31 protein-coding genes and 1 tRNA gene (1 of these 32 only partly in view) are annotated in these 44,477 nt (G+C 51.9%); 18 read left to right on the top strand and 14 right to left on the bottom strand.

The features are described from left to right. From VB741_RS17300 to VB741_RS17315, 4 genes are all read left to right on the top strand, one after another. On the top strand, nt 1-1,629 hold the 3' portion of the coding sequence (locus VB741_RS17300) for a substrate-binding domain-containing protein (RefSeq protein WP_323366438.1). Its footprint begins 561 nt before the window's first position; only the last 1,629 of its 2,190 coding nucleotides appear in the window; the start codon falls outside the window, past its left edge; it ends in the stop codon at nt 1,627-1,629. A 53-nt stretch (nt 1,630-1,682) separates the two neighbouring features. Then, nucleotides 1,683-2,672: a tRNA lysidine(34) synthetase TilS gene (gene tilS / locus VB741_RS17305; protein WP_323366439.1), complete on the top strand. Its 990-nt coding sequence runs from the start codon at nt 1,683-1,685 to the stop codon at nt 2,670-2,672. Nucleotides 2,673-2,769: 97 nt separating this feature from the next. Then, a complete protein-coding gene (locus VB741_RS17310; protein WP_323366440.1) occupies nt 2,770-3,549 on the top strand; it encodes a tetratricopeptide repeat protein in 780 nt (259 codons plus the stop codon). A 689-nt stretch (nt 3,550-4,238) separates the two neighbouring features. Then, nucleotides 4,239-5,627 (top strand): GGDEF domain-containing protein, encoded by a 1,389-nt coding sequence (locus VB741_RS17315; RefSeq protein WP_323366441.1) that lies wholly within the window; start codon nt 4,239-4,241, stop codon nt 5,625-5,627. Between the two features lie 31 nt (nt 5,628-5,658). On the opposite strand, the gene tpiA is transcribed toward VB741_RS17315, so the two are convergent. Both tpiA and VB741_RS17325 read right to left on the bottom strand, forming a co-directional pair. After that, on the bottom strand, nt 5,659-6,384 hold the full coding sequence (gene tpiA / locus VB741_RS17320; protein WP_323366442.1) for a triose-phosphate isomerase: 726 nt from the start codon (nt 6,382-6,384) through the stop codon (nt 5,659-5,661). A 150-nt stretch (nt 6,385-6,534) separates the two neighbouring features. After that, a complete protein-coding gene (locus VB741_RS17325; protein WP_323366443.1) occupies nt 6,535-8,691 on the bottom strand; it encodes a polyribonucleotide nucleotidyltransferase in 2,157 nt (718 codons plus the stop codon). Nucleotides 8,692-9,180: 489 nt separating this feature from the next. On the opposite strand from VB741_RS17325, the gene VB741_RS17330 reads away from it, so the two are divergent. Then, nucleotides 9,181-10,173: an NAD-dependent epimerase gene (locus tag VB741_RS17330; RefSeq protein WP_442786384.1), complete on the top strand. Its 993-nt coding sequence runs from the start codon at nt 9,181-9,183 to the stop codon at nt 10,171-10,173. Here VB741_RS17330 and VB741_RS17335 read toward each other — a convergent pair. Both VB741_RS17335 and VB741_RS17340 read right to left on the bottom strand, forming a co-directional pair. Further along, nucleotides 10,170-11,114 (bottom strand): DUF4349 domain-containing protein, encoded by a 945-nt coding sequence (locus VB741_RS17335; protein ID WP_323366445.1) that lies wholly within the window; start codon nt 11,112-11,114, stop codon nt 10,170-10,172. The two genes, VB741_RS17330 and VB741_RS17335, sit on opposite strands and share 4 nt — an antisense overlap. A 287-nt stretch (nt 11,115-11,401) precedes the next feature. After that, nucleotides 11,402-11,484 (bottom strand) — tRNA-Leu (locus VB741_RS17340). A gap of 214 nt (nt 11,485-11,698) precedes the next feature. Here VB741_RS17340 and dnaK point away from each other — a divergent pair. Both dnaK and VB741_RS17350 read left to right on the top strand, forming a co-directional pair. After that, nucleotides 11,699-14,851 carry a molecular chaperone DnaK gene (gene dnaK, locus VB741_RS17345; RefSeq protein WP_323366446.1) on the top strand — a complete coding sequence of 1,051 codons (3,153 nt, stop codon included), beginning with the start codon at nt 11,699-11,701 and terminating at the stop codon, nt 14,849-14,851. A gap of 15 nt (nt 14,852-14,866) precedes the next feature. Continuing rightward, the gene (locus VB741_RS17350) at nt 14,867-15,766 is read left to right on the top strand and encodes a DnaJ C-terminal domain-containing protein (protein WP_323366447.1); all 900 of its coding nucleotides are present in this window, start codon (nt 14,867-14,869) and stop codon (nt 15,764-15,766) included. Nucleotides 15,767-15,815: 49 nt separating this feature from the next. On the opposite strand, the gene VB741_RS17355 is transcribed toward VB741_RS17350, so the two are convergent. Then, nucleotides 15,816-16,400 (bottom strand): thioredoxin family protein, encoded by a 585-nt coding sequence (locus VB741_RS17355; protein ID WP_323366448.1) that lies wholly within the window; start codon nt 16,398-16,400, stop codon nt 15,816-15,818. 415 nt (nt 16,401-16,815) lie between these two features. Here VB741_RS17355 and VB741_RS17360 point away from each other — a divergent pair, with 415 nt between their 5' ends. After that, complete coding sequence (locus tag VB741_RS17360) at nt 16,816-18,216, top strand: AMIN domain-containing protein (protein ID WP_323366449.1); 1,401 nt, start codon at nt 16,816-16,818, stop codon at nt 18,214-18,216. A gap of 34 nt (nt 18,217-18,250) precedes the next feature. Here the strand turns inward: VB741_RS17360 and VB741_RS17365 are convergent, their stop codons facing one another. The 3 genes from VB741_RS17365 to purE all read right to left on the bottom strand — a co-directional run bounded on the left by VB741_RS17365 (nt 18,251) and on the right by purE (nt 23,142). Further along, nucleotides 18,251-20,287 (bottom strand): DICT sensory domain-containing protein, encoded by a 2,037-nt coding sequence (locus VB741_RS17365; protein ID WP_323366450.1) that lies wholly within the window; start codon nt 20,285-20,287, stop codon nt 18,251-18,253. Nucleotides 20,288-20,682: 395 nt separating this feature from the next. Beyond that, complete coding sequence (locus VB741_RS17370; protein ID WP_323366451.1) at nt 20,683-22,134, bottom strand: ammonium transporter; 1,452 nt, start codon at nt 22,132-22,134, stop codon at nt 20,683-20,685. Between the two features lie 435 nt (nt 22,135-22,569). After that, complete coding sequence (gene purE / locus VB741_RS17375; RefSeq protein WP_323366452.1) at nt 22,570-23,142, bottom strand: 5-(carboxyamino)imidazole ribonucleotide mutase; 573 nt, start codon at nt 23,140-23,142, stop codon at nt 22,570-22,572. A gap of 106 nt (nt 23,143-23,248) precedes the next feature. Here purE and nagA point away from each other — a divergent pair, with 106 nt between their 5' ends. Both nagA and bchM read left to right on the top strand, forming a co-directional pair. Further along, the gene (gene nagA, locus VB741_RS17380; RefSeq protein ID WP_323366453.1) at nt 23,249-24,406 is read left to right on the top strand and encodes an N-acetylglucosamine-6-phosphate deacetylase; all 1,158 of its coding nucleotides are present in this window, start codon (nt 23,249-23,251) and stop codon (nt 24,404-24,406) included. Between the two features lie 154 nt (nt 24,407-24,560). Next, on the top strand, nt 24,561-25,256 hold the full coding sequence (gene bchM / locus VB741_RS17385) for a magnesium protoporphyrin IX methyltransferase (RefSeq protein WP_323366454.1): 696 nt from the start codon (nt 24,561-24,563) through the stop codon (nt 25,254-25,256). Nucleotides 25,257-25,274: 18 nt separating this feature from the next. Here the strand turns inward: bchM and VB741_RS17390 are convergent, their stop codons facing one another. The 3 genes from VB741_RS17390 to VB741_RS17400 all read right to left on the bottom strand — a co-directional run bounded on the left by VB741_RS17390 (nt 25,275) and on the right by VB741_RS17400 (nt 32,549). Continuing rightward, entirely contained in the window at nt 25,275-27,056 is a 1,782-nt protein-coding gene (locus VB741_RS17390) for a CHASE2 domain-containing protein (protein WP_323366455.1), read from the bottom strand. A 53-nt stretch (nt 27,057-27,109) separates the two neighbouring features. Beyond that, entirely contained in the window at nt 27,110-27,751 is a 642-nt protein-coding gene (locus VB741_RS17395; protein ID WP_323366456.1) for a DUF928 domain-containing protein, read from the bottom strand. Nucleotides 27,752-28,091: 340 nt separating this feature from the next. Then, on the bottom strand, nt 28,092-32,549 hold the full coding sequence (locus VB741_RS17400; protein ID WP_323366457.1) for a CHAT domain-containing protein: 4,458 nt from the start codon (nt 32,547-32,549) through the stop codon (nt 28,092-28,094). Nucleotides 32,550-32,854: 305 nt separating this feature from the next. Here VB741_RS17400 and VB741_RS17405 point away from each other — a divergent pair, with 305 nt between their 5' ends. The 6 genes from VB741_RS17405 to VB741_RS17430 all read left to right on the top strand — a co-directional run bounded on the left by VB741_RS17405 (nt 32,855) and on the right by VB741_RS17430 (nt 38,488). Next, nucleotides 32,855-33,235, top strand: coding sequence for a DUF423 domain-containing protein (locus VB741_RS17405; RefSeq protein ID WP_323366458.1), 381 nt, complete (start codon nt 32,855-32,857; stop codon nt 33,233-33,235). 145 nt (nt 33,236-33,380) lie between these two features. Beyond that, a complete protein-coding gene (gene egtC, locus VB741_RS17410; protein ID WP_323366459.1) occupies nt 33,381-34,175 on the top strand; it encodes an ergothioneine biosynthesis protein EgtC in 795 nt (264 codons plus the stop codon). A 123-nt stretch (nt 34,176-34,298) separates the two neighbouring features. Further along, nucleotides 34,299-34,871, top strand: coding sequence for a TRAP transporter small permease subunit (locus VB741_RS17415; protein WP_323366460.1), 573 nt, complete (start codon nt 34,299-34,301; stop codon nt 34,869-34,871). Then, complete coding sequence (locus tag VB741_RS17420; protein WP_442786385.1) at nt 34,861-36,192, top strand: TRAP transporter large permease; 1,332 nt, start codon at nt 34,861-34,863, stop codon at nt 36,190-36,192. Before VB741_RS17415 ends, VB741_RS17420 begins: the two co-directional genes overlap by 11 nt. Before the next feature lie 148 nt (nt 36,193-36,340). Beyond that, the gene (locus VB741_RS17425; RefSeq protein WP_323366462.1) at nt 36,341-37,507 is read left to right on the top strand and encodes an MFS transporter; all 1,167 of its coding nucleotides are present in this window, start codon (nt 36,341-36,343) and stop codon (nt 37,505-37,507) included. A gap of 189 nt (nt 37,508-37,696) precedes the next feature. Then, a complete protein-coding gene (locus VB741_RS17430) occupies nt 37,697-38,488 on the top strand; it encodes a DUF4382 domain-containing protein (RefSeq protein WP_323366463.1) in 792 nt (263 codons plus the stop codon). Between the two features lie 44 nt (nt 38,489-38,532). On the opposite strand, the gene VB741_RS17435 is transcribed toward VB741_RS17430, so the two are convergent. Together VB741_RS17435 and VB741_RS17440 are read right to left on the bottom strand one after the other, a co-directional pair. Next, nucleotides 38,533-39,039 (bottom strand): hypothetical protein, encoded by a 507-nt coding sequence (locus VB741_RS17435; RefSeq protein WP_323366464.1) that lies wholly within the window; start codon nt 39,037-39,039, stop codon nt 38,533-38,535. A 218-nt stretch (nt 39,040-39,257) separates the two neighbouring features. Next, nucleotides 39,258-40,370 (bottom strand): TRAP transporter substrate-binding protein, encoded by a 1,113-nt coding sequence (locus tag VB741_RS17440; RefSeq protein WP_323366465.1) that lies wholly within the window; start codon nt 40,368-40,370, stop codon nt 39,258-39,260. A gap of 202 nt (nt 40,371-40,572) precedes the next feature. Between VB741_RS17440 and VB741_RS17445 the strand changes: the two genes are divergently transcribed. Further along, the gene (locus tag VB741_RS17445) at nt 40,573-42,063 is read left to right on the top strand and encodes a CPBP family intramembrane glutamic endopeptidase (protein WP_323366466.1); all 1,491 of its coding nucleotides are present in this window, start codon (nt 40,573-40,575) and stop codon (nt 42,061-42,063) included. Between the two features lie 44 nt (nt 42,064-42,107). Here the strand turns inward: VB741_RS17445 and fghA are convergent, their stop codons facing one another. Further along, entirely contained in the window at nt 42,108-42,971 is an 864-nt protein-coding gene (gene fghA / locus VB741_RS17450; RefSeq protein WP_323366467.1) for an S-formylglutathione hydrolase, read from the bottom strand. 643 nt (nt 42,972-43,614) lie between these two features. Here fghA and VB741_RS17455 point away from each other — a divergent pair. Beyond that, on the top strand, nt 43,615-44,235 hold the full coding sequence (locus tag VB741_RS17455) for a YdcF family protein (protein ID WP_323366468.1): 621 nt from the start codon (nt 43,615-43,617) through the stop codon (nt 44,233-44,235). The last annotated feature ends 242 nt before the right edge of the window (nt 44,236-44,477 follow it).

Below are 44,477 nucleotides of genomic sequence, written 5' to 3' on the forward strand. Positions count from 1 at the left end.
CAGTCGGCTAAGTTTGCTACTGGTAAGACGGCAACCCAGTTAGTTAGCGATAGTCCCGCTGATGTGGCAAAGGCTCTGGGGAATGATGGCATTAGTTATGTCCTAGTGGATGAAGTGGGTGCTTTGTCCGGTGTGCGGACGTTGTCGATGCATAAGACATTGCCCACTGATGCTCGTTATCCCTTTTCCCAGCCTTTTTCCTTGGTTTATAGCGGTGAACCTTCCCCGGCTGTTGCTGCCTTTTTAGGTTATGCGGCTGGTGCCCCAGGACAATCTGCCCTCCAATCTGTGAATCCGTTGGCGGGTGTGGTCAGTGCGGCGGGTAACACGGTCAAAGGGGCCGCTGATGCGGCTGGTGATGCGGTTCAAGGTGCGGCTGGTGCCGCTGGTGATGTCGTTGAAGGGGCAGCTGGTGCCGCTGGTGATGCGGTTGAAGGGGCCGCTGATGGGGCTGGTGATGTGGCTAATCAAGTGACGGCGGCAGCAGACCAGGCGGTTAGCGATGTCAATCCTCAGTCGAAATCTCGGGCCAATCTTTGGTGGCTGCTGATTGTGCCAGCTGCTTTCTTGGGCCTATGGGCTTGGGGTGCGCGTCGCCGCAAAGATGAGCGCGTGGTCACCTCTACCAATGAATCTACAACTGAGGGCATTGACCTATCAGGCGTTGGGAAAGCAGGGGCGGGGGTAGCCGCAGGCGCTGCAGCCGTTGGCGGTGCAGCCTGGGCTACGGCAAAACAGGGCGGCAATGTGGCTAAAGATGGCTTGGGCAATGTCGGCAATGTAGCCAAAGACGGCTTAGACAATGTCGGTAATATGGCTAAAGGTGGTCTGGGCAATGTCGGCGATGTGGCCAAAGACGGCTTAGGTGGCATTAAAGGCGGTTTGGATAACGTTGGTGATGTAGCCAAGGGGGGGCTCGGTAACCTGCAAACTGGTCTGGGCAATGTCGGCAATGTGGCCAAAGGCGGCTTGGGCAATGTGGGTGACATGGCTAAGGGTGGCCTGGGCAATGTCGGTGATGCAGCCAAAGGCGGCTTAGGTGGCATTAAAGGCGGTTTGGATAACGTTGGCGATGCAGTCAAGGGCGGCCTCGGTAACCTGCAAACTGGTCTGGATAACTTTGGCGATGCAGCCAAAGGCGGTCTCGATAATCTCAAAGGCACAGCGCAACAAGGTGTTGATGGCGTGGCCGGTGGCCTCGGCAACGTCGGTAACGTCGCTAAGGGTGGTTTGGATAACCTTCAGGGTGGTCTCGGCAATGTTGGCGATGCGGCTAAGGGCGGCATTGATAAGCTTCAAGGTGGCCTTGGTAACGTTGGGGATGCCGCTAAGGGCGGGCTGGGGAATCTGGCCAGCGCAGCTCAGCAGGGTGTGGATGGCGTAGCCGGTGGCCTCGGTAATGCTGGGAATGCTGTTCAGGGTGGTGCTAACACTGTGACTGGTAAGCTGGGCGGTATGGTCGACGACGCTGGCAATGCTATGAAAAAGGTGGCTGATGCAGCCGAGGGTACTCCCCAGTCTCTTTGGCAGCGCGTGCGTGATGGGGCGAACCAAGCGGCCGATCAGGCTGGTAAGCTGAAGGATAAGGCGGCTGATGTTGTTGACGATCTGAAGGATCGGGGCAACTAATCTGGGGGACTAGTCCAGCTAGAGATGTGTGAGGGAGTAGGTAGGGATTCAATATGTCTTGGAGCCCTACCCATGCTCGGATTCATACATTACTGAAATCAAAGGTCCTGCTTCCAAAGGACACGGCTATTTTGATGGCTGTGTCCGGGGGGCAGGATTCTTTATGTATGGCCAAATTACTGCTAGACCTGGGGGAGCGGTGGGGATGGCGGTTAGCCATCGTCCATTGTGACCACGGCTGGCGACCTGATTCTGCTGAGAATGCAGCCCACGTCATGGGTCTGGCGCAACAATGGCAACTGCCCTACTTTGGGGAGACGGCCCAGGCGTTGAGGGCAACCGAGGCGGCGGCTCGGAATTGGCGCTATGGGGTATTTGCGGATGTGGCCCGCCGCCATGGCTATCACCATGTGGTCACGGGCCATACGGCGACCGATCGGGCTGAGACAGTGCTATATAACCTGTTGCGCGGTAGCGGAGCCGATGGCATCCAGGCCTTGAGTTGGCAGCGACCACTGGTGAACGAGCAGGGTAGTGGAGCGATTTGGGTCACCCGCCCGCTATTACAGTTGACCCGACAGGAAACGGGTCTGTTTTGTCACGACTTCGGCCTGTCTGTCTGGCATGACAGCTCGAATGAGGACTTGTACTATCGCCGTAATCGCATTCGTCAGGAGCTAATGCCTTATTTGCGATCGCACTTTAACCCCAACGTCGAAACCACCCTGGCCCAAACTGCCGAAATTTTTACCGCCGAAGTCAGCTACCTAGAAGCTCAGACTGATCAGCTATATGCCGATGTGGTGGCTCCCTTGGAGGACGGGTGGTGTATCCATCGCCCATGGTTTGGGGCGGCTCCCTTAGCGCTCCAACGGCGGGTGGCTCGGCGACTCTTGCAAACGGTACTGCCCCAGCAGCCAAACTTTGAGCATATTGAGAAACTCGTAGCGCTAGGGAATGCCCCCCATCGCAGCCAGACGGATCCCTTTCCGGGGGGGTGGATTGCCAGGGTGGAGCATGACCAAATCCGATTACAGCGGTAGAACGATAGCTGGACAATATAACTCTCAAAGAGGCCCTCTCCCTGGAAGCGAAGATCAATCCGCTTTAAGCTATAGGAGAAAACTTCATTGGTATACTATGCGCTGGTTTTTGGCGGTTGTTCTGGGCCTATGGCTAGGATGCACATCCCTATCATTACCCGCCACAGCCGATAGCCCACCTGACATTGGCAGTCTCCGCAAACAGGCCTTTGAACTCACCAGTAAGGGCAAATTTGATTTGGCTGAAGCTGTGTGGACCCAACTTCTGGAGGCCTTGCCCGAGGAGCCAGCCCTATGGAGTAACCGGGGCAACGTGCGAGTGAGCCAAAACAAAATTGAAGGGGCCATCAGCGACTACGCCCAGGCGATTTCCCTGGACCCACTGCAGCCGAATGCCTATCTCAATCGGGGGGCTGCCTATGAAGCTGCAGGCAATTGGCAAGCGGCCATTGATGACTACAACCGAGTCCTGAAACTATCCCCCAATGATCCAGCGGCCTATAACAATCGGGGTAACGCTAAGGGTGGTCAGGGAGACTGGAACGCTGCCCTGAAGGACTATGAGCAGTCAATTACCATTCAGCCCAGTTTTTCCTTAGGCTATGCCAACTACGGCATAGCCCTGTTTGAGGTGGGCGACCAGGGGCGCTCACTGCAGGTGCTGAAAAGCCTAGCGCGCAAGTATCCCAACTATGCGGATGTGCGGGCTGCCCTGACCGCAGTGCTATGGGAAACGGGCCATCGCGGAGAAGCCGAAAGCCAGTGGGCTGCAGCTCGTGGTCTAGATCGGCGCTATGCCGATCTAGACTGGGTGCAGCATGTACGTCGTTGGCCCCCTTCGTTAGTGACAGGGCTGGAGCACTTTTTGCACCTCTAAAAGCGAGGTACTAGCTACAGCGAGCCTTGATTCCCTCAAGGCTTCAGGAATCACTTAGCTTTCCCGTGAATTTAACCGTACAAACATACAGACGCTAATCGCCAGCTTCAAAAATATTTACAATTCTCAACTTATCTTTATTAAAAGCCCCTTGTTCAGGGTAGGCATTTTGTCTAGGTAATGTCATGCCTGGTAAGGGTTTAGGGCTCTAGCGATGGTGTCAGCTAATGCCATGGCAGAGGATTTCAGTCTTTCTACGATAGGAGTTCATGGAGTTGAGATTAATACTTGTAAGGCCATGATGTTGCTAGGGTGTATCCAATGGGCACCCCTATCGTGTTAATGGGTGTTTACTGAAAATAGGCAAATTTCCCTGTATCTACTCTGTATCTTCTGTATCTACTTTGTATCTTCTGTATTAATAGCTGAGCTTTCAGAGTTGTGTGGTTCCTGGGATCTAATTATGGTTCTCCCTCATTATCAGTTTGAGCGCTTTAAATGCACGATTTAGGCGATGTGTTCCTCTAAATGCTGATATGTCTAACTTGCTCTAGGCTCTTTGCTCAAATGTATTGGATCAGCCCTGGGGATGTTATTGGCACCTCCTGCGAATACATGACGCATCAAGGCCAGTAAGAGTTGACGAGTGTTGTCGCTGCTTGGACTTCTTTGGTTCCTGGGCATTCTTTATGTACTACAACACATCTTTGAATCACAAATTTACCCAGCTACTATTTTCTAGCTTAGAGCCCTCTGGGCTTGTCGCTCAGACCGAGGCTCAGCCTGCTTCTCCCATTCAAGAAAAATTGAGTCAAATTTTTGTACCCTCCCTTAGGATGGCGGATTGTCCCAACTCTGATCACAATCTGGACAATGTTCAGCAGTTGCAGCAGCTGTTACAGCAGCAAATTCGCTTACGGGAAACCATTCAGCGGATTCGGCGAGTGTTAGATGCCCACCATATCCATCGGGTTGCTGTGCAGGAACTGCTGGACTTTTTTAAGGCGGATTGGGTGTTTGTCCTGGGCAACGGTCCTAGTTTGCGTCAATGGGGTGATGCGTCTTTACATCCCATGGTGATGGATTCCTCGGCCGCGTTGAAGACATACCTGGAACTAGAGACGGCGGTTGTAGAGCAGGGCCAATCATGCCCAATTGCGGTGGATGGGCAAACGCTGGAGCAGGTACCCATGTGCCAAGATTGGTTGAGCCAATATCCGGGTGCTTGGCTATTGGTGCCCATCTATTTGATGCATGTCCATCAAATAGATGGGCACCATTTGATGGATGCTCCGCTCATGGATGTTCACCAGCGGCAGGGGGGCAATGGAGGTGAGCCCTGGGGACTGGTAGTCATCGGCCGGAAAGATCCAGCTAGTCGGTGGTCCTTAATGCAGCAGGACCAGGCGCAGATATTGGTGGATGAAGTTGCCATCGCCCTTGATCACAGTCTGCGCCATGAAAAACTCAAACAGGAAAAGCAAGAACTCCAAGCCCTGGCACTGACCGATAGCCTCACGGGGCTAGCCAATCGTCGCCAGTTTGATCGCTATTTAGCTGCCGAATGGCAACGCCTAGCGCGGGAGCAGCAGCCCCTTACTCTAATCCTTTGTGATATCGATTATTTCAAACGGTATAACGATTCCTATGGTCACCCCACAGGGGATATTTGCCTAGCCCAGGTCAGTGATGTGCTCAGGCAATGCACTCGTCGGCCAGCGGACTTGATTGCCCGCTACGGCGGCGAAGAATTTGCCGTGGTTTTGCCCAATACCCATACGGAAGGTGGGCACCAGGTGGCCCTGGCGATTCAGCAGCAGCTGGCGAAGGCCGCCCTGCCCCATGACACCTCCGATGTGAGTGGCACCGTTACCCTGACCATGGGTATTGCCACGGTGGTCCCCCAGCCCCAGCTCAATTCCCAGGATCTAATACAGGCAGCGGATTTAGCGCTTTATCATGCTAAACAGCAAGGTCGCGATCGCATCTACGTCCACGCCCATTACTGCGTGCGTGAGGATGCCCCAAAGGACAGCACCCCGCCCAAATCACTCCAGCCCAGCCTGCTCGATTCTTAACAGCCGCCTGTCGGAACTTACTGGTAGTGGCTTACTGGTAGTTAACAAGGCGGGCAAAGTCATCGGCTTCTAGGCTTGCACCACCTACCAGGGCCCCATCAATTTCAGGCTGAGCCATGATTTCATCCATATTAGTCGGCTTAACGGAGCCACCATACTGGATCGGCACGTTTTTATTCGCCAACTGAGAACGAATTAACCAACACACCCGGTTAGCTTCCTCCGAAGCACAGGTATCCCCAGTGCCAATCGCCCAGATCGGCTCGTAGGCAATAATTAATTTACTTTGGTCGACACCGACTAAACCCCGCTTGATCTGATTGACCACATGGGTTTCCGTTTCCCCCGCATCCCGCTGCTGCTTGGTTTCTCCAACACAGAGAATCGGGGTGAGGCCTTCGGCTTGGGCGGCTTTTAGCCGCAAGTTTACGGTTTCATCCGTATCCCCAAAATACTCCCGTCGTTCACTATGGCCGACGATGACATAGCGCACACCAATCTCTGTCAGCATTTCTCCAGAGATTTCCCCGGTGTAGGCACCAGATGACTCCCAATGGACATTCTGCGCCCCAACCATCACCCGTGATCCATGGAGGGTTTTAGATAGTGAAGCTAGGCATGTAAAGGGAGAACATAGAATAATTTCTCGATGCTCAGGGGTGGCCTCCAGCTGAGGCAAAAACCCAGTTAAAAACTCCAAGCTGTCTGCCTGGGTTTTATGCATCTTCCAATTACCAGCGATAACAATTCTTCGCACGGATGTTTCATTTCGCTCGCGACAGTGCATCCAGCATCCTACCGAGAAACCTTAACCCAGTGCAAATAGAGTCAGCAAAAAAATAGACGCTGCAGCCATCTGCAGCGTCTACCAAACTCAAGTCAAATCAGCAATTTACCTTTATTTCGTCTACTCAGGGGGGAGGCCTGCCGCTTCTCGCGCCTTGGCCGCTTCATCCGGGTGAATGTTGAGACGAGTCAGATTGACCCGGCCTCGACCATCGATCTCCCGAATTTTAATCAACACTTCCTCGCCCAGGTTGACTTCATCCTCAACTTTGTTGACGCGGTAGTCGGCCAACTGCGAGATGTGGATCATCCCTTCTTTGCCAGGGCGGTACTCCACAAACGCCCCGATGGGAATAATCCGGGTGACCTTACCCACATACACATCCCCAGCGGAGGGTTTGAACGTGATGGCCTCGATCAGGGCTTGGGCCCGTTCAGCCGCTGCTCCGTCAATGGACGAAACAGTGATCGTACCGTCGTCGGCAATATCTACCTTGGCACCCGTTTCCTCGGTAATGCTCTTGATTTGCTTACCACCAGGGCCAATCACCATGCCGATCATCTCGGGATTGATCTTGAAGGTGAGTAATCTAGGGGCATAGGGAGACAGCTCTGCCCTCGGCGAGTTGATCGCCTCCATCATTTTGGAAAGGATATGTAGCCTGGCGGGCCTAGCCTGATTGATGGCTTCGGCGATGGTTTCCATGGGCAGGCCGGTGATTTTCATATCCATCTGCAGGGCTGTAATGCCACTGTCAGTACCGGCAACCTTAAAGTCCATATCTCCAAGGAAGTCTTCAATCCCTTGGATGTCGGTGAGAATCCGGACTTCGTCACCTTCCTTGATCAAGCCCATGGCTGCGCCGCTCACGGGTTTACTCAGGGGGACCCCCGCATCCATCAGGGACAGGGTGGAGCCACAGACTGAACCCATGGATGTGGACCCATTGGAGGACAGCACCTCGGACACAACCCGGATGACATAGGGAAAGTCAGCCATGGAGGGCAACACAGGCAGCAGAGCGCGCTCTGCTAAGGCTCCATGGCCCACTTCCCTACGCCCTGGTGAACGCATGGGGCGAGTTTCTCCGACCGAGTAGGGAGGGAAATTGTAGTGGTGCAAATAGCGCTTTTCATCGTCTGGATGCAGATCGTCCGTCATTTGCGCATCGCCTGGGGTACCCAGGGTAACCACAGACATCACTTGAGTCAAACCCCGATTGAACAGACCTGTGCCATGGACACGGTTCGGTAACACTTGGGTGCGACAGCTAATGGGTCTGACTTGGTCGAGCTTGCGACCATCTACCCGCACACCCTCTTCCAGGATTTGGGCGCGCATCAGCTTTTTGGTCAAAGACTTATAGGCATTGCCAAAGGCTTTGCTATCTTCAGCCACGGCGATGCTAATGGGGTCGTCTTCAGCCAGCTCAGCGATCTGGACGCCAATTTCAGCTTTGAGAGCATCGAGTTTTTCATCTCGTTCGGGCTTAGCCAGTTCAAACTGCTGCAAAACAGCTTTGATGCCATCGGTCGCTTTATCGGCCAAAAAGTCAGCCAGGGTAGGATCTTCTTCTGGCAGGGGCAGGATCACAGGCTCAATTCCCAGCTCAGCCATCAGATCTTTCTGGGCTTGGATAATGTCCCGGACGACTTCATAACCAAAGTCAATGGCTTCAATAATGTCTTGCTCAGGCAGCTGGTTAGCCCCCGCTTCAATCATGATCACACCGTCGGGAGACCCGGCGACGATCAAATCCAAATCCCCATCTTCAATTTCTTTATAGGTAGGGTTGATGATGAAGTCATCGCCGATTAAGCCCACCCGTACTGCTGCCATGGGACCGTAAAATGGGATCTTAGCTAGCAGGGTGGCAATGGAAGCCCCCGTGGCGGCTAGGACATCCGGCGGGACATCATGATCCATGGAGAGGGTGGTGGCGACGATTTGAATATCGTTCCGCATCCAGGCTGGGAAGAGGGGACGCATCGGTCGGTCGATCAGTCGGCTCACTAAGGTCGCCCGTTCGGGGGGACGTCCTTCTCGGCGTAAAAATCCACCCGGAATACGACCAGCTGCGTAGAGTCGCTCTTCGTAATCCACTAGCAATGGCAGAAAATCGATGCCAGCGCGTGGGGTAGATTGGGTGGCAGTCACTAATACAGCGGTTTCTCCAGATTCAATTAGGACTGCACCGCCTGCCTGGGGTGCCAAAAGACCCACTTTAAGTCGAATATCCCGCCCATCAAAGGATATTAACTTGTCAATTTCTTGCATTTGTAACTACGTCCTTCTTACTTCTTTCACATTTGTTCTTTGGCAATCCTAGCACTGATGTAGAACAGTTGTTTCCTCTTCAAAAAAAGATGCGGTTGGGGGGATGGAGATACTTTTAAATGAAGGGGATGATGCCTTTCTATCAGGGCTTATGGCGAGGCTGACTGGGGCTATAAAAGCCTTGTAATCGGCCTAGCACTGGTCTACGTGGCCTAGTGAAACCATATGCTTGATCAGGATAAAAATTATGCAAAAAATTAGAAACTATTTTGTTTTCCGAAATCGCTTTTATCAGGACGAGTTCTAAATCTTTAGAAAAGTTTCTGAAGTTATCCTGCCTTGAGTCTCAGACTTGAGGCTGATATTTTGGCACCTCTCTTACCTATTCATGCTGGGGGATTTTGCCTGTAGTTGAAATTCGGTTCATATTTGCTATGGTCAGGGGAAAGATACCCTTATATGGGTACGTTTGAGGCACTTGAGTCGTATATGAATGTCTTGGTAACAGGTGTAGCTGGGTTTATTGGTTATTTTGTGGCGCAGCGGCTGTTGGCTGATGGGGATGTTGTATGGGGCATTGATAACCTCAATGACTATTATGATGTGTCCCTTAAGCAGGGTCGGCTGGAGCAACTGTTGCCCCACCCTGGGTTTTCGTTTTTATCCTTGGACTTGGCCGATCGGGACCAGATGGATGCCCTATTTCAAGAGCAATCGTTTGATCGGGTGATTCATCTGGCTGCTCAAGCGGGTGTGCGCTATTCTCTCAAAAATCCCTATGCCTATGCGGATAGTAACTTAGCCGGGTTTATTCACATTTTGGAAGGATGCCGCCACAGTGGGGTGCAGCATTTGGTCTATGCATCTTCCAGTTCTGTCTATGGGGCCAACCGCCAGGTGCCTTTTGCCACCACTGATAATGTGGATCATCCGGTGTCGCTCTATGCGGCGACGAAAAAGGCCAATGAGTTAATGGCTCATTCCTATAGTCACTTATATGATTTGCCCACGACGGGGCTGCGATTTTTTACGGTCTATGGTCCTTGGGGTCGACCGGATATGGCCTACTTTAAGTTTGTGGATGCGATCGCAAACGACCGACCGATCCAGGTCTACAACCACGGCAAAATGCAGCGCGACTTCACCTACATTGACGACGTCGTCGAAGGGGTGGTGCGGGCCATGCGGCATTTACCCAACCCCCTGCAGGATGAAAACTTTAATACCGCTGCCCCCTACAAGCTCTATAACATCGGCAACCATAGCCCCGTAGAGCTGATGCGCTTTATCGAAATTATCGAACAGGCCATGGGTAAAACGGCCATCAAAGAAATGCTGCCCATGCAGCCGGGGGATGTGACGGCAACCTATGCAGACGTTGCCGACCTGACCGCTGATGTGGGCTTTGCCCCCAGCACTCCCCTAGAAGTGGGCATCGAATGTTTTGTTGCCTGGTACAAGGACTATTACAAACTGGCCTAAGCGCTGGGCCTGCGCCGCAGGCTGCGATAACCCAGGACACCGGCAATGGCCACGATCAACAAGTAAGGACTGTAGGCCAGCAACCACACCCCGAGCTGCATTAATCCCACCGTCAGATCCCCCACCGACTGAGTGGCTTCACCCCATGTGGCACCAATGGTTTCACCTAGGGGCCGCCCCATAGGCTGGGAGGCGACAGCGGCCGCCAGGGTTAAATCGATCGTGGAGTAACGCACTTGGGTTTGCAGATTTTGCACACGAGCATCAATTTGCTCGATCTGTTCTCGCACTTGCCCTAGCTCCCGTGAAACCTCCAATACATGGGAAATTTCCCCGGAGCGTTCCATAATTTTCAGCAACGACTCCTCCGACTTCCGCAGGTTCCGCAGCCGCGCTTGGGCATCAACAATTTGGGTGGATACATCTTCGGCACTCAGGCCCTGCTGCTGCACCGTGCCCAGTTCCCCCAGGGCGGCAAGCAGGGGATCTAAATTTGCCTGGGGCACTCGAATCCGCAGGTAGGCGGTGCGCTGTATGGTTTCAATCTGATTGTCTTGCAGATCCAAAATATCCCCCTGTTGAGCCCGAATAAGTTGTGAGGCACTCTTGAGGCTGTCATCAATGGAATCGACCACCAGGTTAAGTTGAGCCTGCTTAATTAATTGCGGTTGACCAGCAGTCACAGCTGGGGTGTTGGGAGGTTCTACCGGACTGCTAATGTTTGCGGAGCTGCCGTCTGCTTCTGCAACACCCTCTGGCTCCGCAGCAGGAGCTGCGTCCTGACTGACTAAAATATTGGCCGATCCGGCTACTTCCGTCGACTCCGCAGGAGCCGCGACTTTAGCACTGATATCATCGCTGAACTCGTTAGCGGCAGCACAGCTAGCCAAACTAGCCAATGCCATAAGGACTACTAGACCGGATCTGATGGACTTTGCCATGGTTTCACTTGCTCTTTCATGGGGTTCTTGGCCCCAGTATGGACAAGGGCTTGAGCCGGCTGCGCTGGGTTACAGAATTTGCAACCAACCCCAGTCGACCAGTTTTTATATAGCTTTGGTCACATTGGTTAGGACAATTCATATTCCTTGAAGGCGTTAAGCTGCACCACCAATGCGACGCGCAAACGTCCTAATGCATTAGGACGTTTGCTATAAATGGTTGCAGCTGGAAAAAACTCAGAAAAACTGAAAACCCCCGGCTTCTATTCCAGAAACCGGGGGTTTAATGCGGATGAAAGGACTTGAACCTTCACGTCACGAAGACACTAGAACCTAAACCTAGCGCGTCTACCAATTCCGCCACATCCGCTTGCGAATTCCATACTATCAGAGAATTCGAACAAGTTATAGACGGTTCTCTGGAATAGACAAGCCTGTCCTAACCAGACCATTATGATGATGTGTACATGTGGTTAAGCCGCAACACAATAGTGGCTTAGACTACTTAGTAGCTACTATATATGTGATTAATTGTGTAGATGGCGATTATTGCCTCTACAGGCGCAGTGGGAGAAACCTAGCGGATGGGAAAGGTCGTCGGTATTGACCTCGGTACTACCAACTCAGTTGTCTCAGTCATCGAAGGTGGCAAACCGGTGGTCATTGCCAATATGGAGGGGATGCGCACCACCCCTTCTGTGGTGGCATTTAGCAAAGAGGGAGAGCGCTTGGTGGGTCAGATGGCCCGTCGGCAGGCCGTGCTTAATCCCCAAAACACCTTTTATAACGTCAAACGTTATCTGGGGCGTAAATATACGGAACTCAGCTCCGACTCCAAGCGTGTGCCCTATACCGTGCGCAAAGACGAGGAGGGAAATATTAAAATCCGTTGCCCTCGGTTGGATCGGGACTTTGCCCCGGAAGAAATTTCAGCCATGGTGCTGCGGAAACTGGCAGAAGAGGCCAGTCGCTATATGGGGCAGCCGGTTACCGGGGCGGTGATCACGGTACCTGCTTACTTTAACGATGCTCAACGCCAGGCGACCCGAGATGCTGGACGCATCGCTGGCCTAGAGGTGAAGCGGATTATCAATGAGCCGACGGCGGCGGCCTTAGCCTATGGTTTGGAGCATCAGTTTAACCAAACGATTCTGGTGTTTGATCTAGGCGGTGGCACCTTTGATGTGTCTATCTTGGATGTGCGCAACGGGGTGTTTGAGGTTAAGTCCACCAGTGGGGATACCCAGCTGGGTGGGGTGAACTTTGACAAAAAAATCGTTGACTGGTTGGCCGATGAATTTTTGGAAACGGAAGGGGTGGATCTGCGCCGGGATAGACAGGCCCTACAGCGACTGACGGAAGCTGCTGAGAAGGCCAAGGTAGAGCTTTCTGGTTTGCCTACGGTGGAGATCAACCTGCCGTTTATTACGGCTACCGCCGATGGCCCCAAGCACATTGAGAAAAAGCTATCGCGATCGCAATTTGAAACCCTCTGTGCCGATCTAATTGGTCGTCTGAGGTCACCGTTACAACAGGCTATGAATGACGCTCGCCTATCCCCCTCCCAAATTGATGAGGTGGTGCTGGTGGGCGGCTCTAGTCGTATGCCCATGGTGCAGCAGCTGGTGCGGTCCATGCTGAGTAAAGAACCTAGCCAGAATGTAAACCCCGACGAGGCAGTGGGGGTAGGGGCAGCGATCCAGGCTGGCATCCTGACCGATGAAGTCAAGGACATTATGCTGCTGGATGTCACTCCCCTCTCCCTTGGTTTGGAGACCATCGGCGGTGTAATGAAAAAGGTGATTCCCCGCAACACCACCATTCCAGTACGACGCTCCGATGTGTTTTCCACCTCTGAAAATAATCAGACCATTGTTGAGGTTCATGTCCTCCAGGGTGAGCGAGAAATGGGGGTGGATAACAAATCCCTCGGCCGGTTTAAGCTGATGGGCATTCCCCCCGCTCCGCGCGGTATTCCCCAGGTGCAGGTGTCCTTTGACATCGATGCCAACGGTATTTTGCAGGTTTCGGCCATGGATAAAACCACGGGCCGCGAGCAGAGCATTACGGTGCAAGAAGCCTCGAACCTCTCTGAGGACGATGTGCAGGCTATGCTGCGGGAAGCAGAGGAATTTGCCGATGTGGATCGGGGACAGCGGGAGCGGATTGAAAAGCGGAACCGGTCTGAAACGCTTACCTTTCAGGCGGAGCGTGCCATGCGGAGCGTTTCTATTGACTTTGGGCTGCAATTTGCGCGCGATCGCAAACGCCGTATTGACAACCTGATTCAAGACTTGCGCGATGCCCTCAAGCGCGAAGATGAGCGCATGATCGACATGATTCAATCCGAGCTGCAGGATGAACTATACGAACTAAATCGCGAAGCCTACCTATACGACGCCGATAACGACTCAGGCAATATCTTTACCCAGATCGGCGACACCATCAAAAAAGCCTTTGAAGATGACGACGATTATAGTCGTCGTGACTACGGCTGGAATGGCCAACAACAAAGCCAGTGGGATAGCCCCAGTTGGTCTGCTGGCCGCCGGGATAACCGCAGCGGCTGGGATGATTGGGACGATAGCTGGAACCGTCCACCAGCAGGCGCTGGCGGTGCTGGTGGCGCTGGGAATCAGCGATACGATGCCCAACGCGGTGGCTATGGCAGTGGCTCTGATGGTGGTGGCTATGGTCAGAATCAAGGCCGTGGCTACGATGCCCCGAGGGACAATTACGGCCAGAACGCCTATGGTCAAAAAGCTGACTACGATCAATCGTGGAGTGAACCCAGTCGCAATGGTCAAGATCGTAGCAGTCAAGATAGTTACGACCAAGGTAGCTATGGCCAAAGTGGATATGGTCAAGGCCAAGGCCAAGATAGCTATGGCCAAAGTGGATACGGCCAAAGTGAATATGGCCAAAGTGAATATGGCCAAGGTCAAGGCCGTTACAACCCAGACAATCGTCAAAGTAATCGGCCAAACGAGAGGCAAGCCTATGGCAATCAGCCCTATGGTCAGGGTGATTACAAGGCATCAGGCAGTGAACCAGATTGGGATCAGGGTCGTACCCAAAATCCTGATCGCCCTGTGTTCCCTCGCAATCAAGACCGACAGTCTGGTGGTTGGCAGTCGGCCCCCAGGGACCCTGTAGGAGGCGCTGGTACTCCACCGTCGCAAAAACCAGATAATTGGCAGTCTCCCCCTCCGTCCGATCAGGCCTACGGGGACCGTCCTCCATCCCGTGCTCCGGGTCGTGACCCTGGGCAGCGGAACTACTCTCAAGATGCCTACCCTCAGAATCAACCGGCGGGCTATGGTCAAGGTGCTAATGCTCCCCGCCAATCTTATGAGTCTGAGCGTTATCAGCAAGGCCAATACCCGCGAGACCAGTACCCGCAAGATAACTATCGGCAGGAGACACCAGCTGAGAATTCAGCCTGGGGGGGTGGTCCTGACCCAGGTCGGTATGCTCCGCCCAATGCCGGATACCCCTCTTCACCCACCGCCAATCCCTATCCAGCTAGCGTGCCTCCTGGAGATACTAGCGGCAATCGTTGGACCGCCAATGCCTCCACCGCCAATGTCTCTGTGGATGACGATCCCTGGGCAGATCAACCCAGTGAAGCGGCTAAAGCTCCACCCCAGGGAGACTCGGCAAATCCTGGCCGCACCCCTAACGATCCACCGCGTTATAACGATGACGATTGGGGCGACCAGGACGAGCGCTGGTAAGTCGCAGATCTAGCTATGCAAAATTTTCGAGACTACTATGAGATTCTCGGTATCGCTCAGACTGCTGACGCCCCTGCCATCAAACAGGCCTATCGTAGACTTGCTCGACAGTTTCATCCCGATCTAAATCCTGGTGATCAGGAGGCAGAGGAGCGCTTTAAGGCTCTAAATGAAGCCTATGAAATGCTGTCGGATAGCGATCGCAAGGTCCAGTACGATGACTATCGCCGCTACTGGCTGCAGCAAAAGTCTGAGGCGGACTATCGCGATTTAGAAGACTTCAACCACTTTGTGGATCAGTTACTCAATCGCCAGGGGGTGCCTAAGCCACCACCCACTTCTCCCCAACCGCCCAAACCCTTCAAAAAACAACCTATCAACCAAAACCAGAATCACCCCCAGCGTCGTGATGCGGAGGCTTCGCTGCAGGTACCCCTAGAGCGAGCGTTTCAGGGGGGAGCTGAGCGGGTCCGCCTGGAAGATGGACGGGCACTGGAAGTCGAGATGCCCCCTGGCATGGTGACGGGGCAGCGGATTCGGCTGAAGGGTCAGGGTATCAACGGTGGCGATCTTTATCTCAATATTGTTGTGGAGCCCCATCGCTTTTTACAGGTTCAGGGGCGGGATGTGGTGTGTTATTTGCCCATTACCCCCAGTGAAGCGGTGCTAGGGGGGGCGGTCACAGTCCCCACCTTGGATGGTCCCGTACAAATGACGATTCCAGCTGGAATTCAGTCGGGCCGCAAGTTACGGTTGGCTGGTAAAGGCTATGGCCGCATTACCGAAGAACGCGGCGATCAAATTGTTGAAATCGAGATTGCTGTGCCGAAACTCCTCAGCGATCAGGAGTCTGAACTGTATGAAAAACTTCGCGCCATTGAATCCTTTAACCCCAGGGCCCATTTGATGGTTTGACCTGATGGTTGATGGTTTAACTCCACGGCCGTTAACCTAATGGCCGTACCTAAGGACCGAAATAATTCGGAGCCTGACCTGGAACCCACTTGATGTTGCAACCAATACTGGGGACCTGGGGCATGGTCATGGGCTGACCAGCCAAAACGGCGTCAATGGCGGCCCGTAGGTCTTTGCCAGTGACCGGTTTACCATTGCCAGGGCGGCTGTCATCCAGCTGTCCTCGGTAGGCCAGGGTCAGGTGTGCATCAAAGAGGAAGAAATCGGGGGTACAGGCGGCGGTGTAGGCTTTTGCGATCGCTTGGGTTTCGTCATAGCCATAGGGAAACTCAAACCCTTGGGTTTTGGCCTGGGTTCGCATGTGTTCGGGCGCGTCCTGGGGATGGGTGGCAATGCTGTTAGAGCTAATGGCCAGGATGCCTAAACCGTGAGCTAGATAGTCCTGGCCGATTTTGGCGAGTTCCTGCTCCACATGCTTCACAAAGGGACAGTGCACACAAATAAACATGATTAGCAGTGCCTTACGGTCTGCGAATGTCTCGAGGGTAACCGTGTCACCCGAAACCACATCCGTTAATACAAATGCTGGGGCCTGGGTGCCAAGGGCCAGCATTGTGGACTCAACCATCACCATGGCAAATACCTCGCTTTAGATCCATTGTGGGGGCTAACCACCAAATGACATGGCGGTCATCACTAGGGCAGAGAGTAATAAACCAGGGCTCAATAGTAAAACAAGGGTTAGCAGCTCATGCATTTCCATGGGGTTGGTTTTCCTTTAGTGGGGATGGGGGGAAGTCGGTAGCCTTAAATTAGTTACTCAGACGTTAGTTGTTTGGACCTAATGGCTGATAACTAACGTCCAACTTCCACCCATCATGGCTGATGGATCGACAATGGGTGGGGAATTTTTATCAAAAATACGGGTCATTCTTGACAAATTGTCTTATGCTTTAACCTCTAATCATGTCGTTTCATAGCTGCGGGTCAGGCCTATGGAGTTCAGTCGCTTTTTTTGTCAGGGTTTTGGGGGCAGTCTGGCTACCCTCATGCTAGCTGTTTCACCAGCTTGGGCAGAGGAGCTGAATAACTGGGCCTTTGATGCGGCCACGAGTGAGCTGACCTTTTCTTTGTCGGATGAGGTGTTTCCCCAGTTCTTTTTGCTATCGGAGCCTCCTCGTCTGGTGCTCGATATCCCAGGTACGGAAGTCGGAACGATTGAGCCAGAGCAAATTTACAATGGTGCGGTACAAACGATTCGGGTGGCCCAATATACTCCAGACCAGGTGAGGGTGGTGATTGAGTTGAGCCCGGATATCGTGTTATCCCCTGACCAGGCCGATATTCAGTTTGATGACCGCGATGGTATGCGACATTGGCGTTTTCGGCCTCTGATTGCTGAGGGTGACACGGCGGTGGCAGTTTCCTCCACGACACCTACAACAGAACCGAGTTCTAGCCAGGGATTGAGTCTGTCGGCTGCTAATTTACAGCCATCTGGACAACAGCCCACTACAGCATTGCCCATTGACCCCTATGATCCTGATGCTTCTGGTGCGGTGGTTTCTGTGCCGCCTCTAGAGGACTTAGCGGTTGATGGGTCTGGGGGAACGACTGCGATCGCAACTGCGGTGGTTTCTGTGCCGCCTCTAGAGGACTTAGCGGTTGATGGGGCTGGGGGAACGACTGCGATCGCAACGGCTCCAGATCTCCCTCCCATGACTGTGCCAGAATTGGAGCAACCCGAGGCCGAGCAACCTGCATTCGACCAACCTGAGACACCAGCAGTGGCTACAGTTCTAGACAATAATCGGACTAGTTTGCCAGATATTAGTGCCAGAGTAGAACCGGAGACATCTGATGTCACAGAACTACCCAACCCTTCAGGACCCGAGAATGCGTTGCCAGATATTGCAGTGCCAGATATTGCTGTTTTGGAGGTGACTGAGCCTGGAGACGGGCTTGAAGAGATTGCCCCTGAAGAGATTGTTCCTGGAGAGGTTGCTCCTGCAGAGATTACCCCTGTAGAGATTGTCCCTGCAGAGATTGCCTCTGAAGAGATTCCACCTGTTACAGCCGTGGAGGTTGTCCCGGCTCTTGAGGAGATCCCAGTTGTTGCCGCTGTGTCTGCAGACTCTGGGAATCCCACAGATATCTCTACGGTGGCCGAATCTGTGCCTGTAGCCGAATCTGTGCCTGTGGCCGCACTTGCTGCGTCTGAACAGTCTGTACCTGAGCAGCCGGTGCCTGAGCAGCTAGTACCTGAACAACCTGTCATAACTGGGTTAGCTCCAGTTGAACTCTCCTTGGTGGAGACTCCAGTGGCTGAGGATAACTCGGAGCGAACCTTTGAGACTATTCAACAGCCTGCAGCTCGGCGCACAATTACGCAAACCCAACAACCTGAACCCTTGACGTTTGGTCAACCACTACCCAGTGCGACTAATTAACGACTAATGAACCTAGATGAGTGATCTAGATTAGCTAATTCTTCAGAGTTTGCTTAGCCCGTCTTGATTTTGGCCCTGGATGATTTTTGGTCCTGCGATTAGATTGTTGCACCGCAATGGGCAGGGTAAAGTGGATCTGTGTTCCTTGGGCTTTACCTTCGGACATGGCCCAAATTTTGCCCCCTTGGGCTTCGACAATTTGACGACAAATGGCCAGTCCTAGACCCGTGCCACCTACGGAACGGCGGAGTGCACCTTCTTCTTGATAAAACCGTTCGAAGACGGTTTCGAGACGTTCCGGTTCAATTCCCCGTCCACTATCGTTGACGGAAACTTCCACCTGAGCATTGTCCTTAACCCTTGCCTGGATGGAGATGGTGCCGTTGGGTTCGGTAAATTTACAGGCGTTATCTAGCAGTTTTGTCAGGACCTCCACGATCCATTCCCCATCTCCTCGAATTAATGGCAATGCGTCCGCGATATCGATCGTGATGTTGGAGCAATTACGCTTAGAACGACGACTACTGAGGGCAAGGGCGACACATTCCTGCAGGGATAGGGACTCTAAATTCCACTCAATGCGACCACTTTCTAAGCGTGAAAGGGTGAGAAAGTCCTGTACCAGTTTTTGCATGCGGTCAGAATCTTCCATGGCGGTTTGTAACATCACCTGTCGCATGTCTTCTGGCATGTCTGGCTCTGTCAATAGGCTTTCTAAGCAAACTCGAATGGTCGAGAGGGGGGTGCGTAACTCATGCCCCGTGATGGCGATGAGGTTGCTGCGAGTTTGCTCTAGGGCTGCCAGTTGCTGATTCAAGTTTTCTAAATTGGCATAGGATTCAGCTTGTATGACGGCCACGCTCAGTTGGGCGGCCACGGCTTCCACTAGGCTAATGTCGTGCCGACTCCAGGCATGGGGGGGCGAAGTGCCCTGGGGGGCTGATGATTTACATTGATGTAGCTCAATCATTCCCAGCAGGCGTTCCTGGTAAATCAGGGGGACGAGCAAGCAGCCGCTGATGTCCCATTGGTCAAAGAGTGCCTGCACAGCGGAGGTATCGCCGATGGGGTCAGCTTGTTCTCCTGTGTCAGGGTCACAAAGGTATATGACAGATTGCCGCTGGTTGTTAACGGATTGAAATAGGGGATTATCCGACAGGGGCCAGGACTTGCCTTTGAGGGATGGCACGTTAGGCTGGCGAAATTCGTACTGAATTTCAACACTGGTGGCGTGGCTACTGCGATAAATAATGCAGCGACAGGGGGCGATTTCCTGGCCAAGTTCATGGGTTGCGATCGCAAACACCTCGGTCGGATTTAACGACTGGCGAATAGCCGCCGTAATCGAGTTGATCAGCCGCTCACGATTTTCTTGAGCAGCCATGGCTTTGTAGGCTTTGAGCAGCTTATATTGGCTGGCTTGCACATAGGTCACTAGCCGCTGAGCAAACGGATAGGACTCCGTAATTTCTGCGCGACTAGATATCCCTTGGCGTACAGCATCGGGCAAAAAATCAGCCTGGGCCTGGGTAACTTTATCCTTCAGATCTGGCCGGTATTGAGCAATCCGCTGCAACAAAATATAGGCCGCCTGTTCGCACACATGACGGTCCAACGTCCAAATACCTTCAAAGCGGCGACTCTGGTCTAGAGCGGGAGTCCCCGTTAAAACCTTTGGTTTGAGAGTGCTTGGGCTATGCTCGCGGCAGATCAAACAGGCGGTGTAATCTTGTCCTAAAACCACCAGATGCCATTCATCTACTAGGGCATCTTTGGGGTCAAAGGGAACCGTTTCGTGGCTAGCTGCCCCATCCGCAAACCTAGTATCAGCCGCTGCCAGCACATAAAGTTGGGACGTAATATCAGCTAGACGCAGATAGCGATGGGCCTCTTGCCGATAAAATCGCTCCTGCTGAAAACTGGCAATCATCAGGGGGCAGTCGTTTCCTGCCAATACCTGATCCTCCATCGCATGGGATAGGGCCGTCAGCGATGTTTTGAAATACATTTGTGGTCTTAGTGGTGGTAAGACCGCAAGTAACTGATCAAGAACTGAAGCGGGATTGCCCATTCACCCTACTGATATGCCCTACTGATTGTGGGATTGATGTTAGAACCATCTAACCAACTGCTCCTAACCTTATCAGTGCCTATCGGAGCTGCAGGGGAATTGTAACTAAGCTTAGGGGAAAGCAATGAGTAGTTCATGGTAGAGAGGGTGACGGCCTTCACTTTCCTGTGGTTAAAGTGAAGGCCATACAGCAAAGGTGGGTGACTTCCAAACAGAAATCACCCACCTTTGAAGCCCATAGGCTTAGGGAATAGTCTTGATTAATCCCTAAGGATTTGAAGCCCATAGGCTTAGGGAATAGTCTTGATTAATCCCTAAGGATTTGAAGCCCATAGGCTTAGGGAATAGTCTTGATTAATCCCTAAGGACCTAAAGCATTAAAGTAACTTAGTGACCTAAGCAACTCCACCCATATCGCTAGTGTCCTTGAGGAAACCACTATAAGCTTCCATGCCGTGCTCACCAATATCCAAGCCCTTGAGCTCTTCTTCGGCAGAAACCCGGAGACCAGAAGCAGACTTGAGGATTGTCCAAACGATGGCACTGAACACGACAGTGAACAGACCGACAGCGACAATACCAATGATTTGGGAAATCAGCTGGCCAATGCCGCCACCGTAGAACAGACCTGTTTCAGTATTAAACAGACCAACGGCTAAGGTTCCCCAAATACCATTGACTAAGTGTACGGAAATCGCACCCACGGGGTCATCAATCTTGATGCTGTCAAAGAAGCCCACGGCGAAGACCACCAGTACACCAGCTACCAGACCAATAATGACGGCACCCAAGAAACCAACGCCAGCACAGCCAGCGGTGACGCCCACCAGACCAGCCAAGATACCGTTGATAATCATGGACAGGTCAGGCTTACCGCTCATGATCCAGGCGGTTAAGGTTGCCGATACACCCCCAGCGGCTGCCGCTAGGTTAGTGGTCACTGCAATATAAGGCACAGCCGCATCAGCCGCTAGCTGAGAACCAGGGTTGAACCCAAACCAGCCAATCCACAGAATAAGACAGCCCAAGGTGGCAATACTCATATTGTGGCCAGGAATAGCATTGATTTGGCCGTCTTGGTATTTGCCGATCCGGGGGCCTAGAATAGCGGCACCACAGAGGGCAGCCCAGCCACCGACGGAGTGGACGACCGTGGACCCAGCAAAGTCAGAGAAACCAAGGCCGCCTAACCAACCAACACTGGTCCACACCCAGTGACCAGTAATAGGGTAAGCAATCGCCGTTAGCAAGATGCTAAAGATGATGAAGTCAGTAAACTTGATGCGCTCTGCAACTGCACCAGAGACAATAGTCGCTGCTGTACCCGCAAAGGCTGCCTGGAATAGGAAGAAGACAGGCATGGTTAAGTTACCAAACTCAGGTCCATCGGTAGAATAGCCGGACAAAAAGAAGTTGCCCAGACCGATAAACGGAGTTGCTTCATTGAACATGAGACCAAAGCCAATGGCCCAGAAGGCCAAAGTGGCTAGGGCAAATACGATTAAATTCTTGGAAAGGATGTTAACCGCATTCTTCTGGCGGCAGAAGCCGGTTTCTAACATGCCAAAACCAGCATTCATGAAAATAACCAGGATGGCGGCAATCAGCACCCATACGTTATCCAACGCGAATTGCACATTCTCAGGGGTGAGGGCCTCATCCTGGGCATGGGCGGCTGTATTCCAAGTTGCAACAATAACCAGTGCCAGGGGAATACACGCTAACCAAGCCCAAGAAAAGTTTCTGCCAAAAAAGCGCTTGACCATTTGATCAAATGGGGGCGCATAGGTATCCCAGACAGACGACTTACGTCGCTTAACCTTACGGTCGAAATTTAAACTAGACATCTCAACAGACGTTCCTACAACACAATCCAATCAACTAAAACTCACTTTCCTAGACCTAAGCCTAAGGAATGGAGTTTTGGTGTGAGGGACCTTGACAGCTCAAGATACTAAATGACCGGCTATAGGTTCTGGATGAGTGATATGACAATGTCAGATAGTGGGAATACTTAAGTACATACTAAGAATTTCACCAGCGAACTAACTTAGGGTCGCACCACACGGATAAACCATTGGCCTACGTGCACGGATGCATTGTGCATATCTATTAGATAGATTCCACCAATTTCGGCCAAGTCATTCTGTATCGAAGAGCACACTTAATTCGTGTGAATGGGATATTAGGCGTTTGAGGCCTGGAGATTTCTGTTTTTTTTTCAAAAGTTAATATTTTGAAGCGAGCGGAAACACTGAAAGTCAGAGGTTTTTTAATGGAAACTAAAGATTTTGATGGGGTTTCGTTTGTCGAGTCGAGTCGTCGCTTTGGGATGGAAACATTGTTTTTAGGTAAGGATGGGGGCCAAGGGTGTCCAGCTGGTCTTGTTTTTGCAGCACGCTTTCTTCGAGGGCGTGGCGATAGGCTTGGATCTGTTGCAGCAGGTTGGGATCCGACGTAGCTAGGATCTGGGCGGCTAGCAGTCCAGCATTTTTTGCATTGCCAATGGCCACGGTGGCAACAGGGATGCCACCAGGCATTTGGACGATTGAATAAAGGGAGTCTATGCCCTGTAGGCTACGGCTTTGAACCGGCACACCGATGACGGGTAGCGGGGTGAGGGCGGCGACCATGCCAGGGAGATGGGCAGCTCCGCCGGCTCCGGCAATAATCACCTTTAGTCCACGCTCAATGGCGGTTTGGGCATAGTTTGCCATGCGATTAGGGGTGCGGTGAGCTGAGATAATGGCAACTTCATGGGGAATGCCAAAGTCTTCGCAAACGATAATGGCGGCTTCCATGGTGGGTAGGTCAGAATCGCTGCCCATGATGATGCCAACAAGGGGAGAGGTCATAGCTGTGCATGGTAAAACGGCATCCCTGGCGTGATCAGGGTGGATATTGTTAGCGTACCGGGTTCCTATGGGATGATTTGTACAAATATTTGAACGTAAAGGCTCCATGGCAATTTTGCTTAATGTACGACTACCTCATATGCCAGGGCTTCACTGCCTAGAGGTGGTGCGCAATCAGCTGCGGTCTATATTGCCCATGGCTAAGGTAGCTGCTAATGCGGTACAGGCATTTGACTTAAACGGAGACTGGGTATCTCTTGGGGGGGTAGACCTGCAAATTAATGGAGCCTTGGGGCTGGCATTTCCGGATTTGAGTGACCCGGTAGAGCTGCAAAAAACTGCCAGTTTTCTTTGGGAACAGGGGATCGATGCGTTTACCCCAACGTTGGTGACGGCAGACCCTGAGCAGATCCAACGCAGTTTGGCTGTGATCCAGGCCTATGGGGCCAAAGGGTTCAATGATCAGCCCCATCATGCCACCGTGCTGGGGGCTCATTTGGAGGGGCCATTTCTGAATCCGATGAAGGGTGGAGCACACCCCCAGGAATATGTGCAGCCCCTGTCGCTGGATCGAGTCCAGGCGCTACTGGGTTCCTATGGGGATGCGGTCAAAATCGTCACCCTAGCGCCAGAAATGGAGGTCGCTGCTGAGGTGATTCCGTGGTTGCGATCGCACAATATCATCGTCAGTCTTGGGCATTCCCTCGCTAACGTCACCGAGGCCCAGCACGCGTTTGCCCAAGGGGCTACCATGGTGACCCATGCATTTAATGCCATGCCAGGGTTGCACCATCGGCAACCAGGTCTGTTGGGGGCTGCCCTCACCCATTCCCAAGTATTTGTTGGACTGATTGCCGACGGACAGCATGTGTGTCCTACCATGCTAGACCTGCTTTTACGCATTAACCGGGGTCGGTTCCAGGACGGCACCAGCGGTGGTCTTTTCCTCGTCAGCGATGCCCTCGCCCCCTTAGGTTTACCCGACGGCACCTACCCCTGGGACAGCCGTGAGATTGAGGTGGTCAAAGGCACCGCTCGTCTGCAGGATGGGACGCTGTCAGGCACCACATTCCCCCTGCTTGAGGGGGCTAAAAATTTGGTCAACTGGGGTCTGTGCACCGTGGATGAGGCCATTATGTTGGCCACAGACGTGCCTCGACAGGCGGTGGGTTTGCCTAGGCTGGCTCTCGGGCAGACGGCTAATCTGGTTCGTTGGCATGTCCAGGGCAGTAGTTTGAGCTGGCAGAGACTCCAAGCGGACTGAATAATGGCTGATCCTGTTGAATTATGGGGATCTATGCCTATGACCGATGCCCCATGGTCTGGTCGATTACTTCCTAGGGGCTAGGTCTTAAGGGGGCAAAACGTAATAGGATCTGACGGTAGAGAAATCCTATTGACGATTGCTGGCTGAACCTATGACGAGTGCAACTGACGATAAGACCATCGTTCGTGACTATTTCAACGCCCAAGGGTTTGATCGTTGGAGCCGCATCTATGGAGATGGCCAGGTGAATAAGGTGCAGCGCGATATTCGAGAAGGGCATCAGCAAACTGTCGATCATGTGCTCTATTGGTTTAAGCAAGATGGTAATGCTGCGGGTTTGACCGTTTGTGATGCGGGCTGTGGCGTTGGTAGTTTGAGTATTCCCCTTGCTGCCATGGGGGCCAAGGTCTCGGCCAGTGATATTTCTGAAAAGATGGTCGAGGAAGCTAGTTATCGTGCTAAGGAGCTCTTGCCGTCTGATGCTGTTCTGACCTTCGACGCTCAGGATTTAGAGACCCTGGATGGCCGTTATCACACGGTGATTTGCTTGGATGTGCTGATTCACTATCCCCAGGAGAAAGCTGGAGACATGATTGCCCATCTGAGTTCTTTAGCTGAAAATCGTTTGATTTTAAGCTTCGCACCCAAAAATCCTTTTTATATAATGCTGAAGCGGATTGGTGAGTTTTTCCCTGGTCCCAGTAAGGCGACTCGGGCCTACTTGCACAGTGAATCCGAAATTCGTGAGGCTTTGAAAGCTAACGGTTGGGAAGTCAATCGTCAGGAATTTACAGCGTCACAGTTTTACTTTTCTCGTTTACTGGAGGCTGTGAAGGTTTCAGCCTAACGGCGACTGCCGGAGCAGCTAAAGAATCTTATCCAGGGTATCTAGCTGATGGAGGCGAACTTGATTGCGACCGGATTTTTTGGCTGCGTACAATCCTAAGTCGGCCATTTCGACAAGGGCGCTGGGGGGAATCTCAAGTTTTGGGATCAGGCTAGTAATGCCTAAACTCATGGTGACATGGTCAGCCGTGTCAGAGGTGTCATGGGGTAATGCATAAGTATCGAGCTTGGCTAGAATTGCCTGGGCGATCGCAATCCCTTCCTCTACTGATTTATTCGGTAATAGCAGGACAAATTCTTCACCACCATAGCGAGCAATCAAGGCATCCTTCGATTTCACGGAGGTACGGATAGCTTGGGCTACCCGTTTGAGGCATTCATCTCCCTGGGGATGTCCGTAGGTATCATTATATTTTTTAAAGTGGTCTACATCCCCAATGATCAGCGTTAGCGGATGTTGTGCCTTGAGAGCTTTGAACCACCTTTGCTGTAGACTCTCATCAAAGGTGCGACGATTGGCCAATCCGGTCAGTTTGTCATTGGCGGAGAGCATCTGTAGCTGGTTGATGCGGTGGGCCCCGGCCAAGCCAGACGCCAACCATAACCCCAAAAGCATAGGCACTACTGGAAGCCACAGTCCTGTCCAACTGAGGGTGCCGTAGCTGCCGACCAGCACTAACAGGCTGGCCCCAGGGATAAACGTCAGCCGCTGCATGAACTTAGTGGCTCTTTGGGTGAGATAGCCCCCACCGATGGCAATGCCAAGGATTAACGCACTTTCTAGCCAGGTGGGCCAGGTATGGATTAGGGCTCGACCATCGAGGATGTAACTGATAATTTGGCTAGCGATCTCACCATGGATTTCCACGCCAAATTGGATCGGCACCTCATTTTTCTCGTAACGGCTAGCGGTATAGAAAATATCAGCATCGCTCAAGGCCATGTTGCCAATTAGAACGATGCGATCGCGCATCATTTCAGGTGGAAATTGATTTTCCAGGACCTGCTTTAGAGAAACAACGTCAAATGCTTGTTTGTGTTGACGTAAGTTGAGTAATAGTTGATAACCCCCTGCATCGACATCAACATATCCCCCTGTATGGCGTTCCACTGGCAACAGGGGTGCTTGATTGAGAGTTAATACCGATGAATCAGGCTCAGGCGTAATCGGGATTTTCTCTCCGCCTAAATAGTCTAATGCTAGCCGTAATCCCAAACCTTCCAGGACATCAGGGGAGTTTGTGCTGGGAAATAAAAGCCCTCGTCGGACTCGACCATCGCGATCAACAACAATATCGCTGGCTGCAAGTTGGCCTGCAGTTTTAAGAACGTGATTGCCAGGGATGGCATGGCCGTTCTCATGCTCAATTACTTTTTCAATGCCGATGAGATTTGGCGTTTCCTCAAAAACCTTTTCTAAGTCTTTGGTGCCAGGTTCATTGGGTAAGTTTCGATAAAAATCGAGACCAATGACTCTTGGTTGATGACTGCGCACTGTGCGAATCAAATCAGCCATAGTCTGGTCATTAATAGTTGCCGCGTCCAGGTAGTTATCGATATCCGCATCTGTGATACCAACAATGACTAATCGAGGATCTGAAGGTTCTAATGGTCGCAGAGCCATCATTTTGTCAAAGACCCTGAGTTCTAGCGGTTGTAAACCACCTAAGGACCGTATAGCCAAAATACTGCTAGCAGCAATTACACTAGTGAGAATGACAAAACCTCTAGGGTTCCTGAGGTTTTGCCAGAGTGTGCTCCAGACATCTCTGATTGTGTCTGTTTTGACCAAGGGTACCATCCGTGCATGACTTTATCACAGTGTTCTGGCGAACGGTGGTTGCACTCATTGGTTTAGAGACTGACCACCGCTGATAGGGTTATCTCTGATGGACTTTGCCCTTGCTCCAACAATGTTTGCACCATGGTTTCAGCATCGGTAACCCCCTGACTTCTAGCCATTAGTAGTGCAGTAATAGCGTCATACCAAATGCCTTGGTTGGCGTAGCTACTGGCTTGCTCCAGACTAGGTAAATGATTTACATCCAAGGATTCCCGATTTACACGTTCAACGAAACTACGAGCAGAAATTTCCGCTTCGTGTTCCCCTGGGCAGGAGACAAAAACTGTCCAACGATATTGCTTGTTGGTCGTTAAACTATGGTCCTGAGGGATGGTGGCACTAACGAGGGCGGTTTTTTCTAGGGTAATGGTTTGAGAATAGATGGGGGTGGCCACCTCGGGGTCCGAGACATGGAACGTCATGGAAACTGGTGTTGCGGTGGTGATATGCCATGCCAAGGTGGGATTGGCCTTAGTGGTGAGCAGTCTAGATTGATCGCCCGGTACCATCAGGGCTAACTGAGTGGCGTTGTCACCCCCATGACAGCTAACGACTGTGGTCCCTCGTCGTCCACCTGACAATGTGGAGTTGACGCTGCCGCGATCGCTATCAGGAGTCCAACGAATCCGTTCTCCAGCCTGGGCAGGACTCATCAAGCTGAACCCAAGACAGCTAGCAAGTAGGACAGATGATAAACGATAGTTTTTTTTGGGTAGGGCCATGATGCATTGCAAAGTGAAGAACGTGAACTGCGATATGACAGGATACAAGCGTCTTTTAGGGAGACTTGTGGGAAATGAAGTAGTTTTTCAATGGCACTACTGAAGATTTCCGGAGCCTTACAACTAAGGTATCTTTTTCAACTTTGAATCACGTAAAGCTTACTTAAAAAACTAAGGTGAACCCTTGCAGGCTTGGTAAAGATTTTTACTTGCAGTCTAAGTGTTTTTACTAAAATGTGTGACAAAATAATGGTTGACTTGACCCACGGGATTAACGCCATGGATTTCCCACCATCGTGAAGCCCGCCCAGTAGAACGGATGAGCAAAATCTGCTGTTGGTAGATTCCACTCGGCAGGGAGGTCTACATCGCCCCGGGATGTACTCAACGTATTGTTGTTGATATGGGTTTCGCCGCGTAGCAAAGAGAGTTGTGCCTGCTGTATGGCGTCGGAGCGGAGCGATGTATTGGGGAGTTGGGCATAAAATTCTGCCATCAGGGCGAGGGTGCCCACATCTGAAACATTCCATAGGCTGCCCATGGAGGTTTCTATGCCCGCTGCCGCCGCCAGACCGATAAATCCCAGTTCAGCGTCGGGGCTACTCAACGCCGTATTGCAGGCACTTAAAATTAATAATTCTATCTCTGCCCAAGGCATATCTTTCATTTGTTCAAATGTGAAGGAAGAGTCCCAAAACTGAATGAAAGATTCTTCTAAATTACCTGCATTAAATTCTGCATGGGTAGCTAAATGCAATAGGTTAGGGTTTTGAGAAGTTTGTTGCCTTAAAAAGTTGTCGAGGGTGAATGTTTCATTTAGCAGGACATCGTTAGATTGCAGGCGTTTAGCAACCACATCGAGTTCAATGGGAACGGCTGGCAGATCATTCAGGGTTGAGAACTCTTCGACCCCAGCAATTAGGGGGCTAGGTGTAGAGTCAATGTTGCCAATCTGGAGTTGGGTCAGACCCATGCTGGGAATAAGAGAGACACTATATTTCTCGATCACAAAGCGATCACCTTTCATCATGGTGGCTAAGGGAATGTTTCTCAGTCCTTGATCAAGGGAGTACATCACATGATCAATTTGTTTTTCGGCCAAGTCTTGCTCTAACGGATCCAACAGCCAGTCATACATTTGTCGTGCTAAGGCTTGATAGCTGACAGAATCTTCTGGATCAGAGGCGGCTAGCCGGAAGAGTTTCGCCTGTTGGGTTAATTCAGCGCGCGATACATCAATCAGCTGTTGCACAGGCTCGCCCGTAGCCGTTACCAAAAGCAGTAGCAGCTGATCGTCTGGGTTAGGTGCTTGTGTAGTGCGGGGTAGGACAAACTTGTCAATGGAGTTTTCATTGGTGGGAGTCTGGGGCACAAAAGTAGCATAAATGACGGCTGTGTTGGTTTGATAGGTTTGATTAGCCTGGTGCAGAATGTCTTGTACAGAGGGTAAGGTGACTGGCTGTGTTTGGGATAGTTGCCAATACCGTTCGTACTCCTGACTAAAAGAGTCTTCCAGATATTGAAAGGCTTCCTCGTCAAAATAGCGCAAACGACCATTGGGTGAGGTCGGCGTTATTGGGTTTTGCCCAGGATTGAAAGCTTGTTCGGATTGTTCCTCTTGTCTGAAGATACTGTTATTGTTCAGGCTAACGAATGAGGTGTCAGCGAGAGCCGCCGCTGGAGACTGCTGTTGGGGCGTGGAGGGAAATGGCCCTAGGGTATGCGGCTGTGGTGTAGCGATTGGAGTTTGGGGTTCTGGTTCTACTGCGGTCGGAATGAGACGAGTGTTAGGTAGAATATCGCTTTCGACTGCACCGATATCGATGGTGTCACCGATAATTCTTGGCTGCCCATGTTGGTCACGGGTAGTGGCGACTGAGTTATGGCCAGCGTTGGCAGCGGGACTGCCATTGAGAAGCTGGTGGGAAGGGAGAGGGCTAAGATTGTTGTTGAGGGATGTAATGATTGGATCGAGGGGAGCCCTAGTTGTGCCCACTAAGGTACTTAGATTAAAACCCGTGCTACCTTGATCGATGCCAATTAGGTTATGGCCTTGGTCGCTAAATTGGCCTTCCACATCAGGGTTGATGGGAGCCCTGTTGTTGGCCACAATGGTGTTGGTTAACGCTGGAATTTCAGCCGTAACTTCATTTTCAGAGATGCCGCCGCCAGAGCTAGTGGCGATATTTTCTGCAATGGTGACATTGGTGAGGGTGGTTGGACCAACTGTACGGATGCCACCTCCGGTCATTGCTTGATTAATGGAAATAGTGCTGTTAATAACAGTTAACTCGGCTAGTCTTTCTAATCCAACAAGACTGGCGTTTTCAATACCCCCACCTTTAGTGGCTGCTTGATTGCCGACAATGGAGCTGTTGGCGATCTCAACCACAGTTTGAGCATTACTAGCCAGATTCAAAATGCCACCGCCATGAGTGGCTGATGTATTGTTAGCGATCAGGCTATTGTCAACTATCAGGCTACCTCCATCCGTATTCAAAATGCCGGCACCGCCATTTTGGTCTACTCCTGTAGCTTGGTTGTTAGCTATAACATTATCTAGTAAGTGCATATTGCCACCATTGTAGATACCACCGCCACTTTGAGCGCTGTTGCTGGTAAAAATGCCAGTGCTAATCATACTGGTGGCATTTGTTTGATTGTAGAGTCCACCGCCCTCACTAATTGCCAGATTTGAGCTGAAATCCACGGTACTGAGGGTGGCTATGCCACTGTTGAAGAGTCCCCCACCGCGATTGGCGCTGTTGTTTTCAAAGGTTGAATTTGAAATGGTTAGCGAGCCTCGGTTGTGGATAGCACCACCGTCTCGAGCACTACCGATAACTTCGTTGTTGGCAAACGTGACATTGCTGATGGCAACATTATCCCCAGCATTGCTGAGTCCGGCGCCGTCTAATGTGCTGGAGCCATCTTTAATGGTTAAGCCAATGAGATTAATGTTATATCCGCTACTGGTGATGTCGAAGACCTTATGGTCACCGACCCCATTATTATCAGTGTCACCACTAATGAATGTGCTGTCTTGTCCTTGGCCTATAAGCGTAAGGGGGTGATCTAGAGTGATGGTATCTCCCTCGCGATAAATTGTTGCGGCTAAGTTGACTGTGCCTCCATCAGTAACAGCATCTACCCCATTTTGAATGCTGCCATTGACACCCACATTAACGGTGTTAGCAGTTCCAGATAACTGACCACTGCCCTGAAGAGTAATACGTTCATTGAGATTGAGAGTAGCTGTATCGAGAAATAGATTACTACTGATATCATTGTCGCTGGTATTAATGGCTGCATTGACATCAATGGTGTCAGTGGCTTGCAAGATGACATTTGTGCTATTTAAGGCACTAACAATGGTAAGGGCATTAATGGTGCTGGCGGTGATGTCATTGGAGTCAGTAACGATAGCTCCTAATCCACCTGTATCAACTATGGTGAGGTCAGTGGGATCAAGGAGCCAGATGCCTGTCTCTCCGTGTGGGGCAGTAGTCACAACGGATGCGTTTTCTCCAATCCTCAATCGCTTTAGCCCTGAGGTTTCTACGAGACCACCGTCTCCTGTTGCGGATTGGGCTGAGATGGTGCCATCAAATAGTGTGGTGCCGTCTGACCAGACAATGACTTGACCACCATTGCCCTGGGTGGCATCGGCCATCAGGCTAGCAGTATGAGTAATCTCGACTTGAGACGCCTGGGGTAATGCCCGTTGGCCTTGATAGTCGCCACCGATACGGATGTGGCCACCTTGGTTACTGCCGGAGGCGTCTAGGAGGCTATTGGTTACCTGGATGGTATTGCCTAACAGATTGATTTCACCACCCGTGGAGCCTTGGGTAGAGATATTGCCGGTGTTATAAAGGGTAAAGGACGGTGGAGATGCGGCAGGTATGTTACCGGAAACCAAGGCGATCGCCCCGTCATGGTCAATGACTAAGCTGCTGCTATGGTCAAGATTACCCCCTGTAATCATGGCTGCTAAAGAGTCTGACGCACCATCGCTAGCGGTGATCTCTAGGCTTAGTAAGCCGTCACTCTGCCCCAGATGGATGGTTTGTCCGGGCTCTGCTGCGAAGAGGGTGACTTCCCCATCGGGGGCTATGAGGGTACCGGTATTGGTTACTTGAGGCGCTAGCAATCTGATGTGTTGGCTGTCTAAAACGGTCAGTTGCCCATGGTTGACGATGCTGCTGGGACGACTAAAGCCAAAATGGCTGGGCGAGGTAACCAACGTGCTGTAGTCAGGATTGCTAAGCACTTCAAACCACTGGGTGTCATTACCTAGGTGGGTGGCCGTAGTGGCGGTGAAGGAGCCCCTGAGATCCAGTTGGGCATTGGGACCAAACAGTAAGCCCGCAGGATTGATCAAGTACAGGTCGGCCTGGCTGCCTGTCACCTGTAGTAGGCCATCAATGGTGGAGGCTCTACCACCGATGACCTGGCCGATGACGGCCTCGGTGCTGGGTAGGGTGATGAAGTTGGCTGTTTGTCCTTGGTCTAGATTGAATTGGTCAAAGCTGTGGAAGAGATTGCCTGCTGCTTGAGTCCCACCGTTAATGTCAATGACCCCTTGGTCTGAGATGAGGGTCTGGGTTGTTTGGTCAGTGGGCACGATGCTCTGGGCTAGCAAGGGCGAATGATCTGCTAGGACAATGCCGCTGCCCACCACTGGTAGTAACCCCAATACCACGATTGCTTTAGCGAAGGTGTCCATGAGTAATGTCAGCCCCAATCGGGAGCGATTAAGGATGTAAATAGATGACAGCAGCGATTTTTGGGAAGATTATCGCTGCTGAAAAGGGAAAGAAGAGTCTGTATGGGAGGAGGATAAGGGGGTATTCCTGTTTATATTGTCCTCTACGAGACTTTGAGATCAGCTGATAGACCCTAGGTATAAGTGACTAACTTGGATTGAAGTTTTGCTAAAGCAGAACAATCAAGTTTGATTTAGTCAGCAATCCCTCAGGCAGAATGACGGGGCATTGTTTACCCTGGAAGGGTTCGTTTTTAAGTTGCGTCATGACTGCTCGCCTATGTATTGCGATCGCATCCATCCTAGGAGGACTATCCGTGGCCGGGGGAGCCTTTGGAGCCCATGCCCTCAAAGCCCAGCTAACCGAAAAGGCTTTAGCTACCTTTGAGCTAGGCACGCGCTACCAGATGTATCATTCCCTCGCATTACTATTGGTGGGACTACTCTGGCTGCAACTTCCGAGTAATAGCTGGTTCAGCTACGCCAGTTGGGCCTTCCTCATTGGCATTGTGATCTTTTCCGGCAGTCTCTATGGCCTCAGTCTGTCTGGGATCAAAGTGCTAGGTGCGGTGACTCCCATTGGGGGTCTGGCCCTAATCATTGGTTGGGCTCTTTTAGCCACAGCTGCGTTCTCTCTGACAAACTAAAGTACGTCGTTGCTGATTGGGGGCAATCCATCAATCTGAGCGATCTGCTGACCTCACTGCTGTTGGTCGAGAGTGACCAGATTCAATCCTGCCAAACCTGCCAAAGATTAGTAACGCCAACTATTAATACCCTTTCACCTTCGCTATGTGCCGTTTACTTGCGTATTTAGGAGAACCCATCCCCCTTGAAGATCTTATTTTTAAACCTAAGCATTCCCTAATTGTTCAAAGCTATCAACCCAAAGAACTAGAGGTGGCTCTGCTCAATGCCGATGGCTTTGGCATCGGCTGGCACCACCCAGACGATATGGCAGCGGAGCCCTTTGTCTATCGCAATGTCTTACCGATCTGGAATGATGCGAATTTGCCCCACCTATGTCGGTACGTCCGATCCCGGTCCTTCGTTTCTAACATTCGCAGTGCCACCCCAGGGCTACCCCTAGACTTTAGTAACTGTCAGCCGTTTCGCCATGGTCAGCTGCTATTTGTCCATAACGGCTGGATCGATCAATTTCGCCAAACCCTCTATCGCCCGATGCGAGACCTGATTGGGGATCTGGCCTATCAAAATATTTACGGTCTCACCGATTCCGAACACATATTCGCCCTGATTACCCATTTACTAGAGCTAGAACCCCAGGTGGGATTGCTAGGGGCTTTAGAACAGGCCATTGAAATGATTCAATCCTTGGCCAATAAGTATGCCGTGCGGGTGTCGGGGGTGATTGTACTGAGCGATGGTGATCAGTTGGTGGCCGCACGTTTTGATAACCAGGCCAAAGCTCCCTCGTTTTATCTGCTACGCCAGCCCAAGGGCATTATCTTGGCCTCTGAACCTTTATTCGAAGGGGAGTGGGAGCCCCTGGCCCAAGCCCATAGTTTGACCGTTGCTGCTACCGATCTTCAACCCCATATCCATGGTTTTTCTTGCACTGCCTAACCCCGGGGCTGCCGATGAATCGTAACTACCTGTGGGCGGGTAAACATTGCAAATTGTGCGATCGCACCCAATACCCCCATAGCAACGATATAAAATACGACGGTAGAAAATTGGCACAATACTTTGCAGTCCTTACTCTCTATCGCCCGTAGGATAGACGCATTTACCCTCCAAATAGGCAAGTTCGCCTACTGGTTGGTACTGGTGATGATTGGCGTGGGCACCTGGAATGTGCTCGGTCGCTACCTCGGTAATCTCGTGGGCCAAAACCTCAGTTCTAATGCCCTGATCGAAACCCAGTGGTACCTATTTGATGTGGTCTTTTTGCTGGGGGCCGCCTATACCCTGCAAAAAAATGGCCATGTGCGGGTGGATGTGTTTTACGATCGCTGGTCCCGGCGGGGTAAGGCCCTGGCCGACTTCATTGGCACGGTGATATTCCTCATTCCCTTTTCCGTCTTAGTGCTTTATTTCTCTTGGGGGGCCGTGATCAAGTCCTGGGCGGTGTGGGAAAATTCACCGGACCCCGGAGGACTGTTGCGCTTTCCCATCAAAACGATGATTTTGGTCAGCTTTGGGCTGCTGATATTACAAGGCATCTCGGAAGCGATTAAAAATTGGGCCATTTTTTCCGGCCACTTACCAGCGGATGACACTGTCCATACCCTAGAGCAGGGGGTGAATGATGCTGATTGATTGGCTGGGGCCAATGATGTTTGCTGGTACCCTGGTGCTGCTATCCCTGGGATATCCCGTTGCTTTTTCCCTGGGTGGGGTGGCCATTCTATTTGGCCTGTTGGGGATTTCCCTCGGGGTGTTTGACCCTATTTTTATGACCGCGATGCCGCAACGCATATTCGGCATCATGAATAATTTCACCCTGCTGGCCATTCCCTATTTCATTTTTATGGGGGCAATGCTAGACAAGTCCGGCATTGCGGAAAACCTGCTGGAAACCATGGGCAGTCTGTTTGGTCGGTTGCGGGGTGGGTTGGCTATTGCGGTGGTGGTGGTGGGCGCACTGCTGGCGGCAACTACTGGAGTGGTTGCGGCAACGGTGGTGACCATGGGCCTGATTTCCCTGCCCACCATGCTGCGCTACGGCTACAACAAAGATGTGGCGACGGGAGTCATTGCTGCGTCAGGTACTCTGGGGCAGATCATTCCCCCCAGCATTGTGTTAGTGGTGCTCGCGGATCAGCTGGGGGTGTCCGTGGGGGATTTGTTTTTAGGCTCATTTATCCCCGGTTTGCTAATGGCTGGGACCTATGTGGTGCATGTGACGATCCTGGCTTTTGTCCGTCCGGACCTGCTGCCTGCCCTCCCGCCGGAGTTATTGAAAATTCGGGGTAAAGCCTTGGCCCTCAAGGTATTGAAAGTCATGGTGCCGCCGCTGGTGCTGATTTTGTTGGTGTTGGGCAGCATCTTCTTTGGGGTGGCCACACCTACGGAAGCGGGGGCTTTGGGTGGGGTGGGGGCGATGGTGCTGGCTGGGTTTAACCGGCAGCTGACGATCCGCAACCTGCGTGAGGTGTGTGATAACACGCTGCGTACCACCACCATGGTGATTTTCATTCTGTTGGGCTCGACGGCCTTTAGCCTAGTGTTTCGCGGACTGCGGGGGGACAGTTTTATATTTGATGTGCTGACCAACTTGCCCGGTGGTGAGGTGGGTTTTTTAGTGGTCAGCATGGCGACGGTCTTTTTCCTGGGCTTTTTTATTGACTTCTTTGAGATTGCGTTTATTGTGATTCCCCTATTTGCGCCGGTGGCTCAGCAGTTGGGGCTGGATCTGGTGTGGTACGGGGTGATCATTGGGACCAATTTGCAAACGTCGTTTTTGACGCCCCCCTTTGGGTTTGCCCTGTTTTATTTGCGGGGGGTGGCGCCTAAGGAGGTGTCCACAGGGAATATTTATCGCGGTGTGGTGCCGTTTATTGCGTTGCAATTGCTGCTGCTGGTGATGATTATTGTATTTCCAGGTTTGGTGAATTGGCTGCCGTCGCTGAGCGGGTAAACTCCAAATGTCCGGGCGTTGCGCCTCTACAGTCGTCAATGTGGCCGTCAATGTGGTCGTCAATGTTTAGAACATCTAAGACTGTGCTTATTGCTGACCATGACCCTTGTATTAGTGATCACTAGCTATTGTTGATGAGTGGATTCCCATGGAAAATGCGTTAGGCGGGCGACGAATTCTTTGGCTGCAAGTTTTAGGATTGGCTATGGTGCAGGGGTCGATTTCCCTGACGTGGGTTATTTACAATCTCTATTTAGATGATTTGCTGCTAACGCTTGGATTCTCAGCGGGGTTGGCCACCGTACTGCTAGTGATTGAAAATGCTATAGGGGCGGTGATGGAGCCCCTGATGGGGACTTTTTCGGACCAACGGCAGCGTTGGGTCGGTAGCTCCTTTCCGCTGATTGCCCTGGGGATGATTGTGTCGGCTGTATGCTTTTTGGCGATTCCGTTAGTGGTGTTGGGGGGCGCGTCCCTGAAGGCCCTGCTGCCCTTTGCCTTGGTGGCCTGGGCCTTGGCGATGACCATTTTTCGCAGTCCAGCGCTATCGCTGCTGGGGCGCTATGCTTTTGGAGCCGACTTGCCCCAGGCGGCGAGTCTATTGACCATGGTGGGCGGTGTCACGCGGGCGATGGTCCCCCTAGTTAGCGGCTTTATTTTGGGTTTGGGGCCCTTGGCGGCGTTTTCTATTGGCACGGTGGTGTTACTGGTGGCTGCCTTGGTGCTAGGGCAGGTACAGCCCAATCGATCGGTGTCTAGCTCTCCGTCTTCATCGGTGGTCAATGGCCAATTGCAATGGGCCAATCTGCCGTGGATATTTGGCACCGGAGCTTCGGTGTCTGTGGGGCTGAGGCTATTGTTGGGCAGCTTTCCTAAGGCGGTATCTGCCACGGGATTTGGTCGGCCGGAATTGATTATGGTGGTGCTGTTTGTGGTGGTGGCGCTGAGTGCTTTGCCCTGTGGGCAGCTGGCGACTAAGCTGGGGAATCGCAAGGCGATGATATTTGGATTTGGTGGGCTGATTGTAGCGACTGGGGTAACCAGTGTGATGGGGACGGCTGGGGCGGCTGTGTTGGTTGCGATCGCAATCGGCATAGCCTTCAGTCTGGTAGGTAATGGCACCCTACCCTATGCCCTTTCCATGGTGCCCCCCACAAAAGCAGGTTTAGGTACCGGTCTCTACTTTAGCGGCGGAGCGGCAGCCATGAGTGTGTTGGGCAGTATTGGAGAGGATTTGAGCCTAACCGTCTCGTTAGTAGTCGCTGCTATTAGCTTTGCAGCAGCAGCAGGCTGTATTGTCGCCAAGCAGCCATAAAGCCTGTTTGGCCGCGCTCTATTGTCATCCGGATAAACTTTGATTTGATCTTTACGATGGGAGGCAAGGCCAGAGCATCGTTAGGCAAATGTCGTTCAGGCTGCTTTCTCTAAAGCGGTTTTCCCCCTGGGGGGTATTGAAGTGCAAAAAAAGAAGTGTTTCAATAAGAGGCCGCTTTAGGAAAACGTTATGGATAGAAATCGGTTGTGGAGTGTGGCTGTTATCCCATGCTTATTAGGGGTTGTGGCTTGTACTCAGTCGCCCGAAGTTCAGGTTGGCACGCTAGAACTGCGGGCCAACGGCGAAGACTTTATTCGGCAGGGATTTACTAGCAAAGACGGCTGGCAAATCGAGTTTGACCACGTTTATACCAACATTAAGGACGTGGTTGCCTATCAGTCAGAGCCTCCTTTTAATCCGGAGGCGGATGTGAACATTACCGCTGAGACCAAGGCCCTACTACTCACTGACTCAGCCAGTGTGGACTTGGCCGAAGGTGACAACAACGCTGCGCCTATCCTAGTGGGGCAGGTAGAAACTCCAGCAGGCCGTTACAATGCCCTATCTTGGAAGCTGGTTTCAGAAAACGCACCATCGTTGGTACTGATCGGCACCGCCACCCGTAATGGTGAAACAATTCCGTTTGAAATTGCCATGAACCCATCGTTTGAGTTTTTCTGCGGTGACTTTATTGGCGATGAGCGCAAAGGGATTTTGGACCCTGGGGGAACGGCAGAGGTAGAAACCACCTTTCACTTTGACCATCTGTTTGGTGATATCGATACCCCTGAAGATGATGTACTCAATCAAGGAGCACTGGGCTTTGACCCATTTGCGGCTTTAGCACAGGACGGCACTGTGAATGTAACTCCTGAAGACTTAGAGGCAAAGCTCACTGGGGCAGAGCAACTCCAGCTCGCTGATATCTATCAGGGGCTGGGACATGTCGGTGAGGGCCACTGCCGCGCCGAGGCAATTTAAGCAGCCTTAGTACGAGCATCCAGCGCTTGCCGCGCCGAGGAAATTTAAGCAGCCTTAGTCCGAGCATCCAACGCTTCCAATCGAGTGGCTTGAATATCTGCAACAGCTTTAGTCTGATGATTCAGGTGCTCAAGACGCAGCTTGTGAACGCTATTTTTAGTGCGGGCGTCCAGGGCATCTAGACGAGCCGCTTGGATGTCGTCAATAGCCTTAGTTTGGTGATTCAGATATTCAACCTGGATTTTGTGTTCAACCGTTGTTTTAGTCCGAGCATCAAGGGCTTCTAAGCGAGCTTCCTGAATGTTATCAACAGTCTTAGTGCGGGCATCAAGAGCGCCTAGGCGAGCCGCTTGGATATCTTCGATAGCCTTAGTCTGGTTGTTGAGATGCTCAAGGCGTAGATTGTGGACAGAATTTTTAGTGCGGGCGTCGAGAGCTTCTAAGCGAGCAGTTTGAATATCGACATTAGCAGGCTCAACAGCAGAGGCTACGGGAGCAACCGCAGCTGCAGCAACAAGAACAGTTAAAGCGGAAAGAAGTGTGCGTTTCATGGTTAAACCCCCTTGAACAATCAATGATTGACTTCATTAATTACAAGAATGCAGGAGCTACCTGAACGCTATCTGACGGGTAACTGAGGATTGTTTAAGGGGCTTCTGAGGTTGGCTGAGGGAAAGTGGTGAGGGGGATCACAACCCCCAAACATTCCTACCCCCCTCATTTGTGTTTTCAGATATGTCACCCCTGTGTCTGTGGGGACCGTTGGATTCTAAGTTGCTTGATTAGAGAAGCTAGCAAAGCCTAGTTCGTTGATGCGGTTCCAGCCGTAAATTGAGGTGCGGAAGGACACCCACTGATCGTAGATCTCCTTAAAATCGGCATCCTGACTAGCGTTTTCTTCATAGATTTCAAAGGCGGCTTTTTCAGCAGCTGCCAAAATTTCATTGCTAAAGGGCTTGATCTGCACGTTGGCTGCCAACAGGCTCTGGAGGGCGGCTCCATTAACCGCATCGTATTTTGCCAGGGTGCTAATGTTAGATTCCATGCAAGCTGTTTTCACAATTTCCTGATACAGCGCCGGTAGCGAATTCCAGGCATCCAGGTTGATGAGCATGTCAAAGGATGGACCGGGCTCCCACCAGCCAGGATAGTAGTAAAACTGAGCAGCTTTTTGCAGACCGAGCTTTTCATCGTCGTAGGGACCGACCCACTCAGCGGCATCAATGGCCCCCCGCTCTAGGGCTAGGAAAATCTCACTGCCGGGCAGGTTCTGAACGTTCACCCCCAACTTGGCCATGACCTGGCCGCCGAGGCCAGGAATGCGCATTTTTAGGCCCTGGAGGTCCGCAGCGGTATTGATCTCTTTTTTAAACCAGCCGCCCATTTGAACGCCCGTATTGCCGGCGGGGAAGTTAATGGTGTTAAAGGTAGCGTAGAGCTTTTGCATTAATTCCAAGCCGCCGCCGTGGTAAAGCCAAGCGTTCTGCTGCTGGGCATTGAGGCCAAAGGGGACGGTGGTGCCAAAGGCGAGGGCTGCACTTTTGCCCACATAGTAGTAAGAGGCACTGTGGCCACATTCCATGCTGCCTTCTTCAACCGCGTCTAGGACCTGTAAGGGGGGGACGATTTCGCCGCCAGCATAGGGTTCGATGGTGAAGCGACCATCGGTCATGGCAGCGATGCGATCGCACACAATTTCCGCCGCGCCAAACAACGTATCCAAAGATTTGGGCCAGCTAGTGGCCATTTTCCACCGCACCGTTGGCAGGGCCTCTCCATCACCAGCCGCAGAGGGAGCGGTGGATTGTTGGGCACAGGCGGTTAACGCGGCAGTACTGGCAGCACCGGTCAAGCCATAACCAATTAACTGTCTACGTTTCATAGCAATTCAGCACCTTACACGTGGGTTAAAACCGTCGGTTCGTATTGGTTGATACCATGTCGCCTGGAAATCATTAAATCACTCTGTCCAGAGGATTACTCCCCTTGGCAATAGTCGTTAATAAATCAGGCGTGGAAGGCTGGGCAAATTCCACTGTCCGCCCCCAAATGCGATAATGCCTAGGCTGTCTGTGATTTGCTAAATGACGCTAAAGCGGGTTGTTTTATCGATTTTGACGGGCCTTGTGGCGCTGGTGGTGGCCTCATCGCTATATGAAAGTTTTTCCCAGCCCCAGGTGACGGGACAGCTACAGCTGTATCAAAGTGATTTACTGCTGCAAGCGTCGGCCTGGGATGGACTGGACGAGGACGAGTTTAAGCAGTTGGGCAATGCCCTACTGGGGGCCAAACCGTTAGAAGTGGTCACGAAGCAGTATGAGTCGGTGCGTAAAGAAGCGGCGGAGGGGGTGGTGCGATCGCAAAAACAGCTCGCCCTTCAAGCCAATGCCATTACCCCCCAACCTGAAAAATTTAAGGCGGCCATTACCCAACAGCAAACCCTGATCGATGCCATTGACCTCAAGCTGGGCATCCTGGCCACTGAACAAAGAAACATTAACGATGCTCGTCAGCGTTGGCAATCCCTGACGGAGGGCGCTGGCCCCACGGCGGATGTAGCCAGTATTTTATTGGGCCTATGGGCGACACCGCCGGCCATTTCCCCTGGGGCTGAAACGGCCATCACCAGCCAGCTCAGTGGCTGGTTTCAGTACCGCAGTTTAGAAAAGCTTTACACCCTAGATAACCGTTCCATGGACCTGGCTCAGTTGGCTGCACAAGAACAAGCAGCGGCCCAATCCAAGCTGCTGAAACTATCCGCCGTGGGGGCGATGCCCGTGTTGGGTTGCATGGCCGGCGTGGGTCTGCTAGTCTTCCTGGTCGTACAGTGGTTTACCAACCGTGATCAGTCGCTTTTAGCGAAAGCCGTTGCACCTTGGGATGTGCCCTGGGACGGTGAAATTATTTGGCAGGTGCTGATTGTTGGCTTTTTCTTTGTGGGACAACTGCTGATTCCGCTGGTATTACAACTGTCAGGTCTGAACTTTGCGTCCACGGGCAGTCGTGGACGAGCGCTATATTCCATGATCTTTTATCTGTTAATGTCGGCCAGCGGCATTACGGTGCTGATCGCGTCGATCTGGACCTATCGGCCCTTACCCCAGGATTGGTTTCAGTTCAAAGTATTCGATCGCTGGCCCCTGTGGGGAGTCGGGGGCTATGTGGTGGCCCTACCCCTGATGATCGCGATCTCTGCCCTGAACCAACAAATCTGGCAGGGACAGGGAGGAAACAACCCCCTGCTGCAAACGGTTTTGCAAGAAAGCGATGTTGTTGCCCTCTTGCTATTTTTCCTGACGGCGGCGGTGGCAGCACCTGTGTTTGAAGAGATACTTTTTCGGGGCTTTTTACTCCCTTCCCTCACCCGGTATATGCCCGTTTGGGGAGCGATTTTGTTGAGCAGCTTTATTTTTGCGTCCGCTCACCTCAGCCTGTCAGAAGTCATCCCCCTAACCTTGTTGGGGGCTATTCTGGCTTGGGTCTATACGCGATCGCGCAATTTACTTGCCCCCATGTTGATCCATAGCCTGTGGAACAGTGCCACTTTGGTGGGGCTGTTTTTACTCGGTGGCTAATGTCCCAGAGTCATTGGCAACAACAACGGCTGATCCTGTTTGTTCTATGGACACAGTACCTGGGCATGGTGTCTAATGTGGTCTTCCATGAAGCTGGAGATAAAGTAATAGCCATGGTCATACCCCGTCTGCATCCTGAGGGTTAACGGTTGGCCTGCGGCTTCACAGGCTGCCTTGAACACCTCAGGTTTCAGCTGCTGCTGTTCCAAAAATGAATCAGCTAAGCCCTGATCAATCAGAATGAGCCGGTTTGCCTGAGCCTGCTGTTTGACTAACTCACTGGCATCATAGGCTGCCCAGGTAGATTCATCTGAGCCAACATACTTACCCAAGGCCTTCTGCCCCCAGGCACATTGACTGGGGGCAGCAATGGGAGCAAAGGCGGAGATGGATTGGTATTTATCGGGATTACGCAGGCCGCAGACCAAGGCTCCATGGCCCCCCATGGAATGGCCAAAAATACCTTGTCGGGTCGGGTCTGCGGCAAAACTTCCATGGATCAGGGTGGGCAGTTCCTCGGTCACATAGCTGTACATCCGATAGTGCTTGGCCCATGGTTCTTCGGTGGCATCCACATAAAAGCCAGCGCCACTGCCAAAGTCCCAGCCCTCCTCGTCCGGGACATCATCTCCCCGGGGGCTAGTATCGGGGGCCACTAACATCAGGCCATGGTGGGCCGCATAGGCTTGGGCTCCGGCCTTGGTGATGAAATTTTGCTCAGTGCAGGTGAGCCCTGCTAGGAAATAAAGCACGGGTACTGGTTTGAGCTCGGCCTGGGGTGGCAGATACACCGCAAACTTCATGGGGCATTGGCATTGCTCAGACTGGTGACTATAGATGCCGACAGTGCCACCAAAGCAGCCATGCTGACTCAGTAATGTGATGGTTTGACTTGGTCGGTTTGCCATGAAGAATCCCAGTTTGTGTTTGGTATCACTATCTCATCCTCGATCGGGAGTCAGCAACGCCACCGTTGGCGATCAAATGACGATCACAGCAGAAGTCTATCCCAAAACACAAGGCTTGATTGCCAAGTAAAATTAACACCCAATACGGGCACCGATGAAAATGGCGTTGTGACTGAGCACCCTGGCCTGATCGTCGGCACATTCTCGGTACCCCTGACTCCGGTGCGCTGAATGGTTTACCGCTGAACTTTACCGGGGCTGACTTAACAGCACCGGGGTATCAGGTGGCCCGCTTCCGGGTAGAACCAGTGGTGGACGTTTTTTCTTTTTTGGGTGCATCCGATTGGATATGGCAGCCGTATACCTAAGGAAAGCTGCTCAGTAGAGTTTTAGTAGAGGTGTGACTCAGGGGCTGAGGATTTGACCCAGGAAGTGATCTCCGTTGTTTCTCCTCTGAATCTGTCAGGTTTACTATGTACGTATTCAAAGGTGCTCATCCTCGGGGCTGATTCCCTGGAATGAGCACCTTTGTCAGTTCATTATCTCTTTCATGTCTATGGGTTTCCCTAAGGGCAAACATCTCTCAGTGCACAGGCATGGAGCCCGTTCTAAATTCGTCCAATGGCTACTGGTAATCCTTTTTGTGGTTGGGCTATCGCCCTGGTGGGTCAACCGGCTATTACGCCTGATGATGACTCGGTTAGACACTGGCCAGCCCGTAGATGCCATCGTTGTTGTGGGACGCGGCAACGGTTATAACGAGCGTCGGGCAGCGGCAGCGGTAGATCTGTGGCAGGCCGGCCGGGCTCCCCATATATTTATGAGCGGTGCTAATGACGCCCCTATTCTGGTCGGCCTTGCTAAGGAAATGGGGGTACCAGATGCAAATGTTAGCGGTGAAGCCTGTGCGGCTACCACATGGGAAAATGCATTTTATACCAAGCGGTATATGCCGTTTGATCGGGCTGCTGCAGAAAAACCTAAAATTTTGCTGGTTACCGATGGTTTACACACGGGTCGAACGTCATTGATCTATCGAAATTTTGGGTTTGAAGTTGTTTCTAAGCCAGTCACGTTAGATGTTGCCCAGTGGCTTGTGCAAATTAGGCGTGAGTTTTTGGCAATCATGTACTACATTGTAAGCAAGCAGATTTTTCCACCTAAGCCTGAGAAAATTGAACGGGCCAGTGAGACTGCTGATCAAAGAGTTGTAAAGTGGCAGTGCCTTGATATGGAAAAGGCATATATTCCCCACGTTAGATGATCGTCCGATTAATGACAGCACAGAGAAAGATCATCACTACCCATAATCTTGAGGAGTAAGGGTGGAGAAAGAAATGATCCCTCACCTCAGATAATTGCTCAAATCTATAGGCCTAGGGCGTAACCGGTGTTCCTCGGCCATCAGTAAAGGGGCTGAAGTATTGTCAGTTGGAGGTTGTAGAGCATCAAGCAGGAAATAGGACTAGAGTTGGAATATGAACGCCAATCTAGTCCCAACAATAT

The organism is Leptothoe sp. PORK10 BA2 (assembly GCF_034932105.1).
Classification (GTDB): Bacteria; Cyanobacteriota; Cyanobacteriia; order Phormidesmidales; family Phormidesmidaceae; genus Leptothoe.

Excerpts from the sequence above, each read along its gene's own strand:
- tilS (WP_323366439.1), top strand. The coding sequence starts at position 1,683 with ATGTCTTGGAGCCCTACCCATGCTCGGATTCATACATTACTGAAATCA.
- VB741_RS17310 (WP_323366440.1), top strand. The coding sequence starts at position 2,770 with ATGCGCTGGTTTTTGGCGGTTGTTCTGGGCCTATGGCTAGGATGCACA.
- VB741_RS17315 (WP_323366441.1), top strand. The coding sequence starts at position 4,239 with ATGTACTACAACACATCTTTGAATCACAAATTTACCCAGCTACTATTT.
- VB741_RS17325 (WP_323366443.1), bottom strand. The coding sequence starts at position 8,691 with ATGCAAGAAATTGACAAGTTAATATCCTTTGATGGGCGGGATATTCGA.
- VB741_RS17330 (WP_442786384.1), top strand. The coding sequence starts at position 9,181 with ATGAATGTCTTGGTAACAGGTGTAGCTGGGTTTATTGGTTATTTTGTG.
- VB741_RS17335 (WP_323366445.1), bottom strand. The coding sequence starts at position 11,114 with ATGGCAAAGTCCATCAGATCCGGTCTAGTAGTCCTTATGGCATTGGCT.
- dnaK (WP_323366446.1), top strand. The coding sequence starts at position 11,699 with ATGGGAAAGGTCGTCGGTATTGACCTCGGTACTACCAACTCAGTTGTC.
- VB741_RS17350 (WP_323366447.1), top strand. The coding sequence starts at position 14,867 with ATGCAAAATTTTCGAGACTACTATGAGATTCTCGGTATCGCTCAGACT.
- VB741_RS17355 (WP_323366448.1), bottom strand. The coding sequence starts at position 16,400 with ATGGTGATGGTTGAGTCCACAATGCTGGCCCTTGGCACCCAGGCCCCA.
- VB741_RS17360 (WP_323366449.1), top strand. The coding sequence starts at position 16,816 with ATGCTAGCTGTTTCACCAGCTTGGGCAGAGGAGCTGAATAACTGGGCC.
- VB741_RS17365 (WP_323366450.1), bottom strand. The coding sequence starts at position 20,287 with ATGGGCAATCCCGCTTCAGTTCTTGATCAGTTACTTGCGGTCTTACCA.
- VB741_RS17370 (WP_323366451.1), bottom strand. The coding sequence starts at position 22,134 with ATGTCTAGTTTAAATTTCGACCGTAAGGTTAAGCGACGTAAGTCGTCT.
- purE (WP_323366452.1), bottom strand. The coding sequence starts at position 23,142 with ATGACCTCTCCCCTTGTTGGCATCATCATGGGCAGCGATTCTGACCTA.
- nagA (WP_323366453.1), top strand. The coding sequence starts at position 23,249 with ATGGCAATTTTGCTTAATGTACGACTACCTCATATGCCAGGGCTTCAC.
- bchM (WP_323366454.1), top strand. The coding sequence starts at position 24,561 with ATGACGAGTGCAACTGACGATAAGACCATCGTTCGTGACTATTTCAAC.
- VB741_RS17390 (WP_323366455.1), bottom strand. The coding sequence starts at position 27,056 with ATGGTACCCTTGGTCAAAACAGACACAATCAGAGATGTCTGGAGCACA.
- VB741_RS17395 (WP_323366456.1), bottom strand. The coding sequence starts at position 27,751 with ATGAGTCCTGCCCAGGCTGGAGAACGGATTCGTTGGACTCCTGATAGC.
- VB741_RS17400 (WP_323366457.1), bottom strand. The coding sequence starts at position 32,549 with ATGGACACCTTCGCTAAAGCAATCGTGGTATTGGGGTTACTACCAGTG.
- VB741_RS17405 (WP_323366458.1), top strand. The coding sequence starts at position 32,855 with ATGACTGCTCGCCTATGTATTGCGATCGCATCCATCCTAGGAGGACTA.
- egtC (WP_323366459.1), top strand. The coding sequence starts at position 33,381 with ATGTGCCGTTTACTTGCGTATTTAGGAGAACCCATCCCCCTTGAAGAT.
- VB741_RS17420 (WP_442786385.1), top strand. The coding sequence starts at position 34,861 with ATGCTGATTGATTGGCTGGGGCCAATGATGTTTGCTGGTACCCTGGTG.
- VB741_RS17425 (WP_323366462.1), top strand. The coding sequence starts at position 36,341 with ATGGAAAATGCGTTAGGCGGGCGACGAATTCTTTGGCTGCAAGTTTTA.
- VB741_RS17430 (WP_323366463.1), top strand. The coding sequence starts at position 37,697 with ATGGATAGAAATCGGTTGTGGAGTGTGGCTGTTATCCCATGCTTATTA.
- VB741_RS17435 (WP_323366464.1), bottom strand. The coding sequence starts at position 39,039 with ATGAAACGCACACTTCTTTCCGCTTTAACTGTTCTTGTTGCTGCAGCT.
- VB741_RS17440 (WP_323366465.1), bottom strand. The coding sequence starts at position 40,370 with ATGAAACGTAGACAGTTAATTGGTTATGGCTTGACCGGTGCTGCCAGT.
- VB741_RS17445 (WP_323366466.1), top strand. The coding sequence starts at position 40,573 with ATGACGCTAAAGCGGGTTGTTTTATCGATTTTGACGGGCCTTGTGGCG.
- fghA (WP_323366467.1), bottom strand. The coding sequence starts at position 42,971 with ATGGCAAACCGACCAAGTCAAACCATCACATTACTGAGTCAGCATGGC.